Genomic DNA, 56,141 nt, shown 5'->3' with positions numbered 1-56,141 from the left:
CCGCGTTCAGGAACGCAGCCATGAAGGCGAGCGCCGCCGCGATGGGGAGGGCGAGCGGGACGCCGAGCACGTGCAGGGCGAGGCCCACGGTCGTCACGAACAGACCGACGCCCTGCGCGAAGCGGGGCGGGCGGGGATCCTCGAGGTCGGTCGGGGGAGCGAGGCGCGGCTGGATCGCCCGCCGGTAGAGCACGCCCCACGGTGCGGTGCGCGGCGAGACGACGCCCCAGAGGAACAGGAGCGCGATGACGAGGACGGCGAGGAAGCCGGGGTCTGCGACGCGGGCTCCGACCGGAGCCATCTCGATCGCCCAGGCCCTCCCCGCGACGAAGGCGAAGTCCCCGACGGGCTGGTAGGCGAACCAACCGAACGACGCGGAGCCCTGGGTAGAGATGCCCACGAGAGCCAGCAGCGTCGCGACCAGGAGCAACACTGCGGTGACGGATGCCGCGAAGCGCGGGCCCCGCGGGTCGATCCCTCGCACCTCAGCCACGGTCGGCTCCCGCCGTCACGCGGTCGAGCTCCATCTCGACGACCTGGCGGCCCGGGACACCGCCGAAGCGGGAGCGCACCATGCCGTCCTTGTCGAGGATCAGTGTCGTGGGCGTCTGCAGGACGCGGAAGTGCTGGGCGATGTCGACGCGGTGCGTGAGGTCGACGTTCAGGTGCAGGACGCCGTCGCGGTCGTCGGCGATCTCGCGGAGCGTGCGGTGGACGCCGGGGCACCGGCTGCACATCTCGGTGCTGAACTGCAGCAGCGTCGCCGTCTCGCCGAGTCGTTCGGCCCCGAGACGGGTCGGTTCGACGATCTCGCGCGGGTCGAAGGGACGGGGCCGGTTCTGCCGCCACCGCAGGGTCAGACCGATGCCGACGGTGACCACGAGGAGCGCGGTCAGCACGAGGATGGCGGGGAGGAGTTCCATGACCGCTCCACAGTAGTCCTGCGCGCTGTGGTGCGGTTCGCCCCGCGTCGTTCGTGACGGCCCCGGCGGGTAGTGTGTGAGCCGTGAGTGAGCGCCCCGAGAGCCCCGAGATCGAGTTCCGCAGCGATGTCACGGTCGAGCTGGTGCGCTCGTCGGCAGCGGACAGTGACGTGCTGTTCGCGGCGCGCGTGTCGACGCAGGGCGAGCAGACCCTCGCTTCGGCCGCCGACGGCTCCGAGGCGACCGCCCGCGACCGCGGCCTCATCAACTACCTGATGCGCGACCGCCACGGTTCGCCGTTCGAGCACAACTCGATGACCTTCTACGTGCAGGCGCCGATCTTCGTCTTCCGCGAGTTCATGCGGCACCGGATGGCGTCCTACAACGAGGAGTCGGGCCGCTACCGCGAGCTCCGTCCCGTGTTCTACGTCCCCGCGCCCGAGCGGAATCTCGTCCAGGTCGGCAAGCCCGGCGCGTACCAGTTCCTCCCCGGTTCCGAGGAGCAGGTCGAGCTCGTTGCCCGCGAGACGCGCGAGGCATCCATCGCCGCCTTCGAGAGCTACCAGCGGATGCTGGATGCCGGCGTCGCGCGTGAAGTCGCCCGCATCGTCCTGCCGCTCAACATCATGTCGTCGATGTACGTCACGGTGAACGCCCGGTCGCTCATGAACTTCCTGTCGCTGCGCACGATGCGCGAGGGTACGCACTTCCCGTCGTTCCCGCAGCGCGAGATCGAGATGTGCGCCGAGAAGATGGAGAACGTGTGGCGCGAACTCATGCCGCTCACGTACGCCGCCTTCAACGCGAACGGTCGCGTCGCCCCCTGACCTCCGGCGCGTCCTAGGCTGACGCGCATGACCCGCACTGCACTCGTCACGGGAGCGAGCTCCGGTATCGGAGCGGAGTACGCCCGCCAGCTGGCGGCGCGCGGCGCCGACGTCGTCCTCGTCGCCCGGGACCGCGGCGCCCTGCAGGTCCTGGCCGACGAGATCGAAGGCCGCGGTGGACGTGCCGAGATCCTCGTCGCGGACCTGCTGGACCCCGCTCAGCGACGGCTCGTCGAGGAGCGACTCGAGCAGGACGTCGATCTTCTCGTCAACAGCGCTGGGTACGGGCTCTCGCTCGGGTTCGCCTCGGGCGACATCGAAGACGAGGCCCGGCACCTCGAACTGCACGTCGAGGTCACGATGAGGCTGACACGGGCCGCCCTGCCGGGCATGCTCGCGCGAGGACGCGGCCGCATCCTGAACATCGCCTCGGTCGCCGCCCTCGTCCCGCGTGGCACCTACGGCGCGGCGAAGGCCTGGGTCGTCAGCTTCAGCCGGTGGGCGAACGCGGTCTACGCCCCGAGGGGAGTGACCGTCACGGCGGTCTGTCCCGGCTACGTCCACACGAACTTCCACGAGCGACTCGGCCTGCCGCCGGGGGAGGAGGGGGTCGCCGGCTGGATGTGGCTGACCGCCCCGCAGGTGGTGCGCGCGTCGCTGAAGGATGCCGCGCGCGGCCGGGCCGTCAGCATCCCGTCACTCCGGTACAAGGTGCTCGTCGCCGTGTCACGGCTGCTGCCCGATCGCCTCGTGGTCGCCGCCGCCTCCCGCGGCCGCTGACGAAGAAGACCGCTCCGCCGCGCGACTCGCCGCTGCTCTGCGATACCGGTCGCCCCGCGACCGCCCCGCCACCCACCCCCAACGAACCCACGACGCGGCCGACGGACCCCGACCGGTACCCTGGGAACCATGACGCACTCCGCCAATCCGTTCGGTCAGGTGCTCGTCGCGCTCGTCACTCCGATGACGGCCGACGGCGAGGTCGATTGGCCGGCCGTAGAGAAGCACATCGACGACGTCATCACCGGCGGTGCCGACGGCATCGTCGTGACCGGCACGACCGGTGAGACCAGCACGCTGACGGATGCCGAGAAGCTGAAGCTCGTCGAGGTGGGCAAGTCCGTCTCCTCCGGCCGCGCGAAGATCATCACGGGCGGCGGTTCCAACGAGACCGCGCACGCGATCGAGCTCTACAAGGCGAGCGAGAAGGCCGGCGCGGACGGCATCATGATCGTCACGCCGTACTACAACAAGCCGACCCAGGCCGGCATCCTGACCCACTTCCGCCTCGTCGCGGACGCCACCGACCTGCCGGTGATCCTCTACGACATCCCCGGTCGCACCGGCGTGCCCATCAAGTACGAGACGATCCTCCGCCTCGCCAAGCACCCGAACATCCTCGCGGTGAAGGACGCCAAGGGCGACTTCAGCGAGGTCAGCCGGGTCCTCAACCAGACGGACCTGCTCTACTTCTCCGGCGACGACGCGAACGTCCTCCCGCACCTTTCGATCGGGGCCGCCGGTCTCATCGGCGTCACGGCGAACATCACGTCGGCTCCGTATCGGGCCATCGTGGATGCCGTCAACCGGGGAGACCTCACGACGGCGACCGCCGCCCACCAGAAGCTCGAACCGCTCGTCCGTGCCGTCATGACGCACGTCCCGGGGACGGTCAGCGCCAAGTACATCCTTCACGGCCTCGGCCGCATCTCGAGTCCGCGCGTGCGCTTGCCGCTCGTAGGACCCGAAGAGTGGGAGGCCGCCCTCATCGAGGACGAGCTCGACCTCGTGAAGGACATCGAGGGCGCCGACTTCTCCAACTTCCGACCTGATCGCAATGCCGCTGCCGGCGGCGCCCTTCCGAAGGTGCATGGAACCACTCGATGACAAATACCGTCTCCGCCCCCGCCAAGCTCGCTCCCGGAACGCTCCGGGTGACCCCCGTCGGCGGACTCGGTGAGATCGGTCGCAACATGACCGTCTTCGAGTTCGACGGCAAGCTGCTGATCGTCGACTGCGGCGTGCTCTTCCCCGAGGAGCACCAGCCCGGCGTCGACCTGATCCTCCCCGACTTCGAGGCGATCCGCGGACGCCTCGACGACATCGTCGGCGTCGTCCTCACGCACGGCCACGAGGACCACATCGGTGCGGTCCCGTACCTGCTCAAGCGCAAGGGCGACATCCCCCTCATCGGTTCGCAGCTGACCCTCGCGCTCGTCGAGGCGAAGCTCAAGGAACACCGGATCAAGCCCTACACGCTTACGGTGAAGGAGGGGCAGCGCGAGCAGGTCGGACCGTTCGACCTCGAGTTCGTCGCGGTGAACCACTCCATCCCCGATGCGCTCGCCGTCGGCATCCGCACCCCTGCCGGACTCGTGCTGGCAACCGGTGACTTCAAGATGGATCAGCTGCCGCTCGACGGCCGCCTCACGGACCTCCGCGCCTTCGCGCGTCTCGGCGAAGAGGGCGTCGACATGTTCCTCGTCGACTCGACGAACGCGGACGTGCCCGGGTTCACCCCGCTCGAGCGGGCGATCGGCCCGGTGCTCGACCAGGTCATCGGCAAGGCGCCGCGTCGCGTCATCGTCGCGAGCTTCTCGAGCCACATCCACCGCGTCCAGCAGGTCATCGACGCGGCCGCCGCGCACGGTCGCCGCGTCGCGTTCCTCGGCCGCTCGATGGTCCGGAACATGACGATCGCCGAGCAGCTGGGCTACCTGCACGTGCCCGACGGCGTGCTGATCGACTACAAGAAGGCCAAGGACCTGCCCGACGACCGCATCGTCTACATGTCCACCGGGTCGCAGGGAGAGCCCATGGCGGTCCTGTCCCGCATGGCCAACCTCGACCACGCGATCGAGCCGGGGGAGGGCGACACCGTCATCCTCGCGTCGAGCCTCATCCCGGGCAACGAGAACGCGGTGTACCGCGTGATCGACGGCCTGACGAAGCTCGGCGCCAACGTCGTCCACAAGGCGAATGCGAAGGTCCACGTCTCGGGCCACGCCGCCGCGGGCGAGCTGCTCTACTGCTACAACATCCTGAAGCCGAAGAACGTGCTCCCCGTCCACGGCGAGTACCGGCACCTGATGGCGAACGCGAAGCTCGCCCAGGACAGCGGCGTCCCCGCGGCGAACACGATCATCGCCGAGAACGGCACGGTCATCGACCTCAAGGACGGCGTCGCGACGGTCGTCGGTCAGCTCGACCTGGGCTTCGTCTACGTCGACGGATCATCGGTCGGCGAGATCACGGATGCCGACCTCAAGGACCGCCGCATCCTCGGTGAGGAGGGCTTCATCTCCGTCATCGTGGTGGTGGATGCCGCGACCGGCCGCATCGTCACGGGGCCTGAGATCCACGCGCGCGGAGTCGCGGAGGACGACGCCGTGTTCGATTCGGTGAAGCCGAAGATCGCCCAGGCGCTGACCGAAGCCGCCCAGTCGGGCGTCCGCGACCCGCACGCCCTGCAGCAGGTCGTCCGTCGTACGATCGGCCGCTGGGTGAACCAGTCGCTGCGTCGCCGTCCGATGATCGTCCCCATGGTGATCGAGGCCTGACCCGGGCGCTAGCATTCGGGCATGCCCGAGTCGTGGTCGCTTCGTCCTGCCACGCAGGCGGACGGCGTGTTCCTCGGCGACATGGTCGTCGAGGCCGCCAACTGGCGAGCCGGCGCCCCGCGACCGCGGCATGAGATCCTGGCCGATCCCGATCACGGTCTGTACCTCGCCGGATGGATGCGCCCGGGGGACGTCGGTTTCGTCGCCGTCGCCGGGTCGGAGCTGATCGGCGCGGCCTGGTACCGCACCCTCCCTCGGACCGACCCCGGATTCGGCTACGTGGGGACCGGGGTGCCCGAGCTCATCATCGGGGTGAAGGCGCTCTGGCGCTCGCACGGCGTCGGTCGCACTCTGCTGCGCCGGCTGTGCGAGGCCGCTCGAGCCGAGGGCCGCGCGCGCATCTGCCTCTCCGTCGAGCGAGGAAATTTCGCGCAGGTCCTCTATCGCTCGGAGGGGTTCGCGGTGACCCGCAGCGGATTCGGGCGCGACACCATGATCAAGCGCCTCTCTTGAGTCCCGACGGTCGCGGGGTCGCGTCAATCCTGGGACATGTCGGTCCCGCGGCTTACCGTGGAGAGTATGCCCAGGAGTAGCAGTCCGACCAGCAAACCCCGCGCGTCCGCGTCGGGCTCCTCGGCGCGCGCGAAGAAGGCCGATCCGGCCCCCCGCCGCAAGGCCGAACCCGCACCGCGCCACTACGTCGATGACGCCGATCGGCCGCCGATCGTCGTCCGCGCGTGGCTGGGCCTCGCGCACATCGCGGGCGGCATGTTCCGGGCGTTCGGATCCGAGTCCCTCGAGAAGGATCAGCGCCGCGACGGGTTCCCATTCCTCCTGGTGCTCATGGCCGTCGCCGGTGCCGTCGTGGAGTGGTTCCTCATCGGTACCGAGGTCGGGACGAACATCAGCGCCTACTCGGTCGGTGCGCTCATCGGCCGCGAGGCCTTCGTCTTCCCCGTCATCCTGCTGATTCTGGCCGGGTGGCTGTTCCGGCATCCGCCGTCCGTCCACGACAACGGGCGCATCGGCATCGGTGCCGGGCTGTTCATCCTGGCGGTGGCCGGTTTCTGCCACGTCGTGGCCGACCGGCCGAAGCCCAGCGAGGGTCTGATGGCGTTGAGCGCCGCGGGTGGACTGTTCGGCTGGGCGATCGGTGAGCCCCTGACGGTGCTGACCGAGGTGGGCGCCGGAATCGTCATGGGCCTGCTCGCCCTGCTGAGCGTGCTCATCCTGACCAAGACGCCGCCCAACCGCATCGGGCGTCGCCTGGGCGACCTCTACGCCTGGATGTTCGACGCCGAGCGGCCCGATCCCGACGCCGCCCCGGCGAAGGGACAGACCGGCCCGACGGTCGCGTTCGACGCTCCCGAGGACGAGAGCGATTCCCTGCCCTGGTGGCGCCGCAACAAGTCCGGCCGTGAGGAGGACGCCGACGGCGGCCTCGGAGCGGACGACCTCACGGCCCTCCTCGAGGCGAGCGGTGACGGCAGCTTCGACAACCCCGTCACGACGCCGACCCCCGAGGTCATGCCCGACGCGGTCACCGAGATCATCGCGCCCGCCGCTCCCCGCACGCCCGGCCGCAAGCGCGACGCCGTGCCCGAGGCGCCGCCGGTTCCGCCGCTGCCCGATTTCGTGGCCGCGAACCTCGACTCCGTCGATCCGGATGCCGCCGACTACCGCCTGCCCTCCGCTGACGCGCTCGCGGCGGGGACGCCCCACAAGGCACGGTCCGAGGCCAACGACGCCATGGTCCGCGCGATCATGGGTGTCTTCGAGCAGTTCTCCATCGACGCCAAGGTGACCGGCTTCTCCCGCGGCCCGACCGTGACGCAGTACGAGATCTCGCTCGGCTCGGGGGTCAAGGTCGAGCGCATCACGGCGCTCACGAACAACATCGCCTACGCCGTCGCCTCCAACGAGGTCCGCATCCTCGCGCCGATCCCCGGCAAGAGCGCCATCGGCGTCGAGATCCCGAACACCGACCGCGAGATCGTCACCCTCGGCGACGTCCTCCGCTCGCCGAACGCGCAGCAGGCGACGCATCCCATGACGATCGGCATCGGCAAGGACGTCGGCGGCGGGTACGTCGTCGCCAACCTCGCGAAGATGCCCCACCTGCTCGTCGCCGGCTCCACCGGCTCGGGTAAGTCGAGCTTCGTGAACTCCATGATCACGAGCCTTCTGATGCGGGCGAAGCCGTCGGACGTCCGCATGGTCCTCATCGACCCGAAGCGCGTCGAGCTCACGTCCTACGCCGGGGTGCCGCACCTCATCACGCCCATCATCACGAACCCCAAAAAGGCGGCCGAGGCGCTGCAGTGGGTCGTGAAGGAGATGGACATGCGGTACGACGACCTCGCGTCGTTCGGCTTCCGCCACATCGACGACTTCAACAGGGCGGTCGTCGCCAACGAGATCCAGCTCCCCGCGGGCAGTGAGCGCGTGCTCAAGCCCTACCCGTACCTCCTCGTGGTCGTCGACGAGCTCGCGGACCTCATGATGGTCGCCCCCCGCGACGTCGAGGACTCGATCGTCCGCATCACGCAGCTCGCCCGTGCCTCCGGCATCCACCTCGTCCTGGCGACGCAGCGTCCCTCGGTCGACGTCGTCACCGGTCTCATCAAGGCGAACGTGCCCTCGCGTCTGGCCTTCGCGGTGACGAGCGTCACGGACTCGCGCGTCATCCTCGACCAGCCCGGAGCCGATCGCCTGATCGGTCAGGGCGACGGGCTCTTCCTGCCGATGGGTGCCTCGAAGGCGGTCCGTGTGCAGGGTGCCTGGGTGGCCGAGAAGGAGATCGAGAAGGTCGTGGGCCACGTCAAGAACCAGGCGCGTCCCGAGTACCGCAAGGATGTCGAAGCGGTCATCGAGAAGAAGGAGATCGACGCCGACATCGGTGACGACCTCGAGCTCCTCCTGGCGGCCGCCGAGCAGATCATCACGACTCAGTTCGGCTCGACCTCGATGCTGCAGCGCAAGCTCCGGGTCGGCTTCGCCAAGGCCGGACGCCTCATGGACCTCCTCGAGGCGCGCGAGATCGTCGGCCCTTCCGAGGGCTCGAAGGCCCGTGACGTCCTTGTGACGCCCGACGAGCTCCCCGCCGTTCTCGCGCGTCTGCGCGGAGAGGAGCCGCCGGAGGATGCCGCGCCCGCCGCCGCCCCTGCGGCTGCGGCCGTCGCGACCGACCCTTACGGGCCGGACGCGGTGACGGAGCAGTTCGAGGGTTACGAGGTCGTCGAGTCCGAGGGCGATGAGGATGCCTGGGGTCTCACGGGGCGCGACTGACGTCGGCTGCGGGGCTCGGTAGGCTCAAGACGTGACGATTCCGAGGCAGCTGCCCAACGCCATCACGATCGTGCGCATCCTGTGCGCACCCGTGTTCGTCTGGCTTCTGCTCGCCGACGGCGGATCGGACGGCGCGCTCCGTTGGTGGGCGGGCGTCCTGTTCATCGTCGCGATCGCGACCGACGGGATCGACGGCTACCTCGCGCGTCGATATGAGATCGTCACGGATCTGGGCAAGCTGCTCGACCCCATCGCCGACAAGGTGCTCACCGGCGCCGCGTTCGTGGTCCTCTCGATCCTCGGTGAACTCCCGCCGTGGGTGGTCGTGCTGGTGCTGGTGCGCGAACTGGGCATCACCGTCCATCGCCTCGTGGTCGCGACGGACCACGTCGTGGCGGCTGCGTGGATGGGCAAGCTCAAGACCGTCGCCCAGGCCGTCGCCCTCTCCCTCGCCCTCCTGCCCTTGTGGACGGTCGTGGGGCAGTGGATCCACGTCGTCAATACGGTGACGATGACGATCGCCGTCCTGCTGACCGTTGCGAGTGGTCTCGACTACGTCGTCACGGCCATCCGTTCCCGCACGTCGCGCCGAGCATGATGCGCCGCACCGTCAGCGAACTGCCGGAGGAGCTCGAGGAGACCGCGGTGTCCCGCGGTCCTCGATCGGACTCGGAGCGACTGGTCGAACGGCTCGGGGAACTGGGCTGGACGCTGGGCGTCGCCGAGTCGCTGACCGGGGGTCTGGTCGCGGCATCCGTCGTGTCCGTCCCGGGGGCGTCCTCGGTGTTCCGCGGGGCGATCGTCGCGTACGCCACGGATCTGAAGGAGCGGCTGCTCGGCGTGGACGGGACTCTCCTCGAGGCGCACGGTCCGGTCCACCCCCGTGTCGCCCGTCAGATGGCGGACGGCATCCGTCGTGTCGTCGGCGAGGGGGAGCCTGCCGACGTGGGGATCGCCACGACCGGGATCGCCGGACCGATCTCCTCGGACGGCCAGCCCGTCGGCACAGTCCACATCGCCGTGTCGACCCCGCTCGGTTCGCGGGTCGAGTCCCTCGCGCTCGAGGGCGATCGGGACGAGATCCGGACGGCCGCAGCGGCCCGTGCGATCGCCCTCGCGGTGGAAGCGCTCTGAGCCGGGAATAGGCCTTGTTCCGAGCGCGTTACGACTCGGTGATTCCCACTCATTCCCCAGCACGCGGGGTCTAGGGTGACATCCAACGTGTTGTACCGTGGTTCCCCCGCAAGGGATTCGGTGGATCGCAGCTGAGGGAGGGCCCACGCATGATCCTGGTTCGTCAAGAGATCGGTGACGTCCTCCGCGACTTCCGGCTGCAGAAGGGTCACACCCTCCGACAGGTCTCCGGCAAGGCGAGCGTCGCACTCGGGTACCTCAGCGAGGTCGAGCGCGGTCAGAAGGAAGCCTCGAGCGAGATCCTCGCCGCCGTGGCCGAGGCCCTCGACGTCCCGATCTCCGCGATCATGCGCGAGGTCGGCGAGCGGATCTCGGTGCTCGAGGGACTGCATTCCCTCTCCGACGTCGTTCCCGACGACCTCGCCTCCCTGGGCGACGAGGTCCCGGCCCCCGAGCTGTCGCTGCGCTGACCGCTCGATGCGTCACAGCGAATTCGATCGCGCCGTCGCCGACGAGTTCGGATCGGGAGGCGCGTCCCTCGTCTCGGACCTGGTGCTGACCGGCGTCGACAATCGGACTGCCCGCGAGGCCTTGGCCGCAGGTGTCGCTCCGCGTGATGTCTGGTATGCCCTGTGCGCCGAGACGGACGTCCCCGTGGACCGCCGTTACGGCGCCGGAAGGCTCGATCCACGCCGGTGAGTCGGCGTGTCGTATCGAAGATGCGTTCGATGCGGGCGTAGTCTCCTGCACAACGGGTGTCGTAGAGACGTCGTTCACGTAAGGGCCGGATCCGGCAGCGATGTCGGAGCCCCCTCCTAACGTGAACGTCGTCAGATGACACCCACGCCCTGTCGCAGCATCCGATCCGTCGGTGAGGAGCGCGACAGCCTACGGGCGACGGAACCGCGAGTATCAAGGAGTACGACATGCCCTCACCTGCAGACCGCGAGAAGGCCCTCGAATCGGCCCTCGCCCAGATCGACCGCCAGTTCGGCAAGGGGTCGATCATGCGACTCGGAAGCGACGAGCGCGCGCCGGTCGAGGTCATCCCGACCGGATCGATCGCCCTCGACGTCGCCCTGGGTATCGGCGGAATCCCTCGCGGCCGCGTCGTCGAGATCTACGGTCCCGAGTCCTCGGGTAAGACGACCCTCACGCTCCACGCCATCGCGAACACGCAGCGGGCCGGCGGTATCGCCGCCTTCATCGACGCCGAGCACGCGCTGGATCCCGGCTACGCCGAGAAGCTGGGCGTCGACATCGATGCCCTCCTCGTCTCGCAGCCCGACACCGGTGAGCAGGCGCTCGAGATCGCCGACATGCTGATCCGCTCCGGTGCCATCGACCTGGTCGTCATCGACTCCGTCGCCGCTCTCGTCCCCGAGGCCGAGATCAAGGGTGAGATGGGTGACTCCCATGTCGGTCTCCAAGCCCGCCTGATGTCGCAGGCGCTCCGCAAGATCACCGGTGGTCTGAACCAGACGAAGACCACGGCGATCTTCATCAACCAGCTCCGCGAGAAGATCGGCGTGTTCTTCGGGTCGCCCGAGACCACCGCCGGTGGTAAGGCGCTCAAGTTCTACGCCTCGGTGCGACTGGACATCCGCCGTATCGAGACCCTGAAGGACGGGTCCGAGGCGGTCGGTAACCGCACCCGCGTGAAGGTCGTCAAGAACAAGATGGCGCCGCCCTTCAAGCAGGCCGAGTTCGACATCCTCTACGGCGTCGGGATCTCGCGAGAGGGAAGCCTCATCGACTTCGGTGTCGAGCACGGCATCGTGAAGAAGTCGGGTGCCTGGTACACGTACGAGGGTGAGCAGCTCGGCCAGGGCAAAGAGAACTCGCGCAACTTCCTGCTGAAGAACACCGACGTGGCTGCCGAGATCGAGAACAAGATCAAGCAGAAGCTCGGCATCGGTCAGCCGAAGGCCGTCGCCGAGGATGCCGCGGTGTCGGACGAGCTGACGGCTCGCCGCCCGGCCTGATCATGACGGATTCGAACGGGGGCGAGCGGGACTCGCTCGCCCCCGTCATCCCGCTCTTCGGACGCCGGACGGAGGCCCCGACCGACGCCGGCGAGGTCACCGGAAACGGCGATGATCCGCAGCCGTGGCATGCGACGTGGATCGCCGAGCGTGCGGCATCCGAGAGGTCCGCGGCCCGTGCCGCTCACCCGGCGACGGGCACCGTGCCCGTCGTGGCTCCGGCGGGTCAGGATGCGCCCGCAGCCGTGGCTGAGCGGATCCTCCTGCGCAAGCTCCGGACGCGATCCCTCTCACTTCGCGAGGCGCGGTCGGTGCTCCGCGAGCACGATCTCGACGAGGCCGAGCTCGAGGGCATCATCGATCGGTTCGTCTCGCTCGGGTACCTCGACGACGCCGCCCTCGCCGAGCAGCTGATCGACAAAGCGACGTCCCGCAAGGCGCAGGGTCGCATGGCGATCGCGCAGGGCCTGGCGCAGCGCGGCATCCCTCGCGACGTGATCGACGAGGCGCTCGATCAACTTCCCGACGATGAGGCCGAGAGGGCTCTCGAGTTCGCACGGTCCAAGGCGCGGGGGCTCGAAGGGCTCGATCGCGATACGGCCCTCCGGCGCCTCGCCGGTCAGTTGGCCCGGCGCGGGTACGGCTCCGTCGCCCTGTCGGTGGCGCGTCGTGCGCTCGACGAGGCGAGCGCACCCCCGCGGCATGGGGTTCGCTTCGAACCGTGACCACGGTTGCGTCCATCTGACAGACTCGCCCTACGCGCGCCCGGCGCGGCCGGAGGAGTGTGCGCATGGCGATCGAGGTCGACGGTCTCGTGAAGTCGTACAAGACCGTCACCGCGGTCGACGGGGTCTCCTTCGCGGTGCCGGACGGCCAGCTGTTCGCCTTCCTCGGTGCGAACGGTGCCGGGAAGTCCACGACGATCGGATGCCTCACGACGCTGCTTCGAGCGGACGCCGGAACGGTCCGCGTCGCGGGGTACGACGTGTCGGCCGAGAGCGAACGGGTGCGGTCGCGGATCGGCGTCGTGTTCCAGCGGTCGCTGCTCGATGACGGTCTGACCGTCCGCGAAAACCTCGCCCTGCGAGCCACGCTCTCCCACATCGACGGTCGACGCTTCGCTGCCAGACTCGACGAAATCTCGCTCCTCGTCGAACTCGACGAGTTCCTCGACCGTCCCTACGGGCGGCTGTCGGGCGGACAGCGTCGCCGCGCGGACATCGCCCGTGCGCTCATGCACGAGCCGTCGATCCTCTTCCTCGACGAGCCGACCGCAGGCTTGGACCCCGCGAGTCGTGTGGCGGTGTGGGCGGCGATCGATCGGCTCCGCTCCGAGCGGGGTCTCACCGTCTTCCTGACGACCCACTACATGGCCGAGACCGAAGAGGCGGATCAGGTCACCATCATCGACGCGGGCCGCGTCGTCGCGAGCGGGACGCCGACTGAACTGCGCGCACGCCACAGTCGCAGCGTCCTCACCGTCACCACACGAGATCCGGACACGCTGTCCGCCCTCGCCACCCGCGGCGGACTGACCGCGACTCGCGACGGCGACATCCTCACGATCGAGGTGTCCGACGCGCGGGGGGCACGGACCTTGCTGGCGGAGCACGACGAGGACGTTCTGGACTTCGAGTTCCGGCACGGTCGGATGGACGACGTCTTCCTCGCCCTCACCGGCCGCGGTGAGCTGGTCGTGGACGCCGTATGAGCATCATCGCGGCCATCGTGCGCCGCAATCTGACCCTGTTCTTCCGCGATCGGATGAACGTCTTCTTCTCGTTGCTGAGCGGGCTCATCCTCTTCTTCCTCTACACGCTCTTCCTCTCCCGGCTGCAGGTCGATGGTCTCGAGCGCACCCTCCCGCGCGCATCGCGCGCCGACATCGAGGCCTTCGTCGACAGTTGGATGCTGTCGGGCATCGTCCTGCTCACGACCGTCACCTCGGGGATCGGAGCGATCTCCGTGTTCGTGGACGATCGCGCCTCGGGCCGGTTCGCCGACTTCCTCGTCGCCCCCATCCGGCGATCGCAGCTGGTGCTCGGCTACCTGCTGTCCTCGGTGTCCGTCGCGGTCGTCATGTCGGGCATCATCCTCATCCTCACCGTGCTCGAACTCGGACTCGTCCGCGGCGCGTGGCTCGGTCCTTTCGAGATCCTGCGGGCGATCGGTGCGATGGTGCTCTGCTGCGTCGCCTTCACCTCCCTGGGAGCCTTCGGGGCCTCCTTCTTGAAGACGACCGGTGCCTATTCCGCGTTCTCGACGGTCGTGGGTACCGTCCTCGGATTCGTCGCGGGTTCCTACATCCCGGTCGGGTCTCTCCCCGATGGCGTCGCGTCGACCATCAACGCCCTCCCGTTCGCCCAAGGAGCCATGCTCCTGCGCCTGCCGTTCACCGACGAGACGATCGCCGCTCTCGCCGGCGGGGACGCCGGCGCCATCAGGGACCTCAAGGAGATCTACGGGATCGATCTCTTCGTCGGCTCGAGCGTCGTCCCCGTGTGGCTCGCCGTCACCGTTCTCGTCGCCGTCGCCGTCACCTTCAGCGCCATCTCTGCGGCCCGCATCCGCTCGCTCCTGCGCTGACACAGCCCGGGGCGTCCCGAGGCGACGCGGCTCGTAGAATGGCCTGATCATGACCAGCCCTTCCGCTGCCCCCACTCTCATCGCCCCGTCAGACGCCGCCGTCACCGCCGATGGTCGCTCCCGCACCTACGAGGTGCGGACCTTCGGGTGTCAGATGAACGTCCACGACTCCGAGCGTCTGTCCGGTTCCCTCGAGTCGGCCGGCTACATCCGTGCTGACGCGGGAGTCGAGGCCGACGTCGTCGTCATCAACACGTGCGCCGTCCGCGACAACGCCGCGGGCAAGCTCTACGGCACCCTCGGGCACCTGAAGAGCCGCAAGGACAAGCACGACGGCATGCAGATCGCCGTCGGCGGCTGCCTGGCACAGATGGACAAGGACGCCGTCCAGCAGAAGGCACCCTGGGTCGACGTCGTCTTCGGCACCCACAACATGGGCTCGCTCCCGAGCCTCCTCGAGCGGGCGCGGCACAACGGCGAGGCGGAGCTCGAGATCCTCGAGTCTCTCGAGGTGTTCCCGTCGACGCTCCCCACCAAGCGCGACTCGGCGCACAGCGGCTGGGTCTCGATCTCCGTCGGGTGCAACAACACCTGCACGTTCTGCATTGTCCCCAGCCTGCGCGGCAAGGAGAAGGATCGCCGCCCGGGTGACATCCTGAACGAGATCCGTCTGCTCGTCGACGACGGCGCGATCGAGGTCACCCTCCTCGGCCAGAACGTCAACAGCTACGGCGTCGAGTTCGGCGACCGCCAGGCGTTCAGCAAGCTCCTGCGCGCGGCGGGCGAGATCCCGGGCCTCGAGCGCGTGCGCTTCACGAGCCCGCACCCCGCTGCGTTCACCGACGACGTCATCGACGCGATGGCGGAGACCCCTGCCGTCATGCCGCAGCTGCACATGCCGCTGCAGTCCGGGTCGGACCGCATCCTCAAGGCGATGCGGCGGTCGTACCGCAGCGAACGGTTCCTCGGCATCCTCGACCGCGTGCGCGAGAAGATGCCCCACGCGGCGATCTCGACCGACATCATCGTGGGCTTCCCGGGCGAGACCGACGAGGACTTCGAGGACACCATGCGCGTCGTCGAGCAGGCGCGATTCGCGGGGGCCTTCACCTTCCAGTACTCGATCCGCGAGGGGACACCCGCTGCGACGATGCCCGATCAGGTCCCCAAGGAGGTCGTCCAGGAGCGGTACAACCGCCTCGTCGCCTTGCAGGAGCGCATTTCCCTCGAGGAGAACCAGGCCCAGCTCGGGCGCACCGTCGAGGTTCTCGTCTCGACGGGGGAGGGGAAGAAGGATGCCGCGACCCGCCGCCTGACCGGCCGCGCCGAGGACAACCGCCTGGTCCACTTCGAGGTGCCCGAGGGTTCCCCGACGCCGCGTCCCGGCGACGTGGTCACGACGGTCGTCACGCACGCCGCGCCGTTCCACCTCCTCGCCGACAGTCCGGACGGCGCGCCGCTGCGCATCCGCCGCACGCGCGCCGGCGACGCGTGGGATCGTGCGCAGGCCGACTCCTGCGGTGTCCCGGCCCCGACCGGTGACGCCGGTCCGCGCGCCGTGTCGCTCGGCCTGCCGATGATCCGCACCGCGACGCCCGGACTCTGACCTCGTGGGCGCGGAGCGCCTGTGGGCGATCGTCGGAGCGACCGGGACGGGTAAGACGTCGCTGTCGCTGGACCTCGCCGAGGAGTTGATCCGTCGCGGCCGCGCGGCGGAGATCGTGAACGCCGATGCCATGCAGCTCTACCGCGGCATGGACATCGGGACCGCGAAGATCCCCCTGACAGAGCGGCGCGGCATCCCGCATCATCTGTTCGACGAGTTCGATGTGACCGAGGACGTCGCTGTCGCCGTCTACCAGGAGAGGGCGCGCGCGACGATCCGCGGCATCCTCGACCGCGGGGCCGACGCGATCCTCGTCGGGGGCTCAGGGCTCTACGTGTCGAGCGTGGTCTTCGACTTCCGCTTCCCGCCCCGCGACCCGGCGCTGCGCGCCCGGCTCGAGGCGGATCTCGACGAGCTCGGAGCCGCGGCGCTGATCGAGCGGATCCGCGACCTCGATCCGAGAGCAGCAGATCGCCTCGATCCGCGCAACAGCCGGCGTGTCGTCCGGGCCCTCGAGGTGCTCCTCCAAGGGGCGGACACCCACGGCGCTGCGCTCCCTGAGGCGCCCGTGCTGTGGCATCCCGCCACCGAACTCGTCGGTGTCCACCTGGACCGTGCAGAGCTGGTCGAGCGCCTCGATGAGCGGGTCCGGGGGATGTGGCGGGACGGTCTGCTCGCCGAGGTCGAGGGCCTCCGGGCCCGGGGTCTCGAGTCCGGTCCGACCGCGCCTCGCGCCATCGGTTACGCGCAGGCACTCGCGCAGCTGGGCGGCCGGATGGACGAAGAAGAGGCCGTCGCCGAGACCCAGGCGCTCACGCGTCGGTACGCGCGGCGTCAGGTCTCGTGGTTCAGGAGGTACCCCGGCATTCGGTGGGTGGATGCCGGGACCCCCAGCATCCGCCTCCTCGACCCCTTGACAAGCTAAAGCTAATAGCCGTAGCCTTCTCGTATCGAACACGATGCGAAGGAGACGCCGATGGTCGAGAAGATCCAGGTCCAAGGCGGGGAGATCGCGTTCGACGTGGTCGGGGACGGTCCACTCGTGGTTCTGGCACACGGGATGGGCGACTCCCGGCGCTCCTATCGCTTCATCGTGCCGGCCCTCGTCGAGGCAGGGTTCCGTGTGGCGAACGTCGACATCCGCGGATGCGGCGAGTCGAGTGCCACGTGGGCGAGCTACAGCCGCGGTGACATAGCCGGTGATCTGCTCGCCGTCATCCGTCATCTCGGCGGTCCCGCGGTCATCGTCGGCCAGTCGATCAGCGGAGGTGCTGCGACGGTCGCGGCAGCGCGCGCCCGGCACGACGTCGTCGGGATCGTCGAGCTCACCCCGTTCACCCGCACGCAGCGATTCGACCCGGTCGGCCTGATCCGGCACCCCCGTCATCGGAAGGGCATGACCCGCCTGGCGACGATGATGCTCCGTGGGAGTGTGCCCGCGTGGCTCCGCTACCTCGACCTCGCCATTCCGCAGAAGCCCGCAGACTGGGCGCAGGAGCAGGCTGGCATCGCCCGTCATCTCGCCGATCCCGCGCGCATGGCCGCGCTCCGGGCCATGGGGCAGACGAGTCCCGCGGATGCGGGGGAGCAGCTCCCGCAGGTGACCGTGCCGGTCCTCGTGGTGATGGGCACGGCCGACCCGGACTGGGCGGACCCCCGGGCCGAGGGAGAAGGGGTGATCGCCGCGCTTAGGCCCGGCATCGGCCGGCTGGCGGTCATCGAGGGTGCCGGACACTACCCGCACGTCGAACGGCCGGGGGAGGTCGTCGACCTCGCCGTCCCGTTCCTGCGAACGGCTTTCTCGATCGGGACGGGGGCGGCGGATGCCTAGGGCCGGCCTCGACGTCGACGCCGTGACGCGCGCCGCAGCCGACCTCATCGACGAGCAGGGGCTCGCCGCCCTGACGATGACGGCGCTGGCGGAGCGGGTCGGCGTCCGTCCGCCGTCGCTCTACAAGCATGTGCCGGGCGGGCTCGTCGAGCTCACCCATCGGGTGGCGACCCTGGCCGCGCAGGACCTCGCGGGGGTGTTCCGTGCGACGCTATCGGAACACCGCGGCGCCGCCCTCACCGACGTCGCTGTCGCCTTCCGGCGCTATGCACAGGCGCACCCGGGTCGGTATGCCGCGACCGCCGCCGCCGAGCCGTCCGGTGATGACGACCCGCTCGCGATCGCGCTCAGCGACAGTCTCGAGGCCCTCGGGGGAGTGTTCGACAGCTACGGACTGCCGAGACAGGAGCACGTCCACGCCATCCGCATGCTCCGGAGCGTGCTCCACGGGTTCGCTGTCCTGGATGCCGCGCACGGCTTCCGGATGGATATCGATGTCGAGGACAGCGTCGCGTGGTCCCTCGATCTCATGGATGCGGGACTCCGCGCGGCGGGGTCGACTCCGCCGCGCTGACCGGCGAAGCGGCATCCACCCGCACCTAGACTGGGCGGGTGTCGACGATCGCATTCACGAAGGGCCACGGGACGGGCAACGACTTCGTCGTCGTCGCCGACCCCGACGGGTCGCTGCATCTGACCGGCGAGCAGATCGCCGCGCTGACCGACCGACGCTTCGGGATCGGAGCCGACGGGCTGTTGCGGGTCGTCCGTTCAGCCGCCATCGCTGCGGGCTCTGAGACTCCCGACGCCGAGTGGTTCATGGACTACCGCAACGCCGACGGCTCGATCGCCGAGATGTGCGGCAACGGTGTCCGCGTCTTCGTGAAGTACCTCCTGAGTGCGGGTTACGCGACGCTCGGCGCCGGCGAGACCCTGCGCATCGGCACACGCGCCGGAACCAAGACCGTCACGCTCGCCGACAACGGATTCGAAGTCGACCTCGGCCTGTGGCGTCCGACCTCCGACGAGGTCCTCGTGCGGGCGCACGGTCTGAAGATCGCGCGCCCCGGTCTCGGCATCGACGTCGGGAACCCCCATGTCGTCGTCGCCCTCTCGAGCATCGCCGAGCTCGACGGGCTCGACCTGACGGTCCAGCCGATCCTGGACCCCGTCCCGGCAGCCGGCGCGAACGTCGAGTTCGTCGTCCCCGAAGAACCCCTCATCACCGACGACGTCGGCGCGATCCGGATGCGCGTGTTCGAGCGGGGCGTCGGGGAGACGCTCTCGTGCGGGACCGGGGTAGCGGCATCCGCTCTGGCCGTGCGTCACTGGGCGGGGGCCGGTGCCCCGGACCGGTGGACGGTGGACGTCCCCGGCGGCCGTCTCGGGGTGCGCGTCGTGCGGACGGATGCCGGTGAGCGCGTCCTGCTCTCCGGTCCCGCGTCGCTCGTCTTCTCGGGCGAGATCACGCTCGCCTGACGTCGCTCAGGGGAGGGTGATCGTCCCCGTCGCGGGCGTGCCGTGACGGCGGACCTTCAGCACCCGGAATCCTCGCCCGGTCGCGGCACGGGTGACCGAATAGCCCCTGTCGAGGGATGCCGCGAGCCACCGCTGCAGCGAATCGGAACCGAGATTGCGCTGCACGACGAGCCAGGCATCGCTGCGCTCGGCGAGCCGGGGAATCCACGTCTCGAGCAGTCCGTGCAGGACATCCTTGCCGACACGGATCGGCGGGTTGGACCGGATGGTGCGGAAGGCGACGTCGCTCGGAACATCTTCGGGCAGCACGGCGTTGACGTTATCGAGGCCGAGTTCCGCAGCGTTGCGGCGGACGAGGTCCAGCGCTCGCTCGTTGACGTCGACGGCCCACACCGTCGCGTGAGGCGCGTCGATGGCGAGCGACAGCGCGATGGGACCCCAGCCGCATCCGAGATCGAGAAGATGACCGCCCGCCGGGGGCGGAGGCGTGTTCGCCAGGAGCACCGCCGTCCCGCCGTCCACACGGTCGGGACTGAAGACCCCGCCCGCTGTCGTCACCTCGACGTCGCGACCGGCGAGGGACACACGGATGCGGCGGAGGTTCTCGGAGCTGGACGGGGACGCGCTGAAGTAATGGTCGCTCCCCATGCGACGAGCGTAGCGGAGGCGGTGGAAGCCGCGGGAAGCTAGAGTTCACGGATGGCCGCGAGGCCGCGAAAGGATCACATGACAGACACCACCACCCCTGCCGCGACGGACGAGCCGGTGGACCCGGTAGACCGCGTGCTGGCGCGAGCGGAGTCGCGTTCGGGGGTGCGCGTGTTCGGCGCCGCACAGGCGCTGCAGGACGAGAGCACCGTCGCCTACGGCGACACGGACGGCGACCAGTGGGACCGCGAGGAGCGCGCCGCGCTCCGCCGCGTCCCGGGGCTGTCCACCGAACTCGAGGACGTCACCGAGGTCGAGTACCGCCAGCTGCGGCTGGAGAACGTCGTGCTCGTGGGCGTCTACCCCCAGGGGTCGACGGAGGATGCCGAGAACTCGTTGCGCGAGCTCGCCGCACTCGCCGAGACAGCCGGGGCCGTCGTCCTCGACGGCGTGCTGCAGCGTCGTCCGCATCCCGATCCCGCGACGTACATCGGCCGCGGTAAGGCGGCGGAACTCCGCGACCTGGTCGTCGCCGTCGGTGCCGACACGGTCATCGCCGACACCGAGCTCGCGCCCAGCCAGCGACGCGCCCTCGAGGACGTCGTCAAGGTCAAGGTCATCGACCGGACCACCGTCATCCTCGACATCTTCAGCCAGCACGCGAAGAGCCGGGAGGGCAAGGCGCAGGTCGAACTCGCCCAGCTCGAATACCTCCTTCCGCGCCTGCGCGGCTGGGGTGACTCGATGAGCCGACAGGCCGGTGGCCAGGTCGGCGCCGGCGGCGCCGGTATGGGCTCGCGCGGTCCGGGTGAGACGAAGATCGAGCTCGACCGCCGACGCATCCGCACGCGCATGGCGATGCTGCGCCGTCAGATCCGCGACTTCAAGCCGGCCCGTGAGGCCAAGCGTGCCGAGCGCAAGCGCAACACGATCCCGTCGGTCGCGATCGCCGGGTACACGAACGCCGGCAAGTCGAGTCTGCTCAACAAGCTGACGAGCGCGGGCGTCCTCGTCGAGAACGCGCTGTTCGCGACCCTGGACGCGACCGTCCGTCGCGCGCAGGCGGCCGACGGTCGGGTCTACACGCTCACCGACACCGTCGGGTTCGTCCGCAACCTCCCGCACCAGCTGGTCGAGGCGTTCCGCTCGACGCTCGAGGAGGTCGGCGACGCGGACGTCATCGTGCACGTCGTCGACGGGTCGCACCCCGACCCGGCCGCACAGCTCGCGACCGTCCGCGACGTCATGGGCGATGTGGGGGCGCGCTCGACGAACGAGATCGTCGTCTTCAACAAGGCCGACCTGATCGACCCCGACACGCGCCTCGTGCTGCGCGGCCTCGAGCCGAAGGCGCACTTCGTCTCGTCGCGCACCGGCGAAGGCATCGTCGAGCTGCGCGCGACGATCGAGGACGCTCTGCCGTTGCCGGCCGTCGAGGTCAACGCGCTCGTCCCGTACGACCGCGGCGATCTCGTCAGCGCCGTCCACGAGTCCGGTCATATCCTGTCGACCCGTCACGAGGAGGGCGGCACCGCCGTCCACGCCCACGTCTCGGAGCGACTGGCGGCCGAGCTCGCGCCGTACGCGCGCTGACCGATCGATTCGGACTCAGCCGAGCGCGATCGCGAGGACCCCGGGGGTCTCGAAGCCGAACACCTGACCGAGGAAGGCCAGCTCGGATTCGAGCGCGTGCACGACGGTCTCCGCTCGTCGGAACCCGTGCCCCTCGCCGTCGTACAGGACGTAGGCGTGCGGCACGCCGCGTCCGGCCAGGGCGTCGCGGATGGCCTCCGCCTGCGTCGGCGGCACGACCGCGTCGTCCGATCCCTGCAGGAGCAGGACCGGCACGCGGAAGCCCTCCGTGTGGCTGAGCGGTGAGCGCTCGAGGTACAACGCCTCCGCCGCGGGGAGCGGCCCGATGAGACCGTCGAGGTAGCGGGCCTCGAAGTCGTGGGTGTCGGTGGCGAGCAGGCGCGCGTCTCCGACGCCGTAGCGGGAGATCCCCGCGGCGAAGACGTCGGTGCCGACGAGGGCCGCGAGCACGGTCCAGCCGCCGGCCGAGCTCCCCGCGATCGCCAGGCGCGCGGCATCCGCTCGTCCCTCCGCGGCGAGACCGGATGCCGCGGCTGCGACATCGTCGCGATCGACGACGCCCCACTGCCCGCGGAGCCGATCGCGATAGGCCCGCCCGTAGCCGGTCGAGCCGCCGTGGTTCACCTCGACGACGCCGATGCCCCGGCTCGTGAAGAAGGTGATCCGGCTGTCGGCCACACCGCCGACGTGGGCCGTCGGGCCGCCGTGCACGAGGGCGATGTACGGCGGAAGTTCGCCCTCGGGCGCCGTGTGGTGCGGGTTGGTGGGCGGGTGATCGAACGCGTGGACGTCGCCGTGGCGGCTGTGCACCGTGAAGGGGCGCGCCGGGGGGATCCACTCGTCGCCGAGGTCGGAGCGCGAGCCCACGACGAGCGTCACGTCGCCGTGTTCGTCGAGCTGCCAGATGCCGGTGACCCCGGGCGCCATCCCCGACACCAGCACGCGGGATCCGAGGGTATCCTCGACGACCGCGCGCGATCGGACGGGGATGCCGGTCGCGCGGGCGGTCCCCTCCGCGTCGATGCGCACCACCTCGTCGGCGCCGTGCGTCCGGACCGCGACGATCCCGCCGTCCGGCAGGAGTGCGTACCACCGGACGCCGAGCACCCACAGTCCGCCTCCGGTGTCGGCGTCCGCGGGGGCGATCGGCTCCGCCGGAAGATCGGATGCCACGTCCCGCCGCCACAGGTTCCACCGACCGGCGTTCGGACCGGCCGAGGGGTCGTCGAGCCAGATGAGCCGGCCGGAGGCATCCCACTCCGGCTGAAGTGCCGCTGTCTCGCCGGACGTGATCGGGCGCCAGGTCGTCACGGTGCCGTGGGCGAGGTCTCCGACCCGGATCTGCGTGCGGTCCCAGGGCATGTCCGGGTGGTCCCACGCCACCCAGGCGAGGTGCCTGCCGTCGTGCGACAGCGCCGGTTGCGCGAGGAAGTCGCTTCCCCCGACGATCTCGCGCGCCTCGCCGCCGTCCTGGGGGATGGACACGATCGATCGCCGTGGCACGGGGCTGCCGTCGTGCACTTCCCGGATCGCGAGCAGCACCCCGTGCTCCCACCGCAGGCCGCCGTGACGGGCCTGCGGGTCGTCGGGGGTGAGCGGCGTCGGCTCCTCTCCTCTGCGGAGCGACCAGACGCGCTGATCGGACTTCTCGACGAAGTAGAGCCGGCCGTCCTCATCGGTCGTCCACGACCCGCCGCCGTACTCGTGCACGCGGGAGCGCGCGCTCCACGGGGCGGGGAGGAGATCCTCGACCTCGCCGTCGACCGAGCGCCGGATCGACGAGCGACCGCCCTGATCGGGCAGCGACTCTCCCCACCAGACCTCGTCGGCCACGAAACGTGCACCGTCGTAACGCGGCGCCGCGGCGGAGGCGTCCGCAGCGGACAGGGGCGAGATCCACGAACCGTAAGGAGCGACCGTCGTCATGCCCTCACGCTACGCGGTGGCGCCCACCCGGATCACACGGCTCGAAGGACAGCGACGACCTTCCCGAGGACGACCGCGTCGTCGCCGAGGATCGGCTCGAACGCGGAGTTGCGGGGGAGGAGCCAGGTGTGTCCGTCGCGCTGGCGGAACGTCTTGACGGTGGCTTCGCCGTCGAGCATCGCCGCGACGATCTCACCATTTGACGCATCCGCCTGCGAGCGCACGACGACCCAGTCGCCATCGCAGATGGCGGCGTCGATCATCGAGTCCCCCGACACCCTCAGCATGAACAGGTCGCCCTTGCCGACGAGCTGACGGGGAAGGGGGAAGATCTCCTCGACCTGCTGCTCGGCGGTGATCGGCACCCCCGCGGCAATGCGTCCGACCAGGGGGACCATGGCGGCGTCGCCCACGGCGGGCGCGGCATCGGCCGGGTTCTCCCCGGCGGCGCCCGGGAGGTCGATGAGGACCTCCATGGCCCGGGTCTTGCCGGGATCGCGACGGAGGTACCCGCTCAGCTCGAGCTGATTGAGCTGATGGGTGACGCTCGAGAGCGACTTCAAGCCGACCGCATCCCCGATCTCACGCATGCTCGGCGGATACCCGTAGCGAGCGATCGACCGCTGGATCACCTCGAGGATCGCGAGCTGCTTGTCGCTCAGGCTCTTGCGCCGGCGGGTCTGCGGCTTGTCGCTCATGTCGTTCCTTTCACGGCCCCGCGTCCCCGCCGGTTTTCCGGGCGTCGGACGTCGAGCCGGGGGCACTCGCCTTCGAATGTCGGAGGTTGGTGATGGGCTCTGTTCATCGAAACCGTATCCGGTGTCGATGGGATCGTCCCGTAGCCGACCGCGTGTCGTCTTCGATCGATCTGCGGATAACCGCTCTCTTGACAGTGTACGAACATCGAAGATAGATTCGGAAGAGAACTTCGCACCCGCCCGTCCCGGCCGATGGGCGGGGGCGAAGATCTCATCTGACCGGGGTTGCCCCGAGGAGGACACCATGAACTCGATCACCACCATCACGCCCGCCCGTCCGGTCGCTGTCCGCACCCGTCTGCGTCTCACGACGCGTGGGCGCCGCGCCCTCATGACCGTTGCGACTCTGCCTGCCGTCGTCGCCCTGGGTGTCGGCATCCTTTCGGGTGGCGGCGCACTCGCCAGTGGCGATGCGGGCACGCCCGCGGGTTCCTTCAGCACCGTGACCGTTCTGCCCGGCGACTCGCTGTGGACCATCGCCCAGGACATCGCACCCGACAGCGACCCGCGTGACGTCATCGACGAGATCGTCCGCCTCAACGCCCTCCCGTCCACCGCCGTCGACGCCGGCGAGTCCCTCGCGATCCCCGCCTCCTACAGTGCTCAGGCGGCCGAATAAGGCGTCGTGACGCCCTACGATGGCGGGGTGAGTGCGAGTCTCGACGACCTACCCCTCCGTGACGACCTGCGCGGTCAGATCCCGTATGGAGCCCCGCAGGCCTCCCTCCCGGTGACGTTGAACGTCAACGAGAACACCCACCCTGTTCCCGAAGACGTCGCGGACGACATCCTGGATGCTGTCGCTCAGGCGCTCCGCGACATCAACCGGTACCCCGACCGCGAGTTCACGGTGCTGCGAGAGGGGTTCGCCGACTACCTCGGCCACGGTCTCGAACCGGAGCAGATCTGGGCGGCGAACGGGTCGAACGAAGTCCTCCACCACCTGCTGCAGGCGTTCGCCGGCCCGGGGCGGACGGCGTTCGGATTCTCGCCGACGTACTCGATGTATCCGCTGCTGACGGGGGCGACGGGCGCCACGTACGTCAGCGGCTCCCGCGGCGAGGACTTCACGCTCACCGCGGCCGACGCCGCCGAGCAGGTCGAGCGTGCGCAGCCCGATGTCGTGTTCCTCTGCTCGCCGAACAACCCGACGGGCACGCCCCTCTCCCTCGATGTCATCGAGGCGGTCTACGACGCGTCCCAGGGCATCGTGATCGTCGACGAGGCGTACCAGGAGTTCGCGCCGCACGACGAGCCCTCGGCGCTGACCCTTCTCCACGGGCGCGAGCGTCTCGTCGTCTCGCGGACGATGAGCAAGGCCTTCGCCTTCGCCGGTGCGCGGGTGGGGTACCTCGCCGCCGACCCTGCGGTGATCGACGCACTCCGGCTGGTGCGCCTGCCGTACCACCTGAGCGCGCTCACGCAGGCGGCTGCGACCGCTGCCCTGCGGCACGCGCCCACGATGCTCCGGATGGTCGATGACATCGTCGCCCAGCGCGACCGGATCTCCGCCACCCTCAGCGCCCTCGGGTACTCGCCCTACGAGAGCTGGTCGAACTTCGTCCTCTTCGGCGGCGTCGATGACCCGCAGGCCACGTGGCAGGGCTTGTACGACCGCGGCATCCTCGTCCGGGACGTCGGGCTACCGCACACCCTCCGCGTCTCCGCGGGCAGTGAAGAGGAGTCGACGGCATTCCTCGAGGCGCTCGCCTCGCTCTGAGTCGCACCGCGACATCGGGCGGCGGGACGGATGCCGCGCGTCGATAGACTCGACGCATGAGCACCCCCGCGTCCCGCACCGCCTCCGTCCGGCGTGCGACCAGCGAGTCGACGATCGAACTCGAGCTGGATCTCGACGGCACCGGCCAGAGCACGATCGACACGACAGTGCCGTTCTTCGACCACCTGCTCACGGCTTTCGCGAAACACTCGCTCACCGATCTGACCGTCCGCGCGACGGGCGACACGCACATCGACGCTCACCACACGGTGGAGGACACGGCGATCGTCCTCGGGCAGGCCATCCGTCAGGCGCTCGGCGACAAGGCGGGCATCTCCCGCTACGGCGACGCCCTCGTTCCCCTCGATGAGGCACTCGCCCAGGCGGTCGTGGACATCAGCGGGCGTCCGTACCTGGTTCACTCCGGAGAGCCCGAGGGGTACGAGTTCCACCTCATCGGCGGCCACTTCACCGGCTCGCTCGTCCGCCACGCGTTCGAGGCGATCGCGTTCCACGCGGGTCTGACCGTCCACGTCACGCTGGTCGGCGGACGCGACCCCCACCACATCGCCGAGGCCGAGTTCAAGGCGTTCGCGCGCGCCTTCCGTCAGGCGAAGGCGCTCGATCCGCTCGTCCAGGGCATCCCGAGCACGAAGGGCGCCCTGTGACCGCAGCACCGGTCGTCGCGGTCCTCGATTACGGCTCCGGCAACGTCCACTCGGCGGTCAAAGCGCTGATCGAGGCGGGCGCCGATGCGCGACTGACCAAGGATCGCGGCCTCATCGCGGACGCGGCCGGATTGCTCGTCCCGGGAGTCGGCGCGTTCTCCGCGGTCATGTCCGCACTCCGCGCGAGTCGCGGTGACGAGCTCATCGGTCGCCGCCTGGCGGGCGGGATGCCGGTGCTCGGCATCTGCGTCGGGATGCAGGTCATGTTCGAACTCGGCGTCGAGCGCGGGGTCGACACCGAGGGGATGGGGGAGTGGCCGGGGTCGGTCACCGAACTCCAGGCGCCGGTGCTTCCGCACATGGGGTGGAACACCGTCCGCACGGGCGAGGGCTCCACGCTGTTCGCCGGTCTCGAGGACGAGCGGTTCTACTTCGTCCACTCCTACGGTGCGCAGGACTGGACGCTCGACGTCATCAAGCCGTTCCGCGAGCCGGTGCTGACCTGGTGCGACTACGGCCGGCCGTTCCTCGCGGCCGTCGAGAACGGCCCGCTCTCGGCGACGCAGTTCCACCCTGAGAAGTCGGGGACCGCCGGCATCCGCTTGCTCTCCAACTGGATCTCCTCGCTTCCTGCGTCGGAGTAACCTGTCCCCTTGTGCGCGCGCCCGGCGTGCACCCCATCCCACCCGGAGCCATGAACGAATTCGCATCCACGCCCGAACTGACCCTGCTGCCCGCTGTGGACGTCGCCGACGGCAAGGCCGTCCGACTGACGCAGGGTGAGGCCGGCACCGAGACGAGCTACGGCGACCCGGTCGACGCAGCGCAGGAGTGGGCACGCCAGGGCGCGGAGTGGATCCACCTCGTCGACCTCGACGCGGCCTTCGGTCGCGGCTCGAACGCGTCACTGCTGCGCAAGGTGATCAAATCGCTCCGCGGCGTGAAGGTGGAGCTCTCGGGCGGCATCCGTGACGACGAATCCCTCGACGCGGCGCTCGACTCCGGTGCGACCCGCATCAACCTCGGCACCGCGGCTCTCGAGAACCCCGAATGGGCGGCCGACGTCATCCTCCGCTACGGCGAGGCGATCGCCGTCGGGCTCGACGTCCGCGGGACGACCCTGGCAGCCCGCGGGTGGACCCGTGACGGCGGCGACCTGTGGCAGGTCCTGGACCGTCTCGAGGATGCCGGGTGCAGCCGCTACGTGCTCACCGACGTGACGAAGGATGGCACGCTGCAAGGGCCGAACATCGAGCTGCTGCGCGAGGTCGCCGTCCGCACAGACAAGCCCGTCGTCGCATCCGGTGGGATCTCGAGCCTCGACGACATCGCCGCGCTCCGCGAACTCGTCCCGCTGGGCGTCGAGGGCGCGATCGTCGGCAAGGCCCTGTACGCCGGCGCGTTCACACTGGCCGAGGCGCTGGATGTCGCCGGACACTGACCCCCACTCGAGCAGCGCGGCCGATTCCGCCGGCGTCCCCTGGGAGGGGCGGAGCTTCCAGCCGAACCCCCACAGCGGAGACGACGGCAGCGCTGATCCGGCGCTGCTCGCGGCGCTGACCGCCTTCCACGCGGGTGAGGGGTCGGCGGGAGCCGTCGTCGACGCCTACCGGACGGCTCGCCTCCTCATCCCCCTGGTCGCCGAGAAGGGCGAGGAGGGCGTCGGGCCGACCGGCTTGATCGTCAATAAGACGCAGGAACTCTCGATCGTCACGGTCGCCGCTCCCGACGGCCGTCGCGTGCTGCCGGTGTTCACGTCGGTCGCAGCGATGTCGCGATGGGATGCCGCGGCCCGCCCGGTCCCCGCCGACGGCATCCGGACCGCGCTCTCGGCCGCGGCGGACGACACGGATCTCATCGTCATCGACCCCGGCAGCGAGACGGAGTTCGTCCTGCGCCGTCCCGCGGTGTGGGCGATCGGGCAGGGACTGCCGTGGGAGGCTCCGCACGTGTCGCCGGAGGTCTTCGCCGGCCTGCAGGAGTCGATCGGCACCGAGCTCGGTGTCCTGGATCTGTCGGTCGCGACGGGAGACCCCCACTCGCGTCTGCGGGGGCCCGAGCTCGTCGTGAGCCTGCACCTCGTCGACGGTCTCGATCAGCCCGCGCTCGACGCCATCCTGCAGCGACTCGCATCCCGGTGGGCGGCGGACGATCGCGTCGCCGTCCTCGTGGACGCGCTGACGGTCAAACTCGTCCGCGCCTGATACGCACGAAGGGGGATGCCGCACGGCATCCCCCTTCGTATCGGTGTCAGTTGACGGGACCGGTCCACTTCTCGCCCGGGCCCTTGCCGATCGGGTCGGGGATCGAGGATGCTTCGCGGAACGCGAGCTGCAGCGTCCGCAGCCCGTCACGGAGCGAGCGCGCGTGCATGTCGCTCACCTCGGGGGCGGCGGCGGTGATCAGGCCCGCGAGTGCGTTGATCAGCTTGCGGGCCTCGTCGAGGTCCTTCTGCTGGTCGGGATCGTCGGCGAGACCGAGTTTGACGGCGGCGGCGCTCATCAGGTGAACGGACGTGGTGGTGATCACCTCGACGGCCGGGACGTCCGCGATGTCGCGCGTGGCCGACTGCGCGACCCGCTCCTGTTCTTCCCAGCGCGAGAGGCGCTCGGGGTCGTGATCACTGTGGTCGGCCGGAATAGTACTCACGTGCTGCTCTCTGCTAGACTTCTGCGGGCACCGGAGTGTTCTGCTCCGTGTCGAAAGAGGATCACATCCCACCCGCGCTTGCCGCTCCAGGCTACCGGGTCTCGCACTCCGCCTCGCTCGTCGAGGTTGTCCAGGGTGCAGAACAGAACGCCGATGCATGCATCGTGCGGGGTGGACGTGACGATCTTCCGCCCGGCGACACATTTTCCGTGTCACCGGAGGCCGTCCACCGCACGAAGAGGAGTTCCGCATCAGCGATCCCCGCACCAATGACCGCATCCGCGTCCCCGAGGTCCGCCTCGTCGGACCCGCGGGTGAGCAGGTCGGCGTCGTCCGCATCGAGGTGGCCATGCGCCTGGCCCAGGAGGCCGACCTCGATCTCGTCGAGGTAGCCCCGAACTCGAAGCCCCCCGTGGTCAAGATCATGGATTACGGCAAGTTCAAGTACGAGGCTGCGCAGAAGGCCAAGGAAGCGCGGCGCAATCAGGCGAACACCGTCCTCAAGGAGGTCCGGTTCCGTCTGAAGATCGAGGCGCACGACTACATAACCAAGCTCAAGCGCGCCGAGGGCTTCCTCCAGGCGGGCGACAAGGTGAAGGCGATGATCCTCTTCCGCGGTCGCGAGCAGTCGCGCCCCGAGCAGGGTGTCCGTCTCCTCCGCAAGTTCGCCGAGGATGTGGCCGAGTTCGGCACCGTGGAATCCAACCCCACGATCGACGGACGCAACATGGTCATGGTCGTCGCGCCCCACAAGAACAAGTCCGAGGTCAAGACCGAGCAGAACGCCGTTCGCGCGGCGTCCAAGCAGGCAGCGCGCGATGCGCGCGGTGGTCAGGCCGACGACGAACAGACCCCCGCTTCCGCTCCGGCGGAGTAAGCGCACCACAGACTCCCGTCCGCGGGATCCCCAACGAAGGAAGAGATATGCCGAAGCAGAAGACCCACTCGGGTGCCAAGAAGCGTTTCAAGGTCACCGGCAGCGGCAAGCTGATGAAGCAGCAGGCCAACCTGCGCCACAACCTCGAGGGCAAGGCGACCCGTCGTACCCGTCGCCTCGACCAGGAGCAGGTCCTGGCCAAGGGTGACGCCAAGGTCGCCAAGAAGCTCCTCGGCATCTGATCGCCGACGCAGATTTAGGAAGTAGAAGAAATGGCTAGAGTCAAGCGGGCTGTCAACGCCCACAAGAAGCGTCGCGTCATCCTCGAGCGCGCCTCCGGTTACCGCGGACAGCGTTCGCGCCTGTACCGCAAGGCGAAGGAGCAGGTCACCCACTCGCTCGTCTACGCATACCGGGACCGTCGCAAGCGCAAGGGCGACTTCCGTCGCCTCTGGATCCAGCGCATCAACGCCGCTGCCCGCCAGAACGGTGTCACGTACAACCGCTTCATCCAGGGCCTCGGCCTCGCGGGTGTCCAGGTCGACCGTCGCATGCTCGCCGAGCTCGCGGTGAACGAGCCCGCCGTCTTCGCGTCGCTCGTCGCGACCGCCAAGGCTGCGCTGCCGGCTGACGTCAACGCCCCCAAGGCCTGACCGCGTCACCTTTCAGAAAGGGCGTCCTCTTCGGAGGGCGCCCTTTCGCGTGCCCGCCGTACCCGCGCCCTACACTGAGAACGTGCTCGAGAACCCCCGATCGCCGCGTGTCCGCGCTGTTGCGAAGCTGACCAAGCGTGCAGCCCGTCAAGAGACCGGGCTCTACCTGCTCGAAGGTCCGCAGGCGGCGAGGGAGGCCCTCGTCTGGCGGCCCGACACGCTCATCGAGTTGTATGCGACTCCGTCGGCATGGGAGAAGCACCAGGACATTCGCGATGCGGCATCCGACGCGGACGTCGATGTCGAGTTCGCGAGCGAGGCGGTGATCGAGGCGATGGCCGACACCGTGACCCCGCAGGGCATCATCGCGGTGGCCCGGCAGGTGCCGACGTCGGTGCGCGACATCTTCGCCGATGACCCGAAGCTCATCGTGATCTGCGAGGAGGTGCGCGATCCCGGCAACCTCGGCACGATCATCCGAGCAGCGGATGCCGTCGGTGCCGACGCGGTCATCCTCACCGGTCGTACCGTCGATCCCTTCAACCCCAAGGTCGTCCGCGCGACGACCGGTTCGCTTTTCCACCTTCCGGTGGCCGTCGGTATCGAACTGGCGGATGCCGCGGGCCGTGCCCGCTCGGCGGGCCTGCGGATCGTCGCTGCCGACGTCGGGGGAGAGGACTTCGTCGCCCACCGCGCGACTCTGGCCGAGCCGACCGCGTGGGTGTTCGGAAACGAAGCCCGGGGCCTCGACGATGATGCACTGGCGCTGGTCGACCTGTCGCTGCGACTGCCGATCTACGGTCGAGCGGAATCGCTGAACCTCGCGACCGCCGCGAGCGTCTGCCTGTACGAGTCGGCGTTCGCCCAGCGTGCGGGCAACTGACGCCGAATGATTACGGAACTGTAAACCCCGCGCAACCAGGCGGGTCTCCGGGCGTCATCCCCCATAGGGTCGGAGCATGACCACTCCTGCTGCCGATCCTGCGCCGCGCACGTCGAACATCGACGTCCGCCGCGGCCAGCCGCTCGTCGTCCTGACGAACGTGCAGAAGCACTACGGCGACTTCCAGGCCCTCACCGACATAGACCTGTCGGTCAACCGCGGCGAGGTCGTCGTCGTGGTCGGCCCGTCCGGGTCGGGCAAGTCGACGCTCTGCCGCACGATCAACCGGCTCGAGACGATCACGAGCGGGTCGATCACGATCGACGGCGCCGATCTCCCCGCCGAAGGGAAGGCGCTCGCGGCGCTCCGTGCCGATGTCGGCATGGTCTTCCAGTCGTTCAACCTGTTCTCGCATCTGACGATCCTCGAGAACGTCACGCTCGGCCCGATCAAGGTCAAGGGCATGAAGAAGGCGGATGCCGAGAAGCTCGCCCGTGAGCTCCTCGACCGCGTGGGCGTCGGCCACCAGGCCGACAAGCTCCCCGCCCAGCTCTCGGGTGGTCAGCAGCAGCGCGTCGCGATCGCTCGCGCCCTGGCGATGAAGCCGAAGGTCATGCTCTTCGACGAGCCGACCTCGGCCCTCGACCCCGAGATGATCAACGAGGTCCTCGACGTCATGGTCGGCCTCGCCCAGGACGGGATGACGATGATCGTCGTCACCCACGAGATGGGCTTCGCCCGCAAGGCTGCTGACCGCGTGGTCTTCATGGCCGACGGGCTGATCGTCGAGGAAGCGACGCCGCAGGAGTTCTTCACGAACCCGAAGAGCGACCGCGCGAAGGACTTCCTCTCCAAGCTCATCACCCATTGAGACGTCCGCGCCCTGCACCGGCGCGACGAACGACGAACGACACGAAACCAGGAGGATCACATGCGTAAGACACGACTCGCCGGCGCCTTCGCCGGTATCGCGATCGCGGCACTCGCACTCGCAGGCTGCAACAGCGGCAGCCCCACCGCACCCGGCGGCGCTGCCGGCGGAGACGACGACACCAAGGCCCTCTGGGAGGTCGCGAGCGACGTGAAGCTCGACGGCAGCCCGACATTCGACCGTGCCTCGAAGGCCGACAAGATCGTGGTCGGCGTCAAGAGCGACCAGCCCGGCCTCGGCTACGAAGACGCTGTCTCGGGTGAGCGCACCGGCTTCGACGTCGACATCGCTCGGTGGATCGCCGCATCCCTCGGATTCGACGAGGACAAGATTGACTTCCAGACGATCCCGTCGGCGAACCGCGAGCAGGAGATCGTCAACGGCAACATCGACTACTACGTCGGTACGTACTCGATGACGGACGCGCGCGACGAGGTCATCGACTTCGCGGGACCGTACTTCATCACGGGCCAGGGCCTCCTGGTTGCGGCGGATGACGACTCGATCAACGGTCCCGACGACCTCAAGGACAAGGTCACGTGCTCCGTGACGGGCTCCACGCCGCTGCAGCGCATTCGCGACGAGTACAACGGCGAGGTCACCGAACGTCAGACCTACTCGGAGTGCGTCGAGCAGCTTCTGAACGGTCAGGTCGACGCCATCACGACCGACGAAGCGATCCTCGCCGGCTACGTGGCCGAGAGTGACGGAAAGCTCAAGCTCGCCGGGGAGCCCTTCAGCGAGGAGCGCTACGGCGTCGGTCTCGCAGACGGCGACACCGTCCTGAAGGACCACATCAACACCCTCTTCACGGACGGCGGCGACGTGTGGACCGCGCTGTACGAGAAGTACCTCGAGCCTGCCGGAGTCAAGGCCACGCAGCCCGAGGTCGACTGACCTCCGACCCCGGGGACACGTGTTCGTGTCCCCGGGGCTCCTCACTTGAGACGTTCGAAAGGACCCCATGGGCGTCATCACCGACAACCTCGACTTCTGGGGTGAAGCGCTCCTCGGCACGCTCGTCCTCTTCTTCGGGGGCGGGCTGATCGCCCTCATCCTCGGAATCATCGTCGGCGCGATGCGCGTCTCGCCGGTGCCGATCGCGCGTGCCGTGGGCACGTTCTACGTCAACACGATCCGCAACACACCGCTGACCCTCGTCTTCTTCGGATTCGCCTTCACCCTTCCTCCGCTTCTCGACATCAGGTCGAGCGGCGGCGTGCAGGTGGTGTTCGCCGTGGCGGCGCTCGGGATCTACACGGCCACGTACGTAGCCGAGACGGTGCGCTCCGGCATCAACACGGTGCCGGTCGGTCAAGCCGAGGCTGCGCGAGCACTCGGCCTGACCTTCGGACAGGTCATGTCGCTCGTCGTGCTCCCGCAGGCGTTCAGATCCGTCATCCCGCCGATGATGAGCGTCTTCATCGCACTACTGAAGAACACGACCGTCGCTGCCGGGTTCTCGGTCATGAACCTCGGCTCCGCCCGCGACTGGCTGAGCGAGCGAGGCGAGAACCAGCTCGTCGTCATCATCTGCGTCATGGTCATCTTCGTCGCCCTTGTCCTGCTTCTCTCGTGGGGTCAACGGACACTCGAGAACCGATGGAAGGTGGCGCGATGAGCAGCAGCGTCCTTTACGACGTCCCCGGCCCCCGGGCGATCGCACGCAACCGCATCATCGGTGTGGCGGTCGTCCTCGTGGTTGCGGCCGTTATCGGCTTCCTCGTGTGGCGTCTCGCAGCCACGGGTCAGTTCTCCGCCGAGAAGTGGAACGCGTTCACTTACACCCGCATCTGGGAGCAGTTCCTCCTTGCGGCGGGCCGCACCTTGGCTGCTTTTGGCGTGGCCGCGGTCGGTGCTCTCACGCTCGGATTCATCCTCGCAATCGGACGCCTCTCGGATCACGCATGGGTTCGTCTCCCGGTCGCCGCCGTCGTCGAATTCCTGCGCGCGGTGCCGGTGCTCGTGACGATGTTCCTCCTCTATTACGGGATGCCGGTGATCGGTATCCGGATCGAGGGGTACTGGGTCGTCGTCATCGCTCTCATCGTCTACAACGGTTCGGTCCTTGCCGAGGTGATCCGAGCGGGAGTGGAGTCGCTGCCCCGTGGGCAGTCGGAGGCGGGATACGCGCTCGGTCTGCGGAAGGCGGGCGTCATGCGTCTCGTGCTTCTGCCCCAGGCGATCCGCGCGATGATGCCCGTGATCATCGCTCAGCTCGTCGTCACCTTGAAAGACACCGCGCTCGGCTTCATCATCACGTACGAGGAGCTCCTCTTCTACGCGAAGTACCTCGGCTCGCAGAACTCACTCGACCGCCCCATCGTGCAGGCGACGATCGTCGCAGGCATCATCTACATCGGTCTGTGTCTCGCGCTGTCCGGTGTCGCCAAGCTGGTCGAGAAGCGTCTCAGCCGTACTCCGGGCACTCCCGTCGCGGCGGCGGCTCGGCCTCTTCACGAGACCACCGACACCGAGCTCATCGCCGCTCAGCTGAAGGCGAGCTCGAAAGACGCGGGTACCGGCCGGGCAGTCTGACGTCCTACCGGCGGGCCGCACTCCGGCCCGCCGGTAGACTCGTCTCTCGTGTCCGACGCACCCGAGATCACCCCCGAGGCGGTGGATGCCGCCGTCGCTGACGCGCTGGCAGCCTTCGCCGCCGCACCCGACACGGCTGCCCTCAAGGCGGCACGATCGGCTCACACCGCGGAGGGGTCACCCCTCGCGCGGCTCAACGCGCAGATGCGGAACGTGCCGAACGACCAGAAGGCCGCGGCGGGCAAGCTCGTCGGTCAGGCTCGCGGTCGCGTCAACCAGGCGCTCGCGGCTCGAGAGGCCGAGCTCGCCGCCGCCGAGACCGCAGCGAAGCTCGAAGCCGAACGCGTCGACATCACGGCGGTCGCCCCGCGCGGACGGGTCGGGGCGCGGCATCCCATCTCCCTCCTCCAGGAGGAGATCGCCGACCTCTTCGTCGGCATGGGGTGGGAGATCGCGGAAGGACCCGAACTCGAGCACGAGTGGTTCAACTTCGACGCCCTCAACTTCGCGCCCGATCACCCGGCGCGGCAGATGCAGGACACGTTCTTCGTCGACCCGGTCGCCCGCCACCTCGTCATGCGCACGCACACGAGCCCGGTGCAGGTCCGCTCGATGCTCGAGCGCGACGTGCCGATCTACATCCTCTGCCCGGGCCGGGTCTACCGCACCGACGAGTTCGATGCGACGCACCTCCCTGCCTTCACGCAGTTCGAGGGGCTCGTGATCGACAAGGGCATCACGATGGCGCACCTCAAGGGCACCCTCGACCACGCCGCGAAGGTCTTGTTCGGTGCCGAGGCGAAGACCCGGTTCCGCACCAACTACTTCCCCTTCACTGAGCCGTCCGCCGAGCTCGACCTCTGGCACCCCACCTTCCCCGGTGGCGCGCGCTGGATCGAGTGGGGTGGATGCGGGATGGTGAACCCCAACGTCCTCCGCGCCGCCGGCATCGACCCCGAGGTGTACTCGGGCTTCGCCTTCGGCATGGGCATCGAGCGGACGCTGATGTTCCGCAGCGATGTGCAGGACATGCGCGACATGGCCGAGGGCGATGTCCGCTTCAGCGAGCAGTTCGGAATGGTGGTCTGATGCGCGTCCCGCTCTCTTGGCTCGGCGAATACGTCGATGTGGCCGAAGGCACGACCCCCGAGGACGTCCTCGCCTCCTTCGTCTCCGTCGGATTCGAGGAGGAGGACGTCCACGCGTTCGACCTCACCGGTCCGATCGTCGTCGGACGCGTCGTCTCGTTCGAGGCCGAGCCGCAGTCCAACGGCAAGACCATCCGGTGGTGCCAGGTCGACGTCGGCGAGGCGAACGGCGGCGTCCGCGGCATCGTCTGCGGCGCCGGCAACTTCTTCGAGGGCGACAAAGTCGTCGTGACGCTGCCGGGAGCCGTCCTGCCCGGCCCGTTTCCGATCGCGGCGCGGAAGACGTACGGCCATGTCTCGGACGGCATGATCGCCTCCGCCAAGGAACTCGGCCTGGGGGAGGAGCACTCCGGCATCCTCCGCCTGACGGAACTCGGCCTCGACCCCGAGGTCGGGACCGACGCGATCGCCCTCCTCGGCCTCGACGACGTCGCCGTCGACATCAATGTCACGCCCGACCGCGGGTACGCGCTCTCGATCCGCGGTGCGGCACGCGAGTACGCGCACGCGACCCGAGCCCGCTTCACCGACCCCGGCCTGCGCCCCTTCGAGGAGCTCGAGCAGCCCACCGGCGGGTTCGACATCACCGTCGACGACGCGGCTCCCATCCACGGCAAACCCGGTGCGAGCGAGTTCGTCGTGCGCATCGTCCGCGACGTCGACCCGTCCCGGCCGACGCCGCCCTGGATGACCGCGCGCCTGTCGCTCGCCGGCATCCGCTCGCTCGGCATCCTGATCGACATCACCAACTACGTGATGCTCGAACTGGGCAACCCGATCCACGGCTACGACCTCGACACGCTCACCGGCGGCATCACCGTCCGCCGCGCCTCGGCAGGGGAGAAGCTCACGACCCTCGACGGCAAGGAGCGCACCCTCGACGCCGAGGACCTGCTCATCACCGACGAGTCGGGCCCCATCGGCCTGGCGGGCGTCATGGGCGGCGGCAAGACCGAGATGGGGGATGCCACGCGCAACGTCCTCATCGAGGCGGCCATCTTCGACCCGGTGTCGATCGCCCGCACGGCGCGTCGGCACAAGCTGCCCAGCGAGGCGTCCCGGCGCTTCGAGCGCGGCGTCGACCCGCTCATCCCGTTCGTCGCGGCACGCCGCGTCGCCGACCTGATGGTCGAACTCGCCGGCGGCACGCTCGACACGACCACGGGCGGCGCACTCTTCGCCGAGGTTTTCGTCCCGTCCGTCGACCTCCCCGAGTCGTTCGTCAGCGGCCTCATCGGCGTCGACTACACGACCGACGAGATCGTCGGCGCGCTCGAGACCATCGGGTGCGAGGTCATCGACGCCGACGGCGGCTGGGAGGTCATCCCGCCCTCCTGGCGCCCCGACCTCACCGACCGGTGGACGCTCGCCGAAGAAGTCGCGCGCCTGCACGGGCTCGATCGGATCCCGTCCATCCTCCCGACGCCTCCCTCCGGACGCGGTCTCACGGCTGCGCAGCGCGGACGTCGTCGCGTCGCAAACGCGTTGGCTGCCTCCGGTCACGTCGAGGTCGTCGCGTTCCCGTTCACGACCGAGGATCAGAACGACCTGCACGGTTCGGCGGCGGGAGAGCACCTGCCCTCCATCAGGCTCGCCAACCCGCTCGACGGTCAGGCGCCCTTCCTGCGGCGTTCGCTTCTTCCCGGTCTTCTGCAGATCGCGCACCGGAACGTCTCCCGCGGCTTCACCGACGTCGCCCTCTTCGAGACCGGCACGGTGTTCGCACCGGTCGAGGGCGTCGAGTACGGCACCACCACCGTGCCGCCGCTCGCGCAGCTGCCCGATGAGGCCACGCTCGCCGCACTGCACGCATCGATCCCGCCGCAGCCCCGGCACGTCGCCGTCCTGCTGCACGGCAACGCCCTGGTGAAGCGCCCCGGCCAGTCGGCGGTCGCCTTCGACCTCGCCGATGCGCTCGGTGCGGTCCAGACGGTCGCCGCGGCGGCCGGGGTCGCGATCGAGGTCCGCCAGTCCCAGCGTGCGGCGCTCCACCCCGGACGCGCCGGTTCGCTCTTCGTCGGGGACACCGAGGTCGGTTACGTCGGCGAGCTGCTCCCGGCCGTCGCGGAGGCCGCTGACCTGCACGGCCGTGCCTTCGTCGCCGAGCTCGACCTCGACGCGGTGCTCGCACTCACGCCAGCACCGGATGCCGCGCCCTCGCTCGCGACCTATCCGGCCGCGACGCAGGACGTCTCGCTCGTCGTGGCCGCCGACCTCGCCGCCGGCGCGGTGCGCGACGCGCTCGTCGACGGGGCCGGCCCCCTCCTCGAGGACATCCGCCTCGTCGACGACTACCGGGGTACCGGTCTGCCGGACGGCTCGAAGAGCCTCACGTTCGCCCTGCGCTTCCGTGCCGACGACCGCACGCTGACCGCCGCGGAGGCGACGGACGCGAAGCTCGCGGGCGTCGCGGTCGCGGCCGAGCGGCATGGAGCCGCGATCCGCGACTGATCCGATCACCCTGCGGGGTGTGCTGCGGTCAGCCGCGATCGAAGCGCATACCGCAGGCATCGGCATCCGCGTCGGGTGCGACGGTGCCGGTCCGCGCGAAGTCAGCCCAGACACTCCGCACCGCGCGCCCGCGCGCGTCGACTTCGGCCCAGGCGTCGGGCGGAACGAGGCTCGTCCGCGTCCAGGCATCGCGGGTTCCGAGCACCAGCGGGACGTCGACGGTGTGTCCGACTCCGATCGGACTGGACTCGGGTGCTGCCTCCAGCAGGTACCGCACGGCGCGACCGCCCGCCGCTCGGTGGCGATCGACGAATGCCCGCACGGGCCGCGTGTAGACGACGCGGGTCAGCGGCCCCACCATCGCGCGCATGAGCAGCGCTCGGAGAGCGCGCCCCAGGACGGGAGCCCGCAGGAGCGGCGCGACCACGGGCAGCGCCGGCAGGTACATCGCGATCTCTTCGCGCGTCGTGCCGATGAGCAGGTCGACGTCCGATGCGACGGCTTGCCACGCGGCATCCCGCTGCGCTTCGGTCGGAAGGGGAGCATGACCGTAGCGCGGACCCCACGGAAGCCCCGAACGGATGCCGAACGGCCAGGAGGCGCGCTCCGCCCCGGACTGCCGCCGCAGCACCGCATCGGTCGCGGCGTCGGGGGCGAGCGCCCGCGTCACGCGCGCCATCGCTCGGAACATGCGCTCCCGTCCGCCGGTGACGCCGAGGGGCGGGCTCTGCACGATGGCCCTGCGGATGAGTCCGCGCGCCCCCTCGCTGATCAGGAGATGCAGGATCGCGTCGGCGCCCGCGGACTGGCCCATCGCGGTGAGGGTTGTCGGATCCCCACCGAACGCGCCGATCGACGCGTGGATCCAGCGCAACGCTTCGATCTGATCCAGCAGGCCCAGGTTGGCGGGCGGTCCGTCCTGCGGATGCCTCGGGCCGGATCCGCCGCCGCCGAACCCCAGCAGCCCCAACCGCGAGGTCACGGCGACGACGATGACGCGCTGCTCGACGACGAGCGCGCGGGGGTCGTAGATCTCGAGGTCGCCGGCACCCGTCGTGTATCCGCCGCCGTGGAACCAGACGATGACGGGAACGACCTCACCGGGATCGAGGTCCGCCGGCAGCGTGATCGACAGGCGTTGGCAGTCCTCGGACTGGCTCACACCGTCGAGGGCGCCCTCCAGGAGGGTGTCAAGGATCCGCGACGACGGCTGCGGGCAGGCAGGCGCCGGAGTCACCGCGCTGAGCACTGCGCGTCCGGCCGGTGCCGCCACGGGCGCCTCCCCGCGGGCGGCGGTCGCGTAGGGGATTCCCCGGTAGCGGATGACGTCGCCGTCGCGGAGGCCCGTGACGGGCCCGGAGCGCGTCGGGATCGGACCGGGGACGGCGAGTGGCGGCATCCCGTAACGCTATCCGTCGAGGGGGCTGCTCAGCGCTTGCCCCAGTTCCACGGCGTGCCGTCCAATCGGCCCCGTCCCTCGACGGCCGTGCCGTTGCTGTACCGCTCGAGAGAGACCCGGTTGGCATCGGGTATCGCGTCGACGAGCCCGGACGCGTGCGACACCAGGATGACCTGCGTCTGCTCGGATGCCGCCCGCACGAGATGCGCCAACGGTTCGAGCAGGCTCGGGTGAAGGCTCGACTCCGGCTCGTTGAGGACCGTGAGGGGTGCGGGCCTGGCGGGCAGGAGCGCCGCGCACAGGAGCAGGTAACGGAGGGTCCCGTCCGAGAGTTCGGCCGCGTCCAGGGGTCGCAGGAGCCCCGACTGCCTGACGGTGAGTCGCAGCACGCCGTCGGTCGCCTCGACGCGCACGCGACTGCCGGGGAACGCGTCGTCGACGGCGCGATCGAGTTGATGCCCGAAGCCCATGTCGTGGACCGTGGCCCAGACCGCCGCGAGGTTCGACCCGTCGTGGGCGAGGAGCGGCGACCGCGTACCGACCTGGGGACGGCGGGCGGGGGCGTCCGCATCCACCCGGAAGTGGTCGTAGAAGCGCCAGCCGTTCATCATCCGTCGGAGCCCCAGCAGCTCCGGGGCGGTGTCGCCGTCGGCCAGGTCCGTGATGATGCTCTCGAACGGAGCGAGCTTCTGGTCGAGACTCACCCACGCGCCGTCCCGAACGCGGGTCTGCGTTCGGAGCCGGTCGATCAGAAGGGTCGCCGGCTTGGCCAGGGGGCCGGCGAAGACCTGCTCCCGCTTGATCTCGGGGTCACGGGCGAACACGCTCTCCTGGGAGATCTGGGGGATGCCGAGGTCGACGAGGTATCCGAGCTCGTCCGACGCGAACCCGAGCTGCACCGCGATCGGGCCCCGACGCACGGTGCCCTGATCGCCACCTTCCTCCGGCCCAGCCCACAGCAGGGACGGCAGACCTCCCTCGCGTGCGACGGCTCCGACGAGGTCGCCGCGCGCAGCGGATGCCAGTAAACGCAGCGCGCGGTAGAGGTTGGACTTGCCCGAGCCGTTCGGGCCCGTCACGACCGTGAGCGCTTCGAGGGGCAGCACGATGTCGCGGAGGGATCGGTAACCGGAGACGGCGAGCGTGCGCAGCATCCCCTCACCCTGCCAGGTGGGGTGGACATCGCGACACGCCCGTTCGCTAGGCTCGCCGCGTGAGCGAGCAACAGAGCGTCCCCGCCCTCCATCTCTCCGGCCTGGTGAAGCAGTTCGGGTCGACTCCGGCGGTCGCCGGCATCGATCTGGTCGTACCGTCCGGCTCGTTCTACGGCCTCGTGGGCCCGAACGGGGCGGGCAAGACCACCACGTTGTCGATGGCGACGGGGCTTTTGCGTCCGGATGCGGGCGGCGCCTGGGTGCACGGGATCGACGTGTGGCGCGACCCGGTCGCTGCCAAGCGCGTGATCGGCAACCTCTCCGACGGCATTCGGCTCTTCGACCGTCTCACCGGGGAGCAGCTCATCACCTACACGGCGATGATGTTCGGGCTTCCGCGCCCGGAGATCGCGCCCCGTGTCTCCGACCTCCTCGACCTCATGGATCTGCGCCCCGCGGCCGGGACGATCGTCGCTGACTACTCGGCCGGTATGACCAAGAAGGTCGCCCTCGCGTGCGCACTGGTGCACGCACCACGACTGCTCGTCCTCGACGAACCGTTCGAATCCGTCGACCCCGTCTCGGCCGCCAACATCGAAGACGTGCTGCGCGGGTACACGGCGTCGGGCGGATCGGTGATCGTCTCGAGCCACTCGATGGACCTCGTCCAGCGCATGTGCGACCACGTCGCGGTCATCGCGGCCGGACGGGTCCTCGCCGCGGGTACGGTCGACGAGGTCCGCGCGGGGCAGACCCTGCAGGACCGTTTCGTCGAGCTCGTCGGCGGCCGTCACACGAGTGAGGGGCCGCAGTGGTTGCGACAGTCCTGAAGCTCCGGTACCGGGCGCTCTTCAACACGCTCGCCCGACGGCCCTGGCAGCTCGTCGGGTTCATCTTCGGCGCCTTGTGGGGTCTCGGGATCCTGGCCTCCGTGACGGCGGGCATCATCTCGCTCAGCATCTTCGGCTCCCTCGACGCCGCGGCCGGCGTCAGCATCCTCGGGGGGAGCGCACTGATCCTCGGATGGGTCGTCGCCCCCATCGTCGCGACCGGCATGGACACTTCGATCGATGCGCGTCGCCTGGCCCCCTTCCCGTTCACGCGACGACAGACGATGCTCGCGCTCGCCGGTACGGGGATCACCGGCATCCCGGGCGTCGTCACGACGCTCGTCGCCCTGATCTCCGTCATCCTGTGGCTGCGCTGGCCGCTGGCGGCGCTCGCGGGCATCCCCGCCGCGCTCATCGGGGTCGCGATCTGCGTCGTCGCCTCGCGACTCGTGGGAGAGCTCTCCGGCGGCATGGGCGGGAATCGGCGCGGTCGGGAGCTCATCGGGACGATCGTGCTCGTGGTCATCATGCTCTCGGGCCCGCTCATCACCGGCATCCTCGCCCTTCTCGACGGGGGGACGGGGTCGTTGGGCGATCGCTTCGGCGCCGCCGCCGCCGTGCTGCCCTGGACGCCGCTCGGCGCCGCCTGGGGTGTGGCGCCGGCGCTCGCCGCGGGCGAGGGAGTGCTCGCCCTCGCTCGGGTGGCTATCGCACTCGCGACCCTCGCCGTCCTCGGGTGGGCCTGGTCCCGCGCCGTCGACCGGTCGACATCCGCCCCGCCGCGGCAGTCGAGCCGGCAGGTGGCCGCCGGCAAGCTCGGTCTGTTCGGCGTCATGCCCACCGGCGGTGTCGGTGCGACGTGGGCCCGTTCGCTCAACGCGTGGCTCCGCGACCCGCGGTACCTCCGGCAGTTGCTCGTGGTCCCGATCTTCCCGATCCTGTTCGCCTTCATCGGCGGCGTCGACGGATTCGGGTTCGCGGCGTCCCCGGTCCTCGTGGCCTTCATGCTCGCGATCGGTGGATACGCCGACATCTCCTACGACGGCACGGCGTACGCGACGGTCCTCGCGACGGGCATCCGCGGCCGAGACGACCGTCTTGGACGTCTCCTCGGCGCGGCGAGCCTCGGCATCCCTCTCGTCGTCATCGTCTCGATCGTGAGCTGCGTCCTCAGTGGGGATGCCGGGCGTCTTGCACTCGTGCTCGGCGCATCCCTGGGGGTCCTCCTGGTCGGATACGGGGTGGCGGCGGTGACGTCGGCGATGATCATCGCGCCCGTCGCGGCGCCGGGGGACAGTCCGTTCAAGAGCGTCCCCGGCCAGACCTTCGTCAGCGGACTCCTCGTCTTCGTCGTGTGGGCGGTGATCGGCGTGCTGTCGCTCCCCGTCCTCGTCATCGCGGTCACCGGCATGGTCCAAGGCCCGGCGGGTTGGGGTCTCGCGACCCTCGCGGTCGGCCTCATCGTCGGATGCGGTGCCGCCGTCCTCGGTGTCTTCCTGGGTGGGCGGACCTTCGACCGGTCCGGACCCGAGCTCTTCGACCGCATCCGGTCCCTCCCGACGACATGAGCGACCGCGTCCTCGTCCTCGGCGGCACAGGATGGGTGGGCCGGCGGGTCGCGGCGGCCTGGCTCGACCGCGGCGCCCGCGTGACGGTCAGCGGTCGCGGCGGTAGGACGGCACCGGAGGGTGCCGAGCTCGTCGTGCTCGACCACGCCGAACCGGACGCGTATCGCACGTTCGCCGGAACCGACTGGGATGAGATCGTCGATGTCTCCTCCGTCCCGGCGCACGTCGCCCACGCGGCATCCGCGCTCGGTGACCGTGCCGCGCACGCGACGTACATCTCCAGCGTGTCCGTCTATACCGACGCGAGCACCCCGGGCGCCGACGAGGACGCGGGCCTGGTGGAGCCTCTCGGCGAGGACGACCCGGACGACTACGCCCGCGCCAAGGTCGCCGGCGAGCAGGCTGCCGTTGGGCTCGGCGCCCGCGTGGCGATCGTCCGTCCGGGGCTCATCGTGGGCCCCGGAGACCCGACGGATCGGTTCGGCTACTGGCCGGCGCGGTTCGCCGCCGCCGGGGCGGAGCCCGTCCTCGTCCCCGAGGCCGCCGAGCTGCGCGCGCAGGTGATCGACGTGGACGACCTGGTCTCGTTCGTCGTGGCATCGGGGGCGCGCGGGTTCGACGGTGTCGTCGATGCGGTCGGTCACTCGCACCCCCTCGCGGACGTCCTCACCGTCGCGCGGGAGACCGCCGGCCACACCGGCGAGATGCACGCCGCGCCGACCGACTGGCTCGAGCGTCACGGCGTCGCCTTCTGGTCCGGGCCCCGGTCGTTCCCGTTGTGGCTCCCGGCCGACGTACCCGGGTTCGCCGCGCGGAGCGGTGCCGCCTATCGGGCGGCGGGCGGCGGCATCCGTCCCCTCTCCGAGACGGTCGACCGCGTCCTCGCGGACGAGCGCGCACGCGGTGTCGCCCGTTCCCGCGCAGCGGGTCTCGAACGCGCCGAGGAGCTCGCTCTCATCGATGCGCTCCCGCCTGGGCGCTGAGCTCGATTTGCGACGACGGATGCCGCGGCGCTACCGTCGCGGTATGTCCTCGCCCGCGACCCTCACCGTCTCGACGGTGGTCCGCGCGCGTCGACGTCTGGGCGACCGCCGACGCTAGGCGACCCCTCCCGCTCTCCGCGCACGGCGGATCGAGCCGCAGGTGTCGCCGTCTTCGGCCCCGCTCACTCCAGACAATAAGGTTGAATCCATGACCTTCTCGGTCGCCGTCTCCGGCGCTTCCGGCTATGCGGGTGGAGAGATCCTCCGCCTCCTCGCGTCGCATCCCGACGTCGAGATCCGCACCGTCACGGCGCACTCCAACGCCGGACAGCCCCTCATCGACCACCAGCCGCACCTCCGGTCGCTCGCGCACCTGACGCTGCAGGACACGACCCCCGACATCCTCGCCGGTCACGACGTCGTCTTCCTCGCCCTGCCGCACGGTCAGTCCGCGCAGTACACCGACATGCTCGAGGGCGTTCCTCTCGTCATCGATGCCGGGGCGGACCACCGGCTCACCGACCCCGCCGCGTGGGACGCGTTCTACGGGGGTGCGTTCTCCGAGCCGTGGGCTTACGGGGTCCCCGAACTCCCCACCGGAACCGCGAAGCAGCGCGACGCCCTCGTCGGCGCGCGGCGCATCGCGGCGCCCGGGTGCAACGCCTCCACCGTCTCCCTGAGCCTCGCCCCCGGTGTCGCCGCCGGCGTCATCGACCCGGGCGACATCGTGACGGTGCTCGCCGTCGGACCCTCGGGGGCGGGCAAGAGCCTCAAGACGAACCTCCTCGCGTCCGAGATCCTCGGCACCGCCAACCCGTACGCGGTCGGCGGCACGCACCGGCACATCCCCGAGATCCGGCAGGCGCTCGCCGCCGCCGCTCCGGCCGAGACGGACATCCGCATCTCGTTCACGCCGGTCCTCGTCCCCATGGCCCGCGGCATCCTCGCCACCTCGACGGCCCCCATCGCGCCCGGTGTCACCGATGCGCAGATCCGGGGCGCGTGGGAATCGGCGTACGCCGACGAGTCGTTCGTGCACCTGCTGCCCGAGGGGTCGTTCCCGCGGACGGCCGACGTGCTGGGCGCCAACACGGCGCTCCTCGGACTCGCGATCGACCGGGCCGCCGGACGCGTCGTCGTCGTCGCCGCCGTGGACAACCTCGTGAAGGGCACCGCCGGTGCCGCGATCCAATCGATGAACATCGCCCTCGGTCTCACCGAGTCGACGGGCCTGAGCGTGAACGGGGTGGCACCGTGAGCGTCACGGCAGCACAGGGATTCGAGGCGGCCGGCGTCGCCGCAGGCCTCAAGTCGACGGGCGCGAACGACGTCGCCGTCGTCGTGAACCGCGGGCCCAAGAAGGTCGGTGCGGCCGTCTTCACGACCAACCGCGCCAAGGCCAACCCGATCCTGTGGTCGCAGCAGGTCATCGGGGACGGCGTGGTCGAGGCGATCGTCCTCAACTCCGGGGGAGCGAACTGCTTCACCGGGACCTTCGGATTCCAGACGACGCACCAGACCGCCGAGAAGGCCGCCGAGCTCCTCGGGATCGGCGCAGGTGACGTGCTCGTCTGCTCGACCGGTCTCATCGGCACCGGTGACGAGGTCTTCCGCGGCAAGGTCCTCGACGGTGTCGCGAAGGGGGTCGCCGCCCTCTCCGCCGACGGGGGAGACGCGGCATCCCTCGCCATCATGACCACCGATTCCCGTCCCAAGCGCGCCGTCGTCTCGCAGGACGGCTGGACGATCGGCGGCATGGCCAAGGGCGCCGGCATGCTCGCCCCGGGCCTGGCGACGATGCTCGTCGTCATCACGACCGACGCCGACCTGGATGCCGCGGCCGCAGACGCCGCGCTCCGCGAGGCCACGCGGGTCAGCTTCGACCGGCTCGACTCCGACGGGTGCATGTCGACGAACGACCAGGTGACGCTCCTCGCGAGCGGAGCCAGCGGCATCCGTCCCGAGCCGGCCGCGTTCGCGCTGGCCCTCACCGAGCTCTGCCTCGACCTCGCCGCGCAGCTGCAGGGGGATGCCGAGGGTGCGAGCCACGACATCACGATCGAGGTCGTCGGCGCCGAGAACGAACAGGATGCCGTCACGGTCGGCCGCTCGATCGCGCGCAACAATCTCTTCAAGGCCGCCATCTTCGGCAACGACCCCAACTGGGGGCGCGTGCTGGCGGCGATCGGGACGACGGATGCCGCCTTCGACCCCTACGACGTCGACGTGTCGTTCAACGGGGTCCGAGTCTGCACGGCCGGCGGTCCCGACCGCCCCCGCGAGGAGGTCGACCTGACTCCGCGCGCGACGCACATCCTCGTCGACCTGCGGGTCGGCCGGGCCGCGGCGACGATCCTCACCAACGACCTCACGCACGACTACGTCCACGAGAACAGCGCCTACTCGTCATGACCGATATCCAGCAGACCACGCCCGAAGAGGCCGCCGGCAAGGCCGCGGTCCTCGTCGAATCCCTGCCCTGGCTCCAGCGCTTCCGCGATCAGATCGTCGTCATCAAGTACGGCGGCAACGCGATGGTCAGCGAGGAGTTGCAGGCCGCCTTCGCCGAGGACATCGCGTACCTCCACCACGTCGGGGTGAAGCCCGTGGTCGTGCACGGCGGTGGACCGCAGATCTCAACCATGCTCGACCGCCTCGCCATCCCCAGCGAGTTCAAGGGCGGCTACCGCGTCACGAGCACCGAGGCGATCGGGGTCGTCCGCATGGTCCTCGCGGGGCAGATCAACCCGCAGCTCGTGTCGCGCATCAACGCGCACGGATCGTTCGCGACCGGGATGTCGGGGGAGGACGCCGGACTCTTCCGGGGCCGCCGTCGCGGTGTCGTCGTCGACGGAGCCGAGCACGACCTCGGGCACGTGGGCGACGTCGTCGGCGTCGACCCGACGGCGATCCTCGACCACCTCGCCGCTGATCGGGTGCCGGTCGTCTCGTCGATCGCGCCGGACGTCGATCAGCCCGGCAGCTCCCTGAACGTCAACGCGGATGCCGCGGCTGCGGCGCTCGCCGTCGCTCTCGGCGCGGTCAAGCTCGTCATCCTCACCGACGTCGCCGGCCTCTACGCCGACTGGCCCAACCGCGACTCGCTGGTCTCGCACCTGACGGCGACGGAGCTGCGCGCCCTGGTGCCGAGCCTAGAGTCGGGGATGATCCCCAAGATGCAGGCCTGCCTCGACGCGGTCGACGGCGGCGTCGACCGTGCGGCGATCATCGACGGGCGCCAGCCGCATTCGGTGCTCGTCGAACTCTTCACACAACGCGGAATCGGAACAGAGGTGGTGGCGGGATGACCGTGCAGACGACGTTGGGCTGGAAGGACGACGCGTCGCGCGACCTCGTCCTCAACTCGGGTGACCGGTTCGCTCTGCTCGTGCGCGGCGAAGGTGCGCACCTGTGGGACGACGAGGGCACCCGCTACCTCGACTTCCTGGGCGGCATCGCAGTGATCTCCCTCGGCCACGCCCACCCCGTCTTCGTGCAGGCCGTCGCCGACCAGGCGGCGACTCTGGGGCACGTCTCGAACTATTTCGCCACTCCGCCCCAGCTCGGCCTGGCGGCACGGCTGAAGCGCCTCGCCGGCACGGGGGACTCCGGCCGGGTCTTCTTCGGCAACTCCGGTGCCGAGGCCAACGAGGCGGCCTTCAAGCTCGCGCGGCTGCACGGCGGCACCGACCGCCCCCGCATCCTCGCGCTGAAGAACGCCTTCCACGGCCGCACCATGGGGACGCTCGCCCTGACCGGCAAGCCCGCCATGCAGCAGCCCTTCGAGCCCATGGTCCCGGGAGTCGAGTTCCTCGACTCGACGATCGAGGCTCTCGAGGAGGCCATCGACGACCGCGTCGCGGCGCTGTTCGTCGAGCCGATCAAGGGCGAGGCGGGGGTGCTCGAGCTGCCCGAGGGTTACCTCGTCGCCGCGCGGGAGATCACCCGTCGTCACGGCGCGCTGCTGATCATCGACGAGATCCAGACCGGCGCCGGGCGCACCGGAGCGTGGTTCGCTTTCCAGCACGCCGGCATCACCCCGGATGCCATCACGGTCGCCAAGGGCATCGGCAACGGCATCCCGATCGGCGCGCTCATCACCTTCGGTGCCGCGAGCGACCTCTACTACCCCGGCACCCATGGATCCACGTTCGGCGGCAATCCGCTCGCGACCGCCGTGGCGTCCGCGGTCCTCGACGAGATCGAGAACGCCGGCCTCGTCGATGCGGCGACCGAGCGCGGCCGCCAGGTCCGCGACGCGGTCGGCGCGATCGGCTCCCCTCTGGTGGAGGGATGCCGCGGCCAGGGGCTGCTGATCGGTGTCGCGCTCCGGCATCCCGTCGCCGGAGCCGTCGTCGCCGCTGCCCAGCAGCACGGCCTGATCGTCAACGCCGCCAACGACTCGACGATCCGTCTCGCTCCGGCGCTCACCATCGGAGACGTCGAGATCGACGAGTTCCAGACGCTGTTCGCCCGCGCCCTCGCCACGGTCGAGGACGCCCTCATGCTCGACGATACGACCCACGACACCCCGGAGGCTTCCGCATGACCCGCCACCTTCTGCGCGACGACGACCTGACCCCCGCCGAGCAGGCCGAGATCCTCGACCTCGCCGTCGAGCTGAAGGCCGACCGCTGGAAGGAGAAGCCGCTCGCAGGCCCGCAGACCGTCGCCGTCATCTTCGACAAGTCGTCGACGCGCACGCGGGTGTCCTTCGCCGTCGGTATCGCAGACCTCGGCGGCTCGCCGCTCATCATCTCGACCGCGAACAGCCAGCTCGGCGGCAAGGAGACCCCCTCCGACACCGCCCGGGTGCTGGAGCGCCAGGTCGCCGCGATCGTCTGGCGCACCTACGCGCAGGCCGGGCTCGAGGAGATGGCGAAGGACACGCGCGTCCCCGTGGTCAACGCGCTGAGCGACGACTTCCACCCCTGCCAGCTGCTCGCCGACCTGCTCACGATCCGCGAACACAAGGGCGAGCTGAAGGGTCTCACTCTCGCCTTCTTCGGGGACGGGCTCTCCAACATGGCCCACTCCTACGCGCTGGCGGGTGTCACCGCGGGGATGCACGTGCGCATCGCCTCGCCCGAGGACTATGCACCCCGCGCGGACGTCGTCGCCGACGCCGACCGCCGCGCCGCTGAGACCGGCGGCTCGTTGACGCTCTACACCGACCCGAACGAGGCAGCCGCCGGTGCGGACGTCATCGTGACCGACACGTGGGTGTCGATGGGGAAGGAAGAGGAGAAGACCGCGCGCCTGCGGGACCTGGGCTCCTACAAGGTGACGCAGGAGACGATGGCGCTCGCTCAGGACGACGCCGTCTTCATCCACTGCCTTCCCGCAGACCGCGGATACGAAGTGGACGCGGACGTGATCGACGGACCGCAGAGCGTCGTCTGGGACGAGGCCGAGAACCGCCTGCACGCGCAGAAGGCGCTGCTGGTGTGGCTGTTGCGGCAGCAGTGAGGGATGCCTGGCGGAGCTGGAACGGCCCCGCCAGGCTCCACGGCATCGACCTCGCCCGGGCGCTCGCCGTGTTCGGCATGCTCGCGGCGCATCTCCTGACGATCGAGCAAGACGTCGTGCTGTCCGACCCGTCGACGTGGATCGATCTCGTCAACGGGCGATCCTCGATCCTCTTCGCCGTCCTCGCGGGTGTCTCGATCGCGCTGATGACGGGTGGACGGATGCCGCACCGCGGCGGACTGTTGAGGGTCGACCGACGTCGACTCGCCGTCCGTGCGGGCGCCGTGTGGGCGGTGGGTCTGCTGCTCACGCAGACGGGCGTCCCGATCTACGTCATCCTGCAGGCGTACGGGATCCTGTTCCTCCTCGCCGTTCCGCTGCTCGCCCTCTCCGCTCGCGCGCTCTGGGCGATCGCGGCATCCGTTGCCCTGGCCGTGCCGTGGGTGCTGCCGCTCATCGACGGTCTGCCGGTCTGGGGGTCCGACGCGGGCCGAACGCTCTTCTTCCTCACGGGGTGGGCCTACCCGTTCCCCCTCTGGATCGCCTTCGTGGTCGCCGGGATGGCGTTGGGGCGATCGGATCTCGGGAGCGCATCGATCCAGGTGACGATCCTGGCCTCGGGGGTGGCGGCGGTGGTCGTCGGGGGAGGCCTCTCGACCGTCGTCGGGGCCGGCGGCGTCGCGTCGGGCTCTTACGAGGAAGCGGTCTTCTCCGCCGAGGCCCACAGCGGCGGCCTCGTGGAGGTCATCGCGTCAGGCGGCTTTGCGGTCGCGGTGATCGGCGCGTGTCTGCTGCTCTGCCGGACGCCGGTGACCTGGCTCGTGGCGCCGCTGCGTGCCGTCGGATCGATGCCTTTGACGGCGTACGTCGGTCAGGTCCTCGCGTGGGCGCTCGTCGCTCTCGCCGTCTTCGGGGACACCACCGACCTCCGGGCGTTCCGTGACCTCGGTCTCTTCTGGTGGTTCTGCCTGGGCGCCGTGCTCCTCTGCTCCGCGTGGGCGGCGACCCTCGGCCAGGGCCCGCTCGAGCGGGCGCTCGCGTCGCTGTCGCGCCGGCTGGTGCCTCGGGAGGAGGCATCCGGCGCCGATAGGGTGGTCTCGTGAGCGAGAGCAAGAGCGAGGCGACGAATCAGGGTGCACTGTGGGGCGGGCGGTTCGCGACGGGCCCCTCTCCGGAGCTCGTCGCGCTGAGCCGTTCCACGCACTTCGACTGGTCGCTCGCCGAATACGATCTCGCCGGTTCGCACGCGCACGCGCGTGCACTCGCGTCCGCCGGATACCTCACGCCGGACGAGGAGGCTCGGATGCACGCGGGCCTCGACGCCCTGCGCGATGCCGTGCGCTCGGGCGACCTCGTCGCCGCCGAATCGGATGAGGACGTGCACGGCGCCCTCGAGGCGGCTCTGATCCGGGAGGTGGGCCCCGAACTCGGGGGCAAGCTCCGCGCAGGTCGCAGCCGCAACGACCAGATCGCCACGCTCGTGCGTCTGTATCTCCTCGATCACTCGCGGGTCATCGCGCGGGACCTGCTGAGGGTCATCGACGCGATCGTCGCGCAGGCCGAGGCGAACCCCACCGCGATCATGCCCGGACGCACGCATCTCCAGCACGCTCAGCCCGTCCTCCTCGCCCATCACCTGCAGGCGCACGCCTGGCCTCTCGTCCGCGACCTCGAGCGTCTTCGCGACTGGACCGCGCGGGCATCCGTCTCGCCGTACGGCGGGGGAGCGCTCGCGGGCGCGACGTTCGGTCTCGATGCGCAGGCGGTGGCGCAGGATCTGGGACTGGCTCGTCCGGCCGAGAACTCGATGGACGGCACGTCCGCACGCGACGTGGTCGCCGAGTTCGCCTTCGTGACCGCGATGATCGGGGTCGACATCTCGCGTTTCGCCGAGGACATCATCATCTGGAACACGCGGGAGTTCTCCTTCGTGCGTCTGGACGACGGCTTCTCGACGGGCTCGAGCATCATGCCGCAGAAGAAGAACCCCGACATCGCCGAACTCGCGCGAGGCAAGTCGGGTCGTCTCATCGGCAACCTCACGGGACTCCTCGCGACCCTGAAAGCTCTTCCGCTCGCGTACAACCGCGATCTGCAGGAGGACAAGGAGCCCGTCTTCGACTCGGTGACGACTCTCGAGGTCCTGCTCCCGGCGTTCGCGGGCATGATCGCGACGCTGCGGTTCCACACCGACCGCATGGTGGCCTCCGCGCCGGAGGGGTTCTCCCTCGCCACCGACGTGGCGGACTGGCTCGTCAAGCGGGGCGTTCCGTTCCGAGACGCCCACGAGATCTCAGGGGCACTGGTCCAGGCGTGCGAGCAGCGGGGGATCGGACTCGAGGAGGCGGATGACGCGCTCCTGACAGAGGTGTCGCCGCATCTCGATCCCGCAGTCCGTGACGTCCTGACCGTCGAGGGCTCGGTCGCGAGTCGCGACGGCGCGGGGGGAACCGCGCCCGTCCGGGTCGCCGAGCAGCGGGCGGATCTCGTCGCGCGGGCTCAGGAGCTCGCTCGGAGTCTGCAACTCTGACCCGATTGTTCTTATGCCTCGTCTCAAATAAGCAAAAAGCTTATTGATGCCGAGTCATAACCGACGTAGTCTGCGGGGCATGACTTCTCGCGTCGCGGTGATCGCCGACATCGTCGGATCCCGTACCCTCGCCGACCGTGCCGGCGCGCAGCGAGCGATCATCGATACGTCGCGCCAGGTGCACGACGATCATCCCGTGGGCGAGTCCCCTCTCGCGCCGACGGTCGGCGACGAGTTCCAGGCGGTGTTCCCCGGACTCGCCGCCGCGTTGACGTCGCTGTTGCTGATCCAGCTGCATCTGCCGGAGGGCATCGGACTGCGATTCGGGCTGGGTGTCGGCGCCGTCGATCCCGTCGGCGGCGACATCACGGACGGGCCCGGCTGGTGGGCGGCCCGGGCGGCCATCGACGATGCGCATCGGCTGCAAGACCGCGCCGTGCCGCACGCGCGCACGCGTGTTGCGGCAGCACAGGGGGAGGATGCCGCCATGGTCGAACGCATGGCACTCGCCAACGCCTACCTCCTCGCGAGGGACGAACTCGTCGCGTCGATGAGCGAGCGCGCTCGCCGCCTCACCTACGGCCGGTGCCTCGGTCGCACCCAGCGCGAGTTGGCGGATGCCGAGGGCATCACGCAGCCTGCCGTGTCTCAGGCTCTGGCGAGTGCGGGTTCGGCCGCTCTCGTCGCGGGCTTCGCCGACCTGCGCGAGGACCTCGCATGATCGGCGCCGGGATCGTCCTCCTGGGCGTGGGTCTGGCGGATCTCATCCGACTCCACGCGCCGGCTCGCGGACGCGCAGCGTTCTTCGTCGTCGCCGTGCTCGCCGTGCTGATCGTGGCGTCGGGAGCGGATGCCGGTGTATGGGCTTTCGTCGCTGCCGGGACCGCCGCGATGTGGATCCTCGCCACTCCGGGCTCCGCCGGCGGCCGTACGGGGCTGTGGCCGCTCGTCGCGGTGGCACTCGTGACACTCGGCGCGGTCGCGTTCCAAGGGGTGCGCGAAGATCAGGGGCCTCTCGGCGAACTGTGGCCTGTCGCGTCACCGCTCGGCGCCGTGAGCCTCGACGTCGGCGTGTTCGTGCTCGGCGCGCTCGTCTTCCTGACCGAGTCCGGCAACGTCGTCGTCCGGGCCGCCCTCCGGGGCGGGGAGGTCGCCCCCGATGCGCCCACCGCGCTCAAGGGCGGGCGTCTGATCGGTCCGCTCGAGCGCGTCCTCGTGTTCGCGCTGACGGTCACCGGCGCGTTCACGCTCCTGGCCGCCGTGCTCGCGGCGAAGGGGATCGTGCGCTTCCCCGAGATCTCACGAGACACCGACCTCGGCACGCGAGCGGAGTACTTCCTCATCGGCAGTCTCGTCAGCTGGGTCACTGCCCTGGGCGCAGCGTTCCTCCTGTGGTGGGGCACCGCCGCCTGACCCCTTGCCGCGGATGCCGGGGTCTGCTTGCCTCTGGTCATGGCGAAAATGGAACACTTCGAGATCCCGGTCGACGACATGCCGAGGGCGCAGGCCTTCTACAAGGACGTGCTCGGTTTCGACTACACCCCCTGGGGTGACGACATGGGGACGATCACGCAGCCCGACGGCGAGGGGACGAACGGCGACCTGCACGTGCGGGGCGTGCTGCCGCATCCCACCGTCGTCTTCACGGTCGACCGCATCGAAGACACCGTCGCGCTCGCGGTCGCCGCGGGCGGGGAGCAGATGGGCGAGATCCAGCCCCTCGATGAGCGTTCGCGGTGGGTGTACCTGCGGGACTCCGAGGGCAACATCATCGGCCTGTACGACGAGGTGTCGCCGGACTGATCGGCCGGAGCCCCGCTGATAGCCTGGAGGGCGTGTCTGAATCCGTATCGAGTGCCGAACTGACGGCTCTCGCGCCCGTCAACGACCCGTCCTTCGCGAATGTGTGGGACGAGATCGTCTGGCGTGGTCTCGTGCACGTGTCGACCGACGAAGCGTCGCTTCGCGAACTCCTCTCCGGAGCGCCGATCACGTACTACTGCGGCTTCGACCCGACCGCGCCCAGCCTGCACCTCGGCAACCTCGTGCAGCTGCTCCTGTTGCGGCGTCTGCAGCTCGCTGGACACAAACCGCTCGGGCTCGTGGGCGGGTCCACCGGTCTCATCGGCGATCCGCGGCCCACGGCGGAGCGGACGCTCAACACGCGCGAGACCGTCACCGAGTGGGTCGAGCGTCTGCGCGGCCAGGTCGAACGGTTCCTGAGCTTCGAGGGCGACAACGCCGCGCGACTGGTCAACAACCTCGACTGGACCGCTCCGATGAGCGCGATCGACTTCCTCCGCGAGGTCGGCAAGCACTACCGGGTCGGCACGATGTTGAAGAAGGATGCCGTCGCCGCACGACTCAACTCGGATGCGGGCATCAGCTACACCGAGTTCAGCTACCAGATCCTCCAGGGGATGGATTACCTCGAGTTGTACCGGCAGTACGGCTGCGTCCTGCAGACCGGCGGCAGCGACCAGTGGGGCAACCTGACGAGCGGTACGGATCTCATCCACCGCGTCGAGGGGACGTCCGTGCACGCCATCGGCACGCCGCTGATCACCAACAGCGACGGGACGAAGTTCGGCAAGAGCGAGGGCAACGCGGTATGGCTGGATGCCGACATGTGCAGCCCGTACCGGATGTACCAGTTCTGGCTCAACACGGATGATGCCGACGTCATCGCTCGCCTGAAGGTGTTCACGTTCCTGACGCGCGCCGACATCGAGGAGTACGAGCGCCTTGTCGCCGACGAACCCTTCCGGCGCGCGGCCCAGCGTCGTCTCGCGATGGAGGTGACGACGACGGTGCACGGGGTGGATGCCGCGACTGCGGTCGCCGCCGCGTCAGATGCGCTCTTCGGGCAGGGGGACCTCACCTCCCTCGACGCGCCCACGCTCCGCTCCGCGCTCGAGGAATTGCCGCACGTGGCGACGGCCGGCGAGATCCCGGTCGTGCAGGCGCTTCTGGACACCGGTCTGGTCTCCAGTGCGAGTGAGGCGCGACGCGCGATCTCGCAGGGCGGTGTCTCCGTCGACGGTGTGAAGGTCGTCGACGAGGCACAGGTCATCACGGGCTCGCTGCCCGGTGGTGTCTCCGTCCTTAGGCGCGGCAAGAAGACGATGGCCGGCGTGTTCGTCTCCTGACGACCGATGTCTCCCGAGGCCGCCCACCCCGACGAGGGAGGGCGGCCTCTCGCGTTCGCCCGGAAACACAGGCGACACGCCCGGGATGCGGGCCAGATTTGCCCGACTCCGGAGCGCCGCGTAACTTATTACTTGTTCGCCCCACAGGGAAGAGCGAGAGACTGAAAGGCCTCCCAGCCCCCTCAAGCGGAGAACCAAATCCATCCCAAACCTCTCCTAGAGAGAACAGGACCTCATGGTCTAGGATGGGTACTCCACCTCGAAGCCCCGTGGTGATGAGCCCGACATGATCTTCTGATCGTTTCGTGCCGTCTCGTTCGGGAGTCGAGCGAAGAGTGTGACGTTGCCTCACTACGAAGCCCTGCGGGGTGGTGTGGGAGCATCCGATCCTTGAGAA

At 69.6% G+C, this 56,141-nt stretch carries 58 protein-coding genes (1 of these 58 running past the window's edge); 50 read left to right on the top strand and 8 right to left on the bottom strand.

From position 1 onward, the window contains the following. Nucleotides 1-493, bottom strand: partial view of a DUF4395 domain-containing protein gene (locus tag AC4NN1_RS06980; protein ID WP_018187195.1) — the 5' portion only. 74 nt of this gene lie to the left of the window's left edge; 493 of the gene's 567 nt are visible here — the first part of the coding sequence; its start codon is at nt 491-493; its stop codon lies off the left edge, out of view. Further along, nucleotides 486-923, bottom strand: a complete 438-nt coding sequence (locus AC4NN1_RS06975; protein WP_020098292.1) for a TlpA family protein disulfide reductase — start codon at nt 921-923, stop codon at nt 486-488. The genes AC4NN1_RS06980 and AC4NN1_RS06975 overlap by 8 nt, the downstream gene beginning before the upstream one ends. 83 nt (nt 924-1,006) lie before the next feature. Here AC4NN1_RS06975 and thyX point away from each other — a divergent pair, with 83 nt between their 5' ends. From thyX to dapF, 19 genes are all read left to right on the top strand, one after another. After that, nucleotides 1,007-1,750, top strand: coding sequence for an FAD-dependent thymidylate synthase (gene thyX, locus AC4NN1_RS06970; RefSeq protein ID WP_020098293.1), 744 nt, complete (start codon nt 1,007-1,009; stop codon nt 1,748-1,750). Between the two features lie 27 nt (nt 1,751-1,777). Beyond that, the gene (locus AC4NN1_RS06965) at nt 1,778-2,530 is read left to right on the top strand and encodes an SDR family NAD(P)-dependent oxidoreductase (protein WP_491954899.1); all 753 of its coding nucleotides are present in this window, start codon (nt 1,778-1,780) and stop codon (nt 2,528-2,530) included. A 129-nt stretch (nt 2,531-2,659) separates the two neighbouring features. Continuing rightward, entirely contained in the window at nt 2,660-3,637 is a 978-nt protein-coding gene (gene dapA / locus AC4NN1_RS06960) for a 4-hydroxy-tetrahydrodipicolinate synthase (protein ID WP_018187199.1), read from the top strand. Next, nucleotides 3,634-5,310 carry a ribonuclease J gene (locus tag AC4NN1_RS06955; protein ID WP_026302895.1) on the top strand — a complete coding sequence of 559 codons (1,677 nt, stop codon included), beginning with the start codon at nt 3,634-3,636 and terminating at the stop codon, nt 5,308-5,310. Before dapA ends, AC4NN1_RS06955 begins: the two co-directional genes overlap by 4 nt. Before the next feature lie 21 nt (nt 5,311-5,331). Further along, nucleotides 5,332-5,823 (top strand): GNAT family N-acetyltransferase, encoded by a 492-nt coding sequence (locus tag AC4NN1_RS06950; protein ID WP_491954898.1) that lies wholly within the window; start codon nt 5,332-5,334, stop codon nt 5,821-5,823. A gap of 66 nt (nt 5,824-5,889) precedes the next feature. Next, nucleotides 5,890-8,598, top strand: coding sequence for a DNA translocase FtsK (locus AC4NN1_RS06945; protein ID WP_491954897.1), 2,709 nt, complete (start codon nt 5,890-5,892; stop codon nt 8,596-8,598). Between the two features lie 31 nt (nt 8,599-8,629). After that, on the top strand, nt 8,630-9,196 hold the full coding sequence (gene pgsA, locus AC4NN1_RS06940) for a CDP-diacylglycerol--glycerol-3-phosphate 3-phosphatidyltransferase (protein WP_491954896.1): 567 nt from the start codon (nt 8,630-8,632) through the stop codon (nt 9,194-9,196). Next, entirely contained in the window at nt 9,196-9,732 is a 537-nt protein-coding gene (locus AC4NN1_RS06935; RefSeq protein ID WP_491954895.1) for a CinA family protein, read from the top strand. The genes pgsA and AC4NN1_RS06935 overlap by 1 nt, the downstream gene beginning before the upstream one ends. A gap of 149 nt (nt 9,733-9,881) precedes the next feature. Beyond that, the gene (locus AC4NN1_RS06930; RefSeq protein ID WP_018187205.1) at nt 9,882-10,202 is read left to right on the top strand and encodes a helix-turn-helix domain-containing protein; all 321 of its coding nucleotides are present in this window, start codon (nt 9,882-9,884) and stop codon (nt 10,200-10,202) included. A 7-nt stretch (nt 10,203-10,209) separates the two neighbouring features. Next, on the top strand, nt 10,210-10,431 hold the full coding sequence (locus tag AC4NN1_RS06925; RefSeq protein WP_018187206.1) for a DUF3046 domain-containing protein: 222 nt from the start codon (nt 10,210-10,212) through the stop codon (nt 10,429-10,431). 227 nt (nt 10,432-10,658) lie between these two features. After that, nucleotides 10,659-11,717: a recombinase RecA gene (gene recA / locus AC4NN1_RS06920; RefSeq protein ID WP_018187207.1), complete on the top strand. Its 1,059-nt coding sequence runs from the start codon at nt 10,659-10,661 to the stop codon at nt 11,715-11,717. 2 nt (nt 11,718-11,719) lie between these two features. Beyond that, complete coding sequence (locus AC4NN1_RS06915) at nt 11,720-12,442, top strand: regulatory protein RecX (protein ID WP_018187208.1); 723 nt, start codon at nt 11,720-11,722, stop codon at nt 12,440-12,442. 65 nt (nt 12,443-12,507) lie between these two features. Then, nucleotides 12,508-13,428: an ABC transporter ATP-binding protein gene (locus AC4NN1_RS06910; protein WP_491954894.1), complete on the top strand. Its 921-nt coding sequence runs from the start codon at nt 12,508-12,510 to the stop codon at nt 13,426-13,428. Continuing rightward, nucleotides 13,425-14,303, top strand: a complete 879-nt coding sequence (locus AC4NN1_RS06905; protein WP_491954893.1) for an ABC transporter permease — start codon at nt 13,425-13,427, stop codon at nt 14,301-14,303. The genes AC4NN1_RS06910 and AC4NN1_RS06905 overlap by 4 nt, the downstream gene beginning before the upstream one ends. A gap of 49 nt (nt 14,304-14,352) precedes the next feature. Then, complete coding sequence (gene miaB / locus AC4NN1_RS06900; RefSeq protein WP_311859491.1) at nt 14,353-15,909, top strand: tRNA (N6-isopentenyl adenosine(37)-C2)-methylthiotransferase MiaB; 1,557 nt, start codon at nt 14,353-14,355, stop codon at nt 15,907-15,909. A 4-nt stretch (nt 15,910-15,913) separates the two neighbouring features. Beyond that, on the top strand, nt 15,914-16,834 hold the full coding sequence (miaA, locus tag AC4NN1_RS06895) for a tRNA (adenosine(37)-N6)-dimethylallyltransferase MiaA (protein WP_491954892.1): 921 nt from the start codon (nt 15,914-15,916) through the stop codon (nt 16,832-16,834). Between the two features lie 51 nt (nt 16,835-16,885). Further along, nucleotides 16,886-17,740 (top strand): alpha/beta fold hydrolase, encoded by an 855-nt coding sequence (locus AC4NN1_RS06890; protein ID WP_491954891.1) that lies wholly within the window; start codon nt 16,886-16,888, stop codon nt 17,738-17,740. After that, nucleotides 17,733-18,314 carry a TetR/AcrR family transcriptional regulator gene (locus AC4NN1_RS06885; protein WP_491954890.1) on the top strand — a complete coding sequence of 194 codons (582 nt, stop codon included), beginning with the start codon at nt 17,733-17,735 and terminating at the stop codon, nt 18,312-18,314. The genes AC4NN1_RS06890 and AC4NN1_RS06885 overlap by 8 nt, the downstream gene beginning before the upstream one ends. A 38-nt stretch (nt 18,315-18,352) precedes the next feature. Next, nucleotides 18,353-19,219, top strand: a complete 867-nt coding sequence (gene dapF / locus AC4NN1_RS06880) for a diaminopimelate epimerase (RefSeq protein ID WP_491954889.1) — start codon at nt 18,353-18,355, stop codon at nt 19,217-19,219. A gap of 6 nt (nt 19,220-19,225) precedes the next feature. Here dapF and AC4NN1_RS06875 read toward each other — a convergent pair whose 3' ends face one another. Then, the gene (locus AC4NN1_RS06875; RefSeq protein ID WP_491954888.1) at nt 19,226-19,867 is read right to left on the bottom strand and encodes a class I SAM-dependent methyltransferase; all 642 of its coding nucleotides are present in this window, start codon (nt 19,865-19,867) and stop codon (nt 19,226-19,228) included. A gap of 78 nt (nt 19,868-19,945) precedes the next feature. Between AC4NN1_RS06875 and hflX the strand changes: the two genes are divergently transcribed. Continuing rightward, the gene (gene hflX, locus AC4NN1_RS06870) at nt 19,946-21,460 is read left to right on the top strand and encodes a GTPase HflX (RefSeq protein ID WP_491954887.1); all 1,515 of its coding nucleotides are present in this window, start codon (nt 19,946-19,948) and stop codon (nt 21,458-21,460) included. Nucleotides 21,461-21,475: 15 nt separating this feature from the next. Here the strand turns inward: hflX and AC4NN1_RS06865 are convergent, their stop codons facing one another. Continuing rightward, a complete protein-coding gene (locus AC4NN1_RS06865) occupies nt 21,476-23,386 on the bottom strand; it encodes a prolyl oligopeptidase family serine peptidase (protein ID WP_491954886.1) in 1,911 nt (636 codons plus the stop codon). Between the two features lie 32 nt (nt 23,387-23,418). After that, on the bottom strand, nt 23,419-24,084 hold the full coding sequence (lexA, locus tag AC4NN1_RS06860; RefSeq protein ID WP_020098309.1) for a transcriptional repressor LexA: 666 nt from the start codon (nt 24,082-24,084) through the stop codon (nt 23,419-23,421). 304 nt (nt 24,085-24,388) lie between these two features. On the opposite strand from lexA, the gene AC4NN1_RS06855 reads away from it, so the two are divergent. From AC4NN1_RS06855 to AC4NN1_RS06830, 6 genes are read left to right on the top strand one after another with little or no spacing between them, the layout of a single operon-like run. Continuing rightward, the gene (locus tag AC4NN1_RS06855; protein ID WP_311859501.1) at nt 24,389-24,763 is read left to right on the top strand and encodes a LysM peptidoglycan-binding domain-containing protein; all 375 of its coding nucleotides are present in this window, start codon (nt 24,389-24,391) and stop codon (nt 24,761-24,763) included. A 27-nt stretch (nt 24,764-24,790) separates the two neighbouring features. Continuing rightward, the gene (locus tag AC4NN1_RS06850) at nt 24,791-25,864 is read left to right on the top strand and encodes a histidinol-phosphate transaminase (RefSeq protein WP_018187221.1); all 1,074 of its coding nucleotides are present in this window, start codon (nt 24,791-24,793) and stop codon (nt 25,862-25,864) included. 56 nt (nt 25,865-25,920) lie between these two features. Continuing rightward, entirely contained in the window at nt 25,921-26,532 is a 612-nt protein-coding gene (hisB, locus tag AC4NN1_RS06845; protein ID WP_020098311.1) for an imidazoleglycerol-phosphate dehydratase HisB, read from the top strand. Beyond that, nucleotides 26,529-27,176 carry an imidazole glycerol phosphate synthase subunit HisH gene (gene hisH, locus AC4NN1_RS06840; RefSeq protein WP_018187223.1) on the top strand — a complete coding sequence of 216 codons (648 nt, stop codon included), beginning with the start codon at nt 26,529-26,531 and terminating at the stop codon, nt 27,174-27,176. Before hisB ends, hisH begins: the two co-directional genes overlap by 4 nt. A gap of 50 nt (nt 27,177-27,226) precedes the next feature. After that, entirely contained in the window at nt 27,227-27,973 is a 747-nt protein-coding gene (gene priA, locus AC4NN1_RS06835; protein WP_018187224.1) for a bifunctional 1-(5-phosphoribosyl)-5-((5-phosphoribosylamino)methylideneamino)imidazole-4-carboxamide isomerase/phosphoribosylanthranilate isomerase PriA, read from the top strand. Continuing rightward, nucleotides 27,957-28,736 (top strand): SseB family protein, encoded by a 780-nt coding sequence (locus AC4NN1_RS06830; protein WP_491954885.1) that lies wholly within the window; start codon nt 27,957-27,959, stop codon nt 28,734-28,736. The genes priA and AC4NN1_RS06830 overlap by 17 nt, the downstream gene beginning before the upstream one ends. A 46-nt stretch (nt 28,737-28,782) precedes the next feature. On the opposite strand, the gene AC4NN1_RS06825 is transcribed toward AC4NN1_RS06830, so the two are convergent. Beyond that, on the bottom strand, nt 28,783-29,181 hold the full coding sequence (locus AC4NN1_RS06825) for a DUF1844 domain-containing protein (RefSeq protein ID WP_018187226.1): 399 nt from the start codon (nt 29,179-29,181) through the stop codon (nt 28,783-28,785). Nucleotides 29,182-29,383: 202 nt separating this feature from the next. On the opposite strand from AC4NN1_RS06825, the gene infC reads away from it, so the two are divergent. The 10 genes from infC (at nt 29,384) to pheT (ending at nt 38,662) form a co-directional block, all read left to right on the top strand. Beyond that, nucleotides 29,384-30,058, top strand: a complete 675-nt coding sequence (infC, locus tag AC4NN1_RS06820) for a translation initiation factor IF-3 (RefSeq protein ID WP_081626449.1) — start codon at nt 29,384-29,386, stop codon at nt 30,056-30,058. Between the two features lie 47 nt (nt 30,059-30,105). Further along, the gene (gene rpmI / locus AC4NN1_RS06815; protein WP_018187228.1) at nt 30,106-30,300 is read left to right on the top strand and encodes a 50S ribosomal protein L35; all 195 of its coding nucleotides are present in this window, start codon (nt 30,106-30,108) and stop codon (nt 30,298-30,300) included. A gap of 30 nt (nt 30,301-30,330) precedes the next feature. Beyond that, nucleotides 30,331-30,711, top strand: a complete 381-nt coding sequence (gene rplT, locus AC4NN1_RS06810) for a 50S ribosomal protein L20 (protein WP_018187229.1) — start codon at nt 30,331-30,333, stop codon at nt 30,709-30,711. 82 nt (nt 30,712-30,793) lie between these two features. After that, the gene (locus AC4NN1_RS06805) at nt 30,794-31,594 is read left to right on the top strand and encodes a TrmH family RNA methyltransferase (protein ID WP_116228483.1); all 801 of its coding nucleotides are present in this window, start codon (nt 30,794-30,796) and stop codon (nt 31,592-31,594) included. A 76-nt stretch (nt 31,595-31,670) separates the two neighbouring features. Then, nucleotides 31,671-32,465, top strand: a complete 795-nt coding sequence (locus AC4NN1_RS06800) for an amino acid ABC transporter ATP-binding protein (protein WP_018187231.1) — start codon at nt 31,671-31,673, stop codon at nt 32,463-32,465. A gap of 60 nt (nt 32,466-32,525) precedes the next feature. Beyond that, nucleotides 32,526-33,422 (top strand): glutamate ABC transporter substrate-binding protein, encoded by an 897-nt coding sequence (locus AC4NN1_RS06795; RefSeq protein ID WP_491954884.1) that lies wholly within the window; start codon nt 32,526-32,528, stop codon nt 33,420-33,422. 67 nt (nt 33,423-33,489) lie between these two features. Then, nucleotides 33,490-34,146: an amino acid ABC transporter permease gene (locus AC4NN1_RS06790; protein ID WP_491954883.1), complete on the top strand. Its 657-nt coding sequence runs from the start codon at nt 33,490-33,492 to the stop codon at nt 34,144-34,146. Beyond that, nucleotides 34,143-35,063: an amino acid ABC transporter permease gene (locus tag AC4NN1_RS06785; protein ID WP_491954882.1), complete on the top strand. Its 921-nt coding sequence runs from the start codon at nt 34,143-34,145 to the stop codon at nt 35,061-35,063. The genes AC4NN1_RS06790 and AC4NN1_RS06785 overlap by 4 nt, the downstream gene beginning before the upstream one ends. 48 nt (nt 35,064-35,111) lie before the next feature. Continuing rightward, nucleotides 35,112-36,152 carry a phenylalanine--tRNA ligase subunit alpha gene (gene pheS, locus AC4NN1_RS06780; protein WP_020098315.1) on the top strand — a complete coding sequence of 347 codons (1,041 nt, stop codon included), beginning with the start codon at nt 35,112-35,114 and terminating at the stop codon, nt 36,150-36,152. After that, nucleotides 36,152-38,662 (top strand): phenylalanine--tRNA ligase subunit beta, encoded by a 2,511-nt coding sequence (pheT, locus tag AC4NN1_RS06775; RefSeq protein ID WP_336123392.1) that lies wholly within the window; start codon nt 36,152-36,154, stop codon nt 38,660-38,662. The genes pheS and pheT overlap by 1 nt, the downstream gene beginning before the upstream one ends. Before the next feature lie 28 nt (nt 38,663-38,690). Here the strand turns inward: pheT and AC4NN1_RS06770 are convergent, their stop codons facing one another. Together AC4NN1_RS06770 and AC4NN1_RS06765 are read right to left on the bottom strand one after the other, a co-directional pair. Beyond that, entirely contained in the window at nt 38,691-40,061 is a 1,371-nt protein-coding gene (locus AC4NN1_RS06770; protein ID WP_491954881.1) for a carboxylesterase family protein, read from the bottom strand. A 29-nt stretch (nt 40,062-40,090) separates the two neighbouring features. Then, nucleotides 40,091-41,215 carry an AAA family ATPase gene (locus AC4NN1_RS06765; protein WP_491954880.1) on the bottom strand — a complete coding sequence of 375 codons (1,125 nt, stop codon included), beginning with the start codon at nt 41,213-41,215 and terminating at the stop codon, nt 40,091-40,093. A 59-nt stretch (nt 41,216-41,274) separates the two neighbouring features. On the opposite strand from AC4NN1_RS06765, the gene AC4NN1_RS06760 reads away from it, so the two are divergent. The 14 genes from AC4NN1_RS06760 to tyrS all read left to right on the top strand — a co-directional run bounded on the left by AC4NN1_RS06760 (nt 41,275) and on the right by tyrS (nt 55,744). Then, on the top strand, nt 41,275-42,045 hold the full coding sequence (locus AC4NN1_RS06760; RefSeq protein WP_018187239.1) for an ABC transporter ATP-binding protein: 771 nt from the start codon (nt 41,275-41,277) through the stop codon (nt 42,043-42,045). Continuing rightward, nucleotides 42,027-43,613, top strand: coding sequence for a hypothetical protein (locus tag AC4NN1_RS06755; RefSeq protein WP_491954879.1), 1,587 nt, complete (start codon nt 42,027-42,029; stop codon nt 43,611-43,613). The genes AC4NN1_RS06760 and AC4NN1_RS06755 overlap by 19 nt, the downstream gene beginning before the upstream one ends. Then, nucleotides 43,610-44,596 carry an NAD-dependent epimerase/dehydratase family protein gene (locus tag AC4NN1_RS06750; protein WP_491954878.1) on the top strand — a complete coding sequence of 329 codons (987 nt, stop codon included), beginning with the start codon at nt 43,610-43,612 and terminating at the stop codon, nt 44,594-44,596. Before AC4NN1_RS06755 ends, AC4NN1_RS06750 begins: the two co-directional genes overlap by 4 nt. A gap of 208 nt (nt 44,597-44,804) precedes the next feature. Further along, on the top strand, nt 44,805-45,854 hold the full coding sequence (gene argC, locus AC4NN1_RS06745) for an N-acetyl-gamma-glutamyl-phosphate reductase (RefSeq protein WP_018187242.1): 1,050 nt from the start codon (nt 44,805-44,807) through the stop codon (nt 45,852-45,854). Continuing rightward, entirely contained in the window at nt 45,851-47,008 is a 1,158-nt protein-coding gene (argJ, locus tag AC4NN1_RS06740) for a bifunctional glutamate N-acetyltransferase/amino-acid acetyltransferase ArgJ (protein WP_116228430.1), read from the top strand. Before argC ends, argJ begins: the two co-directional genes overlap by 4 nt. After that, nucleotides 47,005-47,904, top strand: coding sequence for an acetylglutamate kinase (gene argB / locus AC4NN1_RS06735; RefSeq protein ID WP_018187244.1), 900 nt, complete (start codon nt 47,005-47,007; stop codon nt 47,902-47,904). The genes argJ and argB overlap by 4 nt, the downstream gene beginning before the upstream one ends. Continuing rightward, nucleotides 47,901-49,145 (top strand): acetylornithine transaminase, encoded by a 1,245-nt coding sequence (locus AC4NN1_RS06730; protein WP_491954877.1) that lies wholly within the window; start codon nt 47,901-47,903, stop codon nt 49,143-49,145. Before argB ends, AC4NN1_RS06730 begins: the two co-directional genes overlap by 4 nt. Continuing rightward, nucleotides 49,142-50,065, top strand: a complete 924-nt coding sequence (argF, locus tag AC4NN1_RS06725; RefSeq protein WP_491954876.1) for an ornithine carbamoyltransferase — start codon at nt 49,142-49,144, stop codon at nt 50,063-50,065. Before AC4NN1_RS06730 ends, argF begins: the two co-directional genes overlap by 4 nt. After that, nucleotides 50,044-51,168 (top strand): DUF418 domain-containing protein, encoded by a 1,125-nt coding sequence (locus tag AC4NN1_RS06720; protein ID WP_491954875.1) that lies wholly within the window; start codon nt 50,044-50,046, stop codon nt 51,166-51,168. Before argF ends, AC4NN1_RS06720 begins: the two co-directional genes overlap by 22 nt. Next, the gene (argH, locus tag AC4NN1_RS06715) at nt 51,165-52,595 is read left to right on the top strand and encodes an argininosuccinate lyase (RefSeq protein ID WP_311859534.1); all 1,431 of its coding nucleotides are present in this window, start codon (nt 51,165-51,167) and stop codon (nt 52,593-52,595) included. The genes AC4NN1_RS06720 and argH overlap by 4 nt, the downstream gene beginning before the upstream one ends. Nucleotides 52,596-52,674: 79 nt before the next feature. Then, complete coding sequence (locus AC4NN1_RS06710) at nt 52,675-53,316, top strand: SatD family protein (protein ID WP_116228435.1); 642 nt, start codon at nt 52,675-52,677, stop codon at nt 53,314-53,316. Further along, nucleotides 53,313-54,008 (top strand): hypothetical protein, encoded by a 696-nt coding sequence (locus tag AC4NN1_RS06705; RefSeq protein WP_116228436.1) that lies wholly within the window; start codon nt 53,313-53,315, stop codon nt 54,006-54,008. The genes AC4NN1_RS06710 and AC4NN1_RS06705 overlap by 4 nt, the downstream gene beginning before the upstream one ends. 39 nt (nt 54,009-54,047) lie before the next feature. Then, on the top strand, nt 54,048-54,398 hold the full coding sequence (locus AC4NN1_RS06700) for a VOC family protein (RefSeq protein ID WP_231370949.1): 351 nt from the start codon (nt 54,048-54,050) through the stop codon (nt 54,396-54,398). 32 nt (nt 54,399-54,430) lie between these two features. Continuing rightward, entirely contained in the window at nt 54,431-55,744 is a 1,314-nt protein-coding gene (gene tyrS, locus AC4NN1_RS06695; RefSeq protein WP_116228437.1) for a tyrosine--tRNA ligase, read from the top strand. Nucleotides 55,745-56,141: the final 397 nt, after the last annotated feature.

The organism is Microbacterium sp. MDV22-iso44 (assembly GCF_058629135.1).
The sequence above is the reverse complement of the archived record's forward strand: the minus strand, read 5'-3'. Positions and strand labels throughout refer to the sequence as shown.

Bases quoted from the DNA above. Each gene is read 5' to 3' on its own strand.
- AC4NN1_RS06975 (WP_020098292.1), bottom strand. From the start codon at position 923: ATGGAACTCCTCCCCGCCATCCTCGTGCTGACCGCGCTCCTCGTGGTC.
- AC4NN1_RS06965 (WP_491954899.1), top strand. From the start codon at position 1,778: ATGACCCGCACTGCACTCGTCACGGGAGCGAGCTCCGGTATCGGAGCG.
- dapA (WP_018187199.1), top strand. From the start codon at position 2,660: ATGACGCACTCCGCCAATCCGTTCGGTCAGGTGCTCGTCGCGCTCGTC.
- AC4NN1_RS06955 (WP_026302895.1), top strand. From the start codon at position 3,634: ATGACAAATACCGTCTCCGCCCCCGCCAAGCTCGCTCCCGGAACGCTC.
- AC4NN1_RS06950 (WP_491954898.1), top strand. From the start codon at position 5,332: ATGCCCGAGTCGTGGTCGCTTCGTCCTGCCACGCAGGCGGACGGCGTG.
- AC4NN1_RS06945 (WP_491954897.1), top strand. From the start codon at position 5,890: ATGCCCAGGAGTAGCAGTCCGACCAGCAAACCCCGCGCGTCCGCGTCG.
- AC4NN1_RS06935 (WP_491954895.1), top strand. From the start codon at position 9,196: ATGCGCCGCACCGTCAGCGAACTGCCGGAGGAGCTCGAGGAGACCGCG.
- AC4NN1_RS06930 (WP_018187205.1), top strand. From the start codon at position 9,882: ATGATCCTGGTTCGTCAAGAGATCGGTGACGTCCTCCGCGACTTCCGG.
- AC4NN1_RS06925 (WP_018187206.1), top strand. From the start codon at position 10,210: ATGCGTCACAGCGAATTCGATCGCGCCGTCGCCGACGAGTTCGGATCG.
- recA (WP_018187207.1), top strand. From the start codon at position 10,659: ATGCCCTCACCTGCAGACCGCGAGAAGGCCCTCGAATCGGCCCTCGCC.
- AC4NN1_RS06915 (WP_018187208.1), top strand. From the start codon at position 11,720: ATGACGGATTCGAACGGGGGCGAGCGGGACTCGCTCGCCCCCGTCATC.
- AC4NN1_RS06910 (WP_491954894.1), top strand. From the start codon at position 12,508: ATGGCGATCGAGGTCGACGGTCTCGTGAAGTCGTACAAGACCGTCACC.
- AC4NN1_RS06905 (WP_491954893.1), top strand. From the start codon at position 13,425: ATGAGCATCATCGCGGCCATCGTGCGCCGCAATCTGACCCTGTTCTTC.
- miaB (WP_311859491.1), top strand. From the start codon at position 14,353: ATGACCAGCCCTTCCGCTGCCCCCACTCTCATCGCCCCGTCAGACGCC.
- AC4NN1_RS06890 (WP_491954891.1), top strand. From the start codon at position 16,886: ATGGTCGAGAAGATCCAGGTCCAAGGCGGGGAGATCGCGTTCGACGTG.
- AC4NN1_RS06885 (WP_491954890.1), top strand. From the start codon at position 17,733: ATGCCTAGGGCCGGCCTCGACGTCGACGCCGTGACGCGCGCCGCAGCC.
- AC4NN1_RS06875 (WP_491954888.1), bottom strand. From the start codon at position 19,867: ATGGGGAGCGACCATTACTTCAGCGCGTCCCCGTCCAGCTCCGAGAAC.
- hflX (WP_491954887.1), top strand. From the start codon at position 19,946: ATGACAGACACCACCACCCCTGCCGCGACGGACGAGCCGGTGGACCCG.
- AC4NN1_RS06865 (WP_491954886.1), bottom strand. From the start codon at position 23,386: ATGACGACGGTCGCTCCTTACGGTTCGTGGATCTCGCCCCTGTCCGCT.
- lexA (WP_020098309.1), bottom strand. From the start codon at position 24,084: ATGAGCGACAAGCCGCAGACCCGCCGGCGCAAGAGCCTGAGCGACAAG.
- AC4NN1_RS06855 (WP_311859501.1), top strand. From the start codon at position 24,389: ATGAACTCGATCACCACCATCACGCCCGCCCGTCCGGTCGCTGTCCGC.
- hisB (WP_020098311.1), top strand. From the start codon at position 25,921: ATGAGCACCCCCGCGTCCCGCACCGCCTCCGTCCGGCGTGCGACCAGC.
- priA (WP_018187224.1), top strand. From the start codon at position 27,227: ATGAACGAATTCGCATCCACGCCCGAACTGACCCTGCTGCCCGCTGTG.
- AC4NN1_RS06830 (WP_491954885.1), top strand. From the start codon at position 27,957: ATGTCGCCGGACACTGACCCCCACTCGAGCAGCGCGGCCGATTCCGCC.
- rpmI (WP_018187228.1), top strand. From the start codon at position 30,106: ATGCCGAAGCAGAAGACCCACTCGGGTGCCAAGAAGCGTTTCAAGGTC.
- rplT (WP_018187229.1), top strand. From the start codon at position 30,331: ATGGCTAGAGTCAAGCGGGCTGTCAACGCCCACAAGAAGCGTCGCGTC.
- AC4NN1_RS06800 (WP_018187231.1), top strand. From the start codon at position 31,671: ATGACCACTCCTGCTGCCGATCCTGCGCCGCGCACGTCGAACATCGAC.
- AC4NN1_RS06795 (WP_491954884.1), top strand. From the start codon at position 32,526: ATGCGTAAGACACGACTCGCCGGCGCCTTCGCCGGTATCGCGATCGCG.
- AC4NN1_RS06790 (WP_491954883.1), top strand. From the start codon at position 33,490: ATGGGCGTCATCACCGACAACCTCGACTTCTGGGGTGAAGCGCTCCTC.
- AC4NN1_RS06785 (WP_491954882.1), top strand. From the start codon at position 34,143: ATGAGCAGCAGCGTCCTTTACGACGTCCCCGGCCCCCGGGCGATCGCA.
- pheT (WP_336123392.1), top strand. From the start codon at position 36,152: ATGCGCGTCCCGCTCTCTTGGCTCGGCGAATACGTCGATGTGGCCGAA.
- AC4NN1_RS06770 (WP_491954881.1), bottom strand. From the start codon at position 40,061: ATGCCGCCACTCGCCGTCCCCGGTCCGATCCCGACGCGCTCCGGGCCC.
- AC4NN1_RS06765 (WP_491954880.1), bottom strand. From the start codon at position 41,215: ATGCTGCGCACGCTCGCCGTCTCCGGTTACCGATCCCTCCGCGACATC.
- AC4NN1_RS06750 (WP_491954878.1), top strand. From the start codon at position 43,610: ATGAGCGACCGCGTCCTCGTCCTCGGCGGCACAGGATGGGTGGGCCGG.
- argC (WP_018187242.1), top strand. From the start codon at position 44,805: ATGACCTTCTCGGTCGCCGTCTCCGGCGCTTCCGGCTATGCGGGTGGA.
- argB (WP_018187244.1), top strand. From the start codon at position 47,005: ATGACCGATATCCAGCAGACCACGCCCGAAGAGGCCGCCGGCAAGGCC.
- AC4NN1_RS06730 (WP_491954877.1), top strand. From the start codon at position 47,901: ATGACCGTGCAGACGACGTTGGGCTGGAAGGACGACGCGTCGCGCGAC.
- argF (WP_491954876.1), top strand. From the start codon at position 49,142: ATGACCCGCCACCTTCTGCGCGACGACGACCTGACCCCCGCCGAGCAG.
- AC4NN1_RS06710 (WP_116228435.1), top strand. From the start codon at position 52,675: ATGACTTCTCGCGTCGCGGTGATCGCCGACATCGTCGGATCCCGTACC.
- AC4NN1_RS06705 (WP_116228436.1), top strand. From the start codon at position 53,313: ATGATCGGCGCCGGGATCGTCCTCCTGGGCGTGGGTCTGGCGGATCTC.
- AC4NN1_RS06700 (WP_231370949.1), top strand. From the start codon at position 54,048: ATGGCGAAAATGGAACACTTCGAGATCCCGGTCGACGACATGCCGAGG.